Here is a 53767-nt window from a genome sequence, read left to right as displayed (position 1 = left end):
CCACATTTTATTACAATTATTTTTTCAGTGCTGTTAGCTTGATGGGCATGGGGTACTTCCGGTGAAATACCTCAGAGAAACCGAAAATATCGGCTTTCAGCTCTTTCTGCACTTTGTTCAGGGTGAGGGTTAAACGCTTTTCCAAATCCTTTTGCAAACCCTTCTCAAGTATTTTGACAAACTCTGGATTCATCAGGTTTAAGTTGCTCGCATTCAGAATCACGTCATCTTCCGTCACCGCTTTTACCGTAATCTTCCATTTTCCCCCTTCGATCTTTGGAATGAGCTCCGTGTTGGCGCGAAGCAGTGTAGTAGATATATACCCCTTTCCTTTTTCAGTCTTCACGGTGACTGTAGCCTGCTGAATTTCATTCCTGAACCATAGAACCCCTCTAGTCAGCTTGTCGCTGATCTGGCCGATCATTTTATCCTTCTTAAAAATAGCTGTGCGATTGATATAGGCGATCGTCTGCTGCGGCTCCAGTCCCTCTCCGGGAGGAAGGCGGCTGACCATGGGAAGGGCGGCTGCCTGCGCATCTCCGGTAAGCATTTGAAATAACTCTTTTAAGGTGACGTCCGCCAGGATTTCGGATTTCGCCAATTCGCGCAGCACTTCGGAGGAGCTCCCTTCCAGAGGGGGAAGAAGGGCCATTACATCCTTGGCTTTCCCTTTGGCGACAAACACATGTGCACGCAAGCGAGTCTGGGGTTGGCGGGAAAAGAAATCAAGATGCTCGCGAATCCCTTCTTTCGCGGCCTTTTCCCCGATCACGATCACTTTGGCATGCCCCCAAAAGACATCGCGGGGAATTTTTTCTTGGAGATCCGAAATGGCATCGGCGACCGTATTTCCTTCTCCGCTCCTTACAAGCGTCTGGGGGCCGCCCCCGCCAGCACTGCCCCCGCCACCTCCGCCTCCGCCCCCCAATGCTTTGGGTACACTAAACTCCACGGTTAACTCCACGGTCTTTTTATCTTTTTTATCAATCCCAACTCCGACCACGAGGGCCAAATCATTGACTTCTGTCCGATCCCAGCAGCCGGAAAGAAGGAAACTATTCGCCAGGAGCAATAAAACAAACAGCATATGTTTCATCCGCTAGCCCTCCCCTTCTTCCTATCCTTTCTCCTTCTTAGCTGGGCAATCATCCATAACAGAAGTGGGATGGCCGTTTGGACCGACGTTAGATAAAACACGGACGCCGTCCCCAGGAAGTGGGCCAATTCCGCCAGGTTGGGAGCAGACCAAATGGCAAACAGCGTCAGCAGTAACCCGAGAGGAAAGATCAGCGGCCGGTAATCGGAGAGATTCAGCCATTGGGCCGTTCCCAACACCAGCGCGTAATAAAACACGGAAATTTTGATGAAGGCGCCGGCCACCCACATCGCCATGACCAAGGACTCGAGATGCTCCAAAAAGTCGGCAATGCTGATATAACGGACGATGCTCATAACCGGATACGCCAGGGTGGCCGTAATGCCTCCCATAATGAACAAGGTGGCGAGATTGGTAACCAGCATCACGACCAAAACCAGAAATACGGAGATCATGGCCCACCTCAGCCCTTTTTCCCGATCCGTGAGATGCGGCAGGAGAAAAGAGATGAGAAGGAATTCGCTGAACCAGCTCTGCGGGGCCATCGCTCCGACCATGGAAGGAATGATCCCCTTCTCCATGATCGGGAACATATTTTCAGGCTCCATATCCGGAAAAAGAAGAAAGAAAATCAAGAAGATGAGAAGGACCACGATCGGTACAAACATTTGCCCCAGCCTTCCGAGGACTTCGATCCCTCCCCGCACGGCGAAGGCACACGCTAGAACCATGCTGCCCATAACCAGATTTATTGGGGTCTGCAGGAGAAAGGCTCCGACGATGAATTCCCCATACTCCCGAATGACGATCCCATTGATATGCAGATAAAAAAACAAAAGGACAAGCCCGTATATTTTTCCCGGTATCACACCGACAATGTGCCTGCTGTACTGGATGATCGTTTCCTTCGGATAGAACTGGTTCAGCTGATACGCGAGGAATACCGTCAAAAAGCCGGTTAGGGAAGCCCAAATCGGCGAGATCCACATATCCCTCTCGGCATGCCGGGTGGTAATGGCAGGAAGAAGCAGAATGGCCGTGGCTATGATCGTCGGGTGCATGAGGATGGCCATCTGCAGGGCGGAGATTTTCCCTTTTTCAATCACGGTTTCACCTCTTTCCCATACTTTTTAGTCATCTTCCTTGACTGGATCCGGTTTCTGGCCCGGAGCCTGGCGGTATTTGTTATACTCTCCCGTCAAACGCGGACGAGTATTCAGCATCCACCAAGGCGCTCTCACCAGCACGTCTTTCATATCGCGGAATTTCATCGGGGCCATCGGACTCAAATAGGGAACGCCAAAAGACCGCAAGGCGCACAAGTGAGTCAGGATGAAAATGATCCCCAGCATCACGCCGAGCAAGCCCAGCGTGCCCGCCATGATAATGATGGGAAAACGCAGCATCCGCAGGGCAATTCCCGCATTATAGCGTGGGATCGTAAAGGAAGCAATCCCTGTAATCGCAACGACCATGACCATCGGTGCGGAAACGATTCCGGCCTGGACAGCCGCTTGGCCAATGACCAGCGCGCCCACAATGCTCACCGCCGCTCCCACCTGCTTGGGAAGCCGAATCCCCGCTTCCCGAAGCCCTTCGAACGTAATCTCCATGATAAGAGCCTCAACCAGTGCCGGAAAAGGAACTTGTTCCCGGGAAGCCGCCATGCTCAGCAGCAGGGTAGTAGGAACCATTTCGTGATGGTAAGTCAATACAGCGACATAGACGGACGGGAGCAGCAGCGAAATGAGCACAAAGACATAGCGCAGCCAGCGGATGGCCGTTCCGATCAAAAATCGCTCATAATAATCTTCACTGGATTGAAGCAAGGAATAAAGCGTCGTCGGAGCGACTAGAACAATGGGAGTCCCATCGATCAAAATGACGACTCGCCCTTCCAGCAGGTTTGAAACGGCCACATCCGGGCGTTCTGTATTCAATAGTTGAGGAAATGGAGAAAAAGGGTTATCCTCAATCATTTCCTCGATATACCCGCTTTCCAGGATCCCATCGATATCAATCCGCTTCAGCCGATTATTGATTTCCTCAATTAAGGTAGGATCGGCAATGCCATCCACATAGGCAACGATCATTTCGGTTTGAGTTAGACGGCCGACTTTCATCGACTTCATTTTCAATTTAGGGCTTCTGATTTTTCTCCGGATCAGCGAAGCATTGACCCCTAAAGATTCCGTAAACCCTTCGCGGGGGCCTCGTATGACAGATTCGGCCGTCGGTTCTTCAATGGAACGCTTTTCCCATTTCGCAAGGCCGAATGCGTAGCCTTTATTTTCATTTTCCAGCAATAGTACAGGGCTTCCGATAGAAAGCTGCTCTATGCAATCTGCAAATGTTTCTAGTTCTTTTGCCTTGGTGACAGAGATTTTTTTTTGGAATAGCTCATGCAAGGTACTGTGCTTCGATGCGCTTTCTTCCATCAAAGGGGATAACACGCTTGCATCAATTTCCTCAATATTGCATAACCCCTCAATATAAATAAGAACGGCCTTCGTTATACCACCGATGAAAAAAGGCCGAAAGACGACATCCGAACAATCCTCATAAGTTGTTCGAAGAAACTCAATGTTTTTGTTTAATTGCCTAGAAAGAGGAACCAGCTGATTTTCGGCCTGCTGTTGAATATTTACTCTTTTGTTCTTTCTAAACCGGTTGCTATAAAACATATCAGCCCCTTCTTTCCACTCGTGCAAATGAGAAAACATTACTGGTCTATCTTAATTCACAACTGTATTATCTTTGGATAATTTCACCAATTTTAATGTTGAATATTCTACTTTTGGAGAAACGAGGCACGAAAAAAAGCCAGAGAGTCCTTCGACCTCTCTGGCTTCTGTACATACTTTACTTTACTTTTCTAGATACCAACTTCGCTTGGGTAAACAAGAGAAGATAATCATGTCCTCCAGCTTTGGAATCCGTACCGGACATGTTGAATCCGCCAAACGGATGAACGCCTACTAGTGCCCCAGTACACTTGCGGTTGATATAAAGGTTTCCGCAATGGATGGTTTCCTCGGCATACTGGATTCGCTCTTCATTAGTAGAGTAGAAAGAGCCGGTCAAACCAAATTCCGTATCGTTGAACATATCGATGGCCTCTTTCCAGTCCTTTGCTTTCGCGATGGCAAGCACTGGTCCGAAAATTTCTTCCTGCATGATACGGGCTTTCCCGTCCACATCAGCAAATGCTGTCGGTTGGATATAGTAGCCGTTTCCTTCTGCTTTGCCTCCGCCGGCGATCAGTCTTCCTTCCCCTTTACCGATTTCGATATAATCAAGGATTTTTTCATACGCGCTTTGGTCTACCACAGGACCTGCTGGGAAGTTTTCTTCCGGTAAGCCAACTGTCAGCTTCTTCGTAAGCTCAGCTACTCTTTCTACCACTTGGTCATACACCGATTCTACGATAAAGGCACGAGAGCCTGCGGAACATTTTTGCCCTTGGAAACCGAAAGCAGAAGCCACGATGGCAGCAGCAGCAGCTTCTAAGTCAGCCGTTTCATCAACCACGATGCCATCTTTTCCGCCCATTTCCGCAATAACGCGCTTAATCCAAATTTGCCCTTCTGCCGTTTGAGCTGCTAGCTTATTAATGCGCAGACCGACTTCCTTGGAACCGGTAAAGCTGATAAAGCGAGTTTTCGGATGAGTAGTCAGATAATCTCCAACCTCGGCTCCGCTTCCAGGGATAAAGTTGATGACCCCTGCTGGAAGGCCGACTTCTTCCATTAAAGCGACAAACTTGTGAGCAATCACAGGCGTTGTGGAAGCCGGCTTTAACAAAACGGTATTTCCGGATACAACCGCTGCTGTCGTCATCCCTACGCAAATGGCTAATGGGAAGTTCCAAGGCGGAATAACCACTCCAACACCAAGCGGGATATACGTTAGGTAATTGTCTTCCGATTCAATTTTGACAAGGGGATGATGCACATTGGTTTCGCTCAAGCGAATCATTTCACGGGCATAATATTCCATGAAGTCAATGGCTTCCGCTGTATCTGCGTCTGCTTCTGCCCAGTTTTTGCCTGACTCGTATACCATCATTGCAGAAAACTCATGCTTCCGCTCTCTCATCAGCTTTGCTGCTTGAAGCAAAACCTCTGCACGATCTTTAGCCGGAACCTTCTTCCAAGTTTCAAAGGTACTTAAAGCAACCTGCATCGCACGTTCAGCCAGTTCTTGCGTGGCTTTGCTGACTCGACCGATCACTTCGTCTACGTTCCCTGGGTTAATCGAGACGATTTTCGCGTCCGTAATTACCTTATCGGTTCCAATGTGAAGAGGAATGTCTCGGCCTAATTCACTCTTTACCTTGGTAAGCGCCGCTTGCATGGCTTTCTTATTTTCTTCCTTCGTAAAATCAGTAAAGGGTTCATTGACAAACGGGGTGATAGTTTTGGTTAATGTGCTCATTTCCAGTTCTCCTTTGATTCTATATTTTTAGGGTTATACCCAGCCTCTATATTTGGACGCTTCTGCCATCCTGCGCAAACCGACGATATAAGCGGCTAGACGCATATCGACTTTTCGCTCCTGTGACGTTTGATGGACATTATGGAAGGATTTCACCATAATTTTTTGCAGCTTTTCTTCTACTTCTTCCTCTGACCAATAGTACCCCTGGTTGTTTTGCACCCATTCGAAATAGGAGACAACCACGCCGCCGGCGCTAGCCAGCACATCAGGGACGATGAGAATGCCTCGTTCCGTTAGAATTTGTGTGGCTTTAAGGGTAGTTGGGCCGTTAGCTGCTTCAACCAGAATTTTCGCTTTAATATCGGCTGCGTTTTCCTCTGTGATTTGGTTTTCAATCGCCGCAGGAACTAAAATATCGCAATCCTGAACGAGCAATTCTTTGTTCGTAATGCGATTATCAAATAGCTTGGTCACGGTTCCGAAGGAATCGCGTTTTTCTAAGAGATAATCAATGTCTAAACCATTCGGGTCATATAAAGCACCGTAGGCATCGGAGATTCCCACTACCTTTGCCCCTGCATCATAGAGAAACTTGGACAAGAAGCTTCCCGCGTTTCCGAACCCTTGGATAATGACACGAGCCCCTTGCAAAGGAATGCCGACGACCTTTGCCGCCTCTTCCATGACAATGGTCACCCCTTTTGCCGTGGAAGACTCCCGTCCTGCGGAACCGCCTAATACGAGAGGTTTTCCCGTTATGAATCCAGGGGAATCGAATTCGCGGATTCGGCTGTATTCATCCATCATCCAGGCCATGATTTGCGAATTCGTAAATACGTCTGGAGCTGGAATGTCTTTGGTCGGTCCAACGATTTGGCTGATGGCCCGAACATAGCCCCGGCTTAAACGCTCGAGCTCGGGGAAAGACATGTTGCGGGGATCACATTGGATCCCGCCTTTCCCGCCGCCATACGGAAGATCGGTAATCCCGCATTTGATGCTCATCCACATGGAAAGGGCCTTTACCTCATCTTCTGATACCTCAGGATGGAAGCGAATCCCCCCTTTGGTCGGTCCTACTGCATCATTATGCTGGGCGCGCCAGCCTGTGAATACTTTTGTGGAGCCATCATCCATGCGGATAGGGATTCGCACCGTCAAAAGGCGCAATGGCTCCTTCATGAGCTCATATACTGGAGCTTCATACCCCATCTTATCCAATGCCTGTTTAATCACTTGCTGGGTTCTGGCAAATACATCGAGATTTTCCTTTGCTTCGGTCTGCTGCTTCTGATGTAGGTCTTTTTCTAGTAGGCTCATGGTCTCCACCTCGTATGGTTTAAGCTGTAACTTCCTGTTTAACTTCCAATACTTGCTTAATTCTCTCAAGGGCCCAATCCAATTCTTCCTTGGTGATATTCAATGGAGGCGCAAAACGGATGGTGGTTTCATGCGTTTCTTTGCAGAGCAGACCTTTTTCCTTTAACTGTTCACAGTAAGGTCTGGCTTTTTCGTTTAACTCCACCCCGATAAATAAACCTCTTCCTCGCACTTCTTTGATTTCCGGGTTATCGATTTTCTTCAATACATCCAAGAAATATTGACCCATTTCCAAAGAACGAGCGACTAGGTTTTCTTCTTCCAGCACTTCCAAGGACGCAATGGCTACAGCGCAAGCTAGCGGATTCCCTCCAAAAGTGGAGCCATGGGAACCTGGTTTAAATACCCCTAGGATATCGGCATTCGCTGCCACGGCTGAAATTGGGAATACACCGCCGCCAAGGGCTTTCCCCATGATATACATATCCGGCTTTACCTCTTCCCAGTCGCAAGCAAAGGTTTTACCCGTACGGCCAAAACCGGTTTGGATTTCATCCGCAACAAAAAGTACGTTGTTTTCTTTACATACTTCATAAGCCTCTTTCAAGAATCCTTCCGTTGGAATCTTGATCCCCGCTTCCCCTTGAATCGGCTCAATGAGAAATGCAGCTGTATTGGCGGTAATGGCTTGCTTAAGGGCTTCAACATCACCATAAGGAATGATCTTAAATCCTGGAGTGAACGGTCCAAATCCGCGCTTGTATTCTTCTTCCGAAGAGAAAGAGGTGATCGTGGTCGTTCTGCCGTGGAAGTTTCCTTCGCAGACAATGATTTCTGCTTGGTATTCTGCCACTTTTTTCACTTCATAGGCCCAGCGTCTGACCGCCTTAATCGCTGTCTCAACCGCTTCGGCCCCAGTATTCATTGGTAAAACCATATCCTTGCCGGTTAAGCGGGACACCTTTTCGTAAAATTCACCTAATCTCTCATTATGGAAAGCACGAGAAGTAAGGGTAACGCGATCGGCCTGATCCTTCAGGGCTTGGATCACTTTCGGGTGACGGTGGCCCTGGTTTAAGGCCGAATAGGCGCTCAACATATCCATGTAGCGGTTGCCTTCCGGATCCTCAACCCAAACTCCTTGCCCTTTAGCTATAACGATAGGTAGTGGATGATAGTTGTTGGCACCAAATTTTTGGGTTTGTTCTATAATAGACTTTGTCTGACTCATCACATGTTCCTCCTTTATATTTTAAAATCAACGCTTTCTAACGTAATGTGTTTCTCGATTAAGTTATAACGCAAGAATGATGCCAAAGTTTAAGTGCTGAGGAATTCAACCTTTTTGTTTGGTTATTATGCAAAAATCGTTTGCTAAGCAGTTATTTTTTGCATCTACAAGCAAAATAATTTTGCTTGCATATACTTTTGCTATCTTAGTAAGAGTCACACTTTCTTTTTATTAGAATGAATTTCTACTGCCTCTATGCTAGAATTACTATTAAATTAATTTGGATTATTCACCTAATTCTTTCACCCATAGAGAGGCGGATTTCATGGTCAAAAAAGCAAGCGACTTAACCTTAAAAGATATGTTCGATTTGAAGAGTAAGGATGGAGACTTTCTGCGTGACCACAGAATGATCATTTCTAGCGCTGAAGCCTGGGGAGCCTTAAGCCGTGACCTGATTTTGGCACTGGGCATTGAGCGGGCCAAGCGTTTTTTGTTGCGTTACGGGTGGAATTGCGGGGTTCACGAAGCCAGGATTTTCAAGGACATGTTCCAGTGGGAAGATGATATGGAATGGATTCTTGCCGGCTCCAAGATGCACAACATTTCCGGACGAGTGTTTTCCACGCCGGCCCGGCTGAATATCCAGGTCAAAACAGGAGTGTTCGATGTAGAAGGATATTGGTATAACTCTTATGAAGCTGCCCAATATTTGAAGCATTTCAGCCCGCATCATGAGCCCGTATGCTACTTCCTGGTCGGATATGCCGGAGGATATTGCACCGAGTCATTGGGAAAGAGAGTGATCTTTAAGGAAGTGGAATGTGCCGCTAAAGGTGATCCGCAATGCCGCTACGTCGGCAAAACCCTGGAGCTATGGGGCGATGATATAGCTGACGACCTCGTGGACTATGAACAGGAGGACATCGGAGACGAACTGGATCGAGCTTATAAGCGAATTGAAAAGCAAGGGGAAATATTGAAGCGGGCCACTATCTTTAGCCAAAAGCTTACGAGGGTCGTCCTACAGGGGAAGGGCTTGGATACCATCGCCAGAACTTTAGGTGAAAGTTTGAATTGCGGCGTCATTATCGAAAACCAGAATTATGAATCCATCGCTGAGTTTGGTGAAATGGCTGGGTATTCATTGTATGGACTTATGGAGAATAAAGAGCTTCTCTCTTCTCATCAAGTAAAAAGCATCAATCGAATGCTCCAGGAACACTCTACAACGGAGCTTGATATTACCGAACCTTTTCCTCTGCCCCATAAGAGGCTTACCATTCCCATTGTGATCCGCAACCAAACCTATGGATTCATTTCGTTGATCAAAAAAGAAGGAGAAATTGGGGAACCGGAACCTGCTTTTCTTGAACGAGCCGCTAATGTCTGTGCTTTTCAGATGCTAAACGAATGGACAGTCATCGAAACCGAGCAGCGAATGAAGGGGGAGCTATTGGACGAGCTTCTCACCCATCCTGATGAAAATTCCTATGCTACCAAAAAGCTTTCTTATCTTGGCTATAATCTCAGCCAGCCGCATTATATCTTTATTGTTCAGATGGCGGACTCTTCGGTTAAATGGGAAGCGGAACATGCTCTTACTACTAAACGAGATGAAATCGTTAACCTGCTCATGAAGGATGCTGCAAGAGCAGATGAAAAAATCCTCATGTCCAGCCGGCTCGACCGGGTGCATGCCCTTATACCGGAATCGCTGGTCAAAAAGCAGTTTAAGCACATCAAGAAGTTTGGAGAGGACCTGTTAAGGCGAATAGGAACGATCGCCCAACCCGCTGAAGTTCTGATTGGAATTAGCGACTGCTGTGAAGATGCCGCTAAACTGAACGGCGGTTTTAAAGAAGCCATGAAGGCTATTGAGATTGCTAAAATCAAAGGCAAAGGCAGCCAAGTCGTACTTTCAACGGAACTGGGCCACCTTGCCATATTGCTTGATGCCAGAAGACCAGACGAATTGGAACGCTATGCGTCGAAACTTCTTGGGCATCTTTACGATTACGATAGTCAGTACTCCACTGAATTTCTCAAAACCCTTTATTATTACTTAAATAATGAATGCAACCTTTACAAGACAGCAAGGGTTATGAACGTTTCCGTTAGTGGCATGCGTTATCGTATGGGAAGGATCAAGGAATTATCGAGTATCGATTTGGGCCATTCCACGACGAGATTTGAAATTCAGATGGCGCTGGAGATCTATCTTGTGCTTGGGAAAGTTCAATTCTGACCTGAGGGTTTCCCAAATATAAAGTGCCAGGCAGATTAGAAGACTGCCTGGCACTTCAAATCCCTTCTATGAAATTCCTATACTGGTAAATTGGTGATTTGCGTATTCCACATCTTCTCTTATTCTATTAATGAGAGAATCAATGGATGAGAATTTTTTCTCGTCCCGGATTTTGAAAACGAACTCCACTTCTAGGGTTTCACCGTATATCATCTGTTGAAAATCAAGCAGGTGAACCTCGGCTACAGGTGTCCAGCTTTCGTTAAATGTAGGACGGTAGCCGATGTTCATGACCCCTCTAAATCTTTTTCCCTTCCATTGAACGACCACCCCAAAAACACCGGTTTCAATCTGGTCTTCCGCATAGTCCAAATTCGCAGTAGGGAACCCGATGCTCCTGCCTTTTTGCTGACCGGATACGACTTTGCCAGCGAACTTCAGCCCTTTAAGATTTTGGCTCGCGACACTCATGTGCGCATTCCTCCCGGCCCTGCAAGAAGCCCTAAATGAGATAGCAAATCTACGAATTTCTTCATCGTTTCCTGCTGATACGCTGTAACATTCATTTGCGAGAAGTCATAGAAACCTTGGCCCGTTTTCATTCCGGTTCGACCCTTCTCCATGTTTTCGGAGATGACGCTCGGCGGTTCAAAGCGATCGGCTTGAAGCGAATCCTGCAGGTAATGACTGGCAAAGTAAAGGATATCCCCTCCTCCCCAATCAATGAACTCCAGCAAGCCTAATATAGCGAAACGCAATCCGAAACCAACGCGGCACGCCTTATCGATATCCTGCGGGGTGGCAACCCCTTCCTCTACCAGTCTAGCCGCCTCATTCATCGCCAGCGCCTGGATTCGCGGCACAATAAATCCCGGAGAAGCTGCACACTGTACGGGGATTTTTCCAACCCCTTCAAGAAGAGTCATCATTCCTTGAAGGGCATCGGATGCTGTCTCCTTGCCTGGACTAACCTCTACTAAAGGAATCAAATAGGCGGGGTTTAGCCAATGGGTATTCAGGAATCGATCCGGTTTTTTTACGTACCCAGCTAGCGTATCCACCAAAAAGGTAGACGTTGTGGAGGCAATGATGGTGTCTAGGCTCACGGCCTCTCCAATCCGTTGAAATGCTGTTTCTTTCACTTCCAATATCTCCGGTACGGCTTCGAAAACGACCTGAGCGTTAGACAGGGCTTCTTCTAACTGGTTGCTGCAAAAATAGCGAATCCGCTCCAAAATGGGATTGACGTGAGACAGCGCAAGCACCCCGAACGAGGCTAATGCATGCAAGTTTCTTGAAATCTGCGTAAAGGATTCAGCAAGCACCTGATCCGCTTCGCTAGGAGAACGCTCCTTCACATCAATCAAATGAACACGATAACCGGCATAGGCAAAAACTTGCGCAATGCCATTGCCCATCCGTCCAGCTCCGACGACTGCAATGACCCGATTCGATTCCATCATCCTCTAAGCCCTCGCTTCAATAACATCTCCATATCGGAACGGCCCATTTGAGCTAATTCCATGCTTTCTAGCGTGCGGCCGGATTTCCTGAAGTTCTCCCCGACTACTGCCGATGCGATGGCTAACAATCCTTTGGCCACCGGAACATCAACGCCAGCCCATTCGGCTACAGACACTAGGAAAGTCAATCCGCAGGCAATATCTTCCCTCATGTAACGATGGTTCTGCAAATCCAGAGGTTCTCGCCAGTCCGCGCTATCGACCAGCTTCTCATGGGCTGCATTTCCGTACATCCATTCCTCTCCATCGGGGCTGTAATGATCCGCCAAAGGAAAGTGAGGCCGACCATATCCCAATGCTTCACGCACGGCGATCCTTTCTGCATCCAAAGCATCATGGACGCGGCGAATGGCAGGCTGGGTTCCTTCATTATGAATATCCCAGCTTTCAAAGTGCTGAATGGGGCCGGCATTCATGAGAATCAGCGGAGGGTGGATAACCGGTCCAGCATTCATCAGGGCACCGGATAAGGCATCTTCGATTGGCTCAATGGAGGGAAAAGCCTCTTTAAGGATACTCAGCGCATACTCGGAGCGGACAGCTGGAAACACTCCGGTTGGCAATCTGGTGGCTCTTCCGGATATGGATACTGTATCGAGTCCGTGTTTCCGGGCCAAATAAGGAAGTGTTCCTGTTTCAGCAAATGTTACCTCGGCCATGCAACCCACATCAGCCAGCTTTTTGGCCATCAAATAGCTGCCAAATGTGCCTGGCGGCAGATAGATGACCTGACCATCCTCCAGATACGGCGCCAGCTGGACAGCAACCGCCGCTTGGGTCGTTGCCGGCAGAGGGATAACGATCAGTTTGGCGCCTTTCACTACCTCTCCCAAGTCCGTACTCGCCAGACCTATCTTCACTTCGCGAACTCCCCGAATATCCTTGACCTTAATGCTTTGCGTTTCCAGGATGGGATGGAAGGATTCTGTATCCCTTCTCCACCATCTGACCGTATGTCCCTGTTCCGTTAAATCTGCCGCTGCGGCATAGCACCCATTTCCTCCGCCAATAACTGCTATTTCCATAAAAATCTCCTCCTTTTATGAATTCCTGATCGGATTGGTCAGATAAGCCTCGTTTTGAGCGAGCTTTGCCACCCAATGGTGGGATCTTTCATACACGTACGCGATCTGTAAGATCCTGTGTTCTTCAAAGGGTTTGCCGATGATTTGCAAGCCAACCGGCAAATTCCCTGGCATAAAGCCGCATGGGATGGTCATGGCAGGAAAACCCACAATATTTCCGAATGGCGTACGCCCCAAGTTAAACATATTGCTAATCGCCTGATCGGGAGGCACGGTTCCAATCGGGAACGGACGCTTCGCGTTGGCTGGAGCAAGTAGGGCATCAAATCCTGAAAGCTTCTTTTTTACTTCTTCAATGAATTTGCTTCGTATGCGCTGGGCGCTTAGGTATTGTACGGCGCTAATGCTTTGGCCGAAGTTAAAGCGGTATTGCAGGTCTTCCCCATACAAGTGTTGATGTTTCTTTAAAATCGGCTCGTGAAAGGCAAGAACTTCGGATTGGGCAATAAGCTTTAGCGCTTGCAGGGCATCAGATAGTCCTTCGAATTGGATTTCAATAATTTCCGCCCCTTGCGCTTGAATATCCGTAATAGCCTGCTCAATCACCACTTTTAGTTCGCTATCTAAATCTTCAAAAAAATGCTCGCGGACGACGGCTAATTTTATCCCTCGCAAATCTGGCAATCCCCGCTCCCACTGTATATCTATAGGTAGAAATGAAGACGAAGAATCCAGCGGATCATAACCAGAAATCGCCTCAAGCATGATGGCTGCATCCTTTACCGTCCGAGTCATGGGACCGATATGGTCTAAAGACCAGCTAAAAGGCAAGCATCCATTTCTGCTTACTCTGCCATATGTAGGCTTGAGTCCTGTAATCCCGCAAATCGCTGCAGGCAATCGGATGGATCCCGCCGTATCTGTGCCAATTGCACCATAGCACATGCCCGTAGCCACTGCTACAGCCGAGCCGCCGCTTGAACCGCCAGGAACCCTTTCTAAATCCCAGGGATTTCGGCAGACGCCATAATGGGGATTTTCAGTCGTAGCCCCCATGGCAAATTCATGCAAATTGGCCTTGCCGATAATGATGGCTCCCGCCTCTTTGAGCTTATCGACCACCGTTGCATCACGGTCAGGGATCCAGCTTTCAAACACTCTCGAGCCGGCTGTGGTTTCATGACCCTTTGTTTCCAGAATATCCTTGATGGCAATGGGAACTCCATGAAGGGGACCACGGACCTGCCCATCCATTACTTCTTGTTCAAGCTTGACAGCCTGTTTGCGGGCATCTTCCGCCAACACTTTAATAAATGCATTCACGGTCGGATCAATCTGCTCGATCCGCTTAAGAGTACCATCTGTGATCTCGACAGGAGATAGCTTCTTTGTTTGGATGAGTTGCGACAAGGAGGCTATATCCGAAAAAAACAGCTCAGTCATCTTTTTTCCCCCTTTCCTCCAGCGTAAAAGCAAATGCCGGCTCTTCCTCTGCGTACTGTATGGCTGGCTCCTCAGCCAACTCTAGTACATGCATCAGATACTCTTTCAAGTCCATGTGATCCTCCTTAACTTTACAGAATGAATAAAACGATCTGAGGGAACGCGATTAACAGAATAATAAAGAGCACATAACTGACAAGAAAATAATTCGATCCTTTGAATATGGTCGTAATCGGTGTGGAAGGAGTTAACCCTTGCACGACAAATACATTGACGCCTACTGGTGGCGTAATGGCGCCCATGCTTGTGACAATGCAAAGGAGAACAGCGAACCAGACCGGGTCATATCCCATAGCAATCACCGCCGGGAAAAAGATGGGAATAGAGATAATGAGGAATCCCATAGCATCCATTAAAGAGCCGCCGATGACATAGATAAGAAGAATGGCTACTAATATGACGGTTGAGGGAACAGGCAGCGCGTTCACCCATTCGGCAACATCATATGGCAATCTAGTAATCGTTAAAAACCGCCCGAAAAATGTCGCGCCAACAATTAATAGCATGACCATGGCCGAAGAGCGAAGGGCATTGAATACCGCTAGAGCAAACTTTTCCTTTGTCAGCTTTTTCATGAGAAGGGCAATCACGATAGCCCCAAAAGCTCCAAAAGCCCCGGACTCCGATGGGGTGAACCATCCCAAATAAAGCCCCCCAATAACAAAGACGAAAAGAGCCAATACGGGAAATACTCCATAGATGGAAGCCAATTTCTCCTTCATCGTAAATTTCGGACCAGCGGGGCCGTACTCCGGATTTCTCTGGCAGAGATAGATAATAGTTAGTAACAAGACAACAGTCAGTAAGATTCCTGGAATAAAGCTGGCCAAGAATAGATCTTTAATAGACTGTTCAGTCTGAATTGCAATGACGATCAATACTGTGCTGGGAGGTATTATGATGCCAAGTGTCCCTCCCGTTGCAACACTTCCTGTGCTTAAAGCTTCATCATATTTATATTTTTTCAGTTCGGGCAAAGCCATGGTTCCCATCGCGGCTGCCGTAGCTGCATTCGAACCGCAAATCGAGGCAAATCCTGCACTGGCTAAAATGGTTGTGCCCGCCATGCCTCCTTTGAAATGTCCGACCCATCTATAGGCAGCTTCAAATAACTTTTCCGTTATTCCTGCTCGGAAAACAATCTCGCCCATTAATATATAGAGAGGAATCACGCTAAGCGTATAGCTCGAAAACGATCCCCATACTTCTGTACTCAATAGATTGAAGGTAGCTTCCGGGGAACTCAAGACATAGAGCCCGCCAAAACCGACGATGAACATGGCAAAGCTAATCGGCATGCGGAGAAACATCATTAGAAACATAATTCCTAATCCAATGAGTGCGACGGTATTAGGTTCCACTCTTGTCACCCCATTTCAAAGTTTCAAATAACTGTATGGAGAGAGTTAAGGAGGTGCCGAAAAATCCAAGGGAAACAACAAAGACATAGGGATAGAAAATGACACCCATGGTTTGGGAGAGACTTCCGTTACTCATTAAGCTCAGTCCGTATTTGATGATTTGCCAGCCGACAATCAGAAAGAACAGCAAACTGACTAGCTGAACCGCAGCTTGAAGAATTCGTTGAACCATTGGTGAAAATCGGCTTGTCAGCAAATCAATATCTACATGACCTTTATGTAACTGCGTATACCCGATCGCAAAAGAAGTCGTGATGGCCATAAGCCAACCTGCTACCTCTGTCGTCCCAGCAAAAGGGTTCGCAAAAATCCTGATGATAGCATTGGAAACGATCAAGAGCATCATCAAAATAAGGCTCAGACCAGCAAGACAGGCGAGGCCTTGGTTAAAACACTGATTGAGTCTTGCCCATAGGAAATCGTTCTCCCGCTTCTCCTGGATCAAATCCGCCTTTTCTGTTTCCTCATATGTGTCATTCAGCTGAATGCTTGTCAAGTGGATCGGCCTCCCTTCCGGAAATAAGAACTTAAAAACGGGTATAGGTTGGCACCCTCATGGAGGATGCCAACTGCCACTCTGCAAAGCCTACTGTTTTGAATATTTATCAATCAATTCATAAAGTTTTTCCTTATACTCTTTAGCTGGAAGGCCTTTGCTCGCTTGTTCTTCGACATACTTGTCCTGCATGGACTTCAGCTTCTGATCCCATACATCCTTATCCGTCAGTTCAACGGTCTGCAAGCCGTGCTCTTTTTCGCTCCATTCCACAGCTTCCTTCACATGATTATCCAAGTACTCCCCTGTAAACAGTGTCATTTCACTATTTAGTTCATCAATGACCTTTTGCACATCTTCCGGCAAGGAGTTCCATACATCCTTGTTCATGACCGCAACAAAGGTGTTAATGGTTAGGGGATAATTGGTGACATATTTGACGTTTTCCGCAAATTTGAAATCAAGCAGCCCTTCACGGGACGTAACCATTCCGTTAACGACCCCAGTCTGTAGGGCTTCAGCCACCTCTGCTTGGGACATCCCGACAGGAGCAGCCCCTAATTCTTGCATGATCGGCGTAAGCGCCCCAGAGATGCGAAGCTGTTTTCCTTTCAACTCAGCCAGGCTTGTGACCGGATCCTTGGTTTGAATAAAGGCAGCTTCTGTTGCAAAGGAAGTGATGATTTTAAAATCCTTAAAAGCTTCAGGAGGATACTGCTCAATCAAATCGTGTGTTACCAAACTTGCAATTTTGGAGCTGGGGTAGCCGGAAGGCATATCGGAGATGGCCAGCAATGGGAAGCGTCCAGGCTCGTAGGTAGTCGAAGATAGTCCGATATCCGCCACCCTGTTGGCTACCCCGTCATACATGTTATCTGCTTTAAGAAGGGTTCCTCCGGGGAACAAATCGACCTTCACTTTACCATTTGTTCGCTTCTCCAGTTCTTCTTTCCACTTCTCCATTTGAACGGCAGGGAACGTATTAGCTGGGGCAAAAAAGGCATAGGATAATTCGATCGGCTTGTCCGCTGTTGCTGCTTGCTCTTGTCCGGCGGGTTGGGAGCCGGCAGGTTCATTGGATTGGTTTCCCCCTCCGCAAGCAGCTAACATCGTAATCAGGGATGCAGCAAGTAGACCGGACCAAAACTTTTTCAAGATTTTTCCCCCTTTTTTATTTGAAGAGTCGATAGATACTGACAATATACCGCAATGGTATATTGTCAGTAATGGATTTAGGCAGAAAATGTTACAGGATTACACATTGATTTCGTCTCTTTCTTGCTTTGGATATATGGCATCACTTCTTGGCTGAATAATTCCTGTGTGCGGATCGTTCTCCAATGCTCCATGCCGCTTTCATTACTTTGATTGTTCTAGTAAGAAGAATGGGCGGCCTAAGATGGCTTCCAAACGGAAATATTTATCCAAGCCGTTGGCGCGGAAGGAGTGGGTCATATTGGTCACGGTTTGCAAATCTGGTACATCATAAAGCAAGCAGGCGTGCCAACCTTCGCTTCCGGCATGGCCGGCAGTCAAAATATCTCTATCAATCGTCCCTATTAATTCGGAACCGTTGTCTTTCCAGCTAGCCAAGACATCATTTAATAGGGGGAGAACCTCCTGTGTCTTTTGTTCTCCTGTCGTTTGGAACCAGCCCGTTGATTCAAACTTGATCATGACCCGCAGTTTGGAAGGGATTTGCGGTGCTCCATGCTCGATTGCCATTCTAATTCACTCCTTTAATCGAATTTTATTTAGCGCATCAATCTTCCGCCATTGATATCAAAGGTTGCCCCTGTGACAAAGCCGCCGTTTTCAGATGCCAGATAGGATACTAAATCTGCAACTTCTTCCGCTTCTCCCACCCGGCCGATGGGAATGGTCTGAATCATCTTCTCCAATTTGTCAGCCGGCACATTATCCATTTCAGGGGTTCGTACGGCAGCTGGTGCCACCGCATTAACCGTAATTCCATAGGGAGCCAAGGATCTTGCGAACACTTTTGTCAAGGCCAACTGACCGGCTTTGGAAGCACAATAGGCTGCACTGGAGGTTAATGGGCCATCTTGCCCGCCAATGGAAGACATATTGATAATTCGTCCCCACTTTTGCTCTTTCATTGCGTGCATTACTGTTTGCGAAACAAAGAAGGTGCTGGCTAGATTAGTGGACATGATTTGATCCCATTCCTCCAGCGTCATATCTTCAATAGCGGTCTGAGTCCGAATTCCTGCATTATTTACTAGGATATCAATCCGGCCCCATTTGCTTAATATTTCATGAATAGCTTGCTTCATTGCCTTATGGTCCGAAACGTCTACCGCCATAAAAACGGCTTCGTCCCGGTTTACTTTATCAAGATGTTGTTCTCTTAACATATCCAGCTTCCGTTGGCTGCGGCTTAGGAAGGCGACCTTTTTGCCTTCGCTCAGCAGCTTTTCAGCTATGGCCTTTCCCAGTCCCTGGGAGGCACCGGTCACCAAAACTACCCGTTGAACTTTGTTTCCCAATGTACGTCCTCCTTCCCTTTGAATCTATTTCACCCCAATTTACTAGAGCTCTCATCACATTACCGCCGGTTACCTTGGCGATATCCGTATCCGAATAGCCACGCCATACCAACCACTTGGCGATATTGGGCATCGCCTCCATCGGAACCTCCAACCCTCTAGCATAGCTGCTTTCTTCAAACTCCTCCCCACTATGCGATTGGCCACTTCATTGCAGGTGATCCCCATACAGCGAATTGGGTTCTCTGAGCAGATTGCGACATAGTGGCTCCGGTAGGTAGTGAAGATTGATTGGCAGGGTTAGATGTAGCCGGGCATCGGCGGCACGCCCAGGAATACCGAGCCGGCGCCGTCGTACATGCCTTCGCCGAGGAACGCGTGCTGGGTCACGACCATCGCGTCGCGCAGATAGCGCTGCAGCGGGTGCCCATCGTAGATCGCCGTGGTGCCGGCAAGCAGGTAGGCTGACTGCACGGCGCTCGCGCCTGCGCGGGTAGCTTGCACGGCTGCCAGACGCAGCATGCTTGTTTGGTCAGCGGAGACACCGTCGCCCCTCAGGATCGAGTCCCAAGCGGAATTGGTGGCCTCGTAGAAGAAGGCGCGCGCCGATCTTAGCGAGGCTTCTGCCTTTGCCACGGCGATTCGCAGGTAAGCGCGATCGGCCATCTTCGGTGCACCGGTGATGCCAGAATGGCCACCGGCCATCTGAGAAATTTCATCAAGCGCGGCGCGGGCGACGCCAAGATTGACCACCGCCAGTACCTGCGCTGCATAAGCGATGGATGGATACTGGTAGAGCGGCTCTTCGATAGAAGGCACCCCGCCCCGGACAAAGGTCCATTCGTCAGAGACGAAGGCGTCTTTCACCCGCAGGTCATGGCTGCCTGTTCCGCGCAGCCCGAGCACTTCCCAGTTCTCGACGATTTCCACGTCCTCGGGCATGAGCACAGCGGTGCGCGGCTTGCCGCCGTCCCCGGCGCCAATACCGACGCCGAGAATGTCGGCGCCCTTGCAGCCGCTCGCGAACTTCCAGAGACCGTTCACGCGCCAGCCGCCCTCGACCTTCTCCGCGGGCTGGATCGGAAACAGGCCGCCCGCGAAGGCCACGTCCGGCCCATTTGCGTAAAGGCGTGCAAGCGTGTCGCGGGGCAGGGCCGCCAGGTAGACCGCAGCAGAGCCGAAGCTCGCCACCCATCCGGCGGAGCCGTCAGCCTCGGAGATGGCTTCGATCAGCCTGAGGAACTCCGAAGGCGAGCGGGCATCGCCGCCAAAGCAACGCGGCGTGGCAGCGCGATAGACGCCCAGTTGCTTTAGTTGCGCTACCATGTCCCGAGGCACGTGCCGCTTTGCGTCAAATTCGTCCCGCCGGGCGCGGATTTCGGTCAGCACGCGGTTGAGCAGGTTCTGGCTTTGCATTTCAACAACATTCAAGATTCTTTCCTCCTATCTCTCCCTATCATTTAACCCAAATTTTACTTAAAGCTCTCATTACATTGCCCCCGGTGACTTTAGCGATATCCGTGTCCGAATAGCCACGCCATACCAACCACTTGACGATATTGGGCATCGCCTCCATCGGATCCTCCAACCCTCTTACATAGCTGCTTTCATCAAACTCTTCCCCACTATGCGACTGACCGATGGACAATTGGGCATCCACCGCATGCTGCAGAGCGACATGATCACCGAAGAACGTATCCGGTCCGAACCCCACGTGATCGATTCCGACGAGGTCCACAATGTATTCAAAGTGTTCCATCACGGATTCAATGGAGTGATCTGGACGATTCTTGGTCAGCGTCGTATTCGGAGCAGCCAATATGCCAATCACTCCTCCTTTTTCCGCACAAGTCTGAAGGATTTCATCAGGCTTCATCCGAGGGGTATTCCATAGCTTTCTTGCTCCTGCATGAGTAATGAGTACGGGTTTATCGCTAGCCTCGATCGCATCGAGGCTCGTTTGATCCCCGCAATGGGAGATATCGATAACCATGCCCAATTGATTCATGCGTTTGACTACTCGGAGACCAAAATTGGTTAATCCGCCATCCCTTGCTTCAGATAGCCCGCAGCCTAAAGTATTGGCTTCATTGTAGGTAATCCCCATACAGCGAATGCCTAAGCCATATAAGATATCCACGCGATCGAGTTCATTTTCCAGAGCAGTTGCCGCTTCCAGGGAAGGAATGATGGCGATCCGCCCGGTCTCTTTCGCCCGGTAGAGATCAAAGATATTCGAGGCGATCATGATCATATCCTGATGGGCGATATCACAGTAGCGCATTCCAAGATTCCAGATCACGTCATCCCACTTGAGTCCCATCCGCGAGCTGATATTCATGATCCCATCCATAAAATTCTCAAAAATGGCATCCAGGCCGGAATGCGACATCCCCTCATAGGCAAATGCGGTATAGCCATTTTTGCAATATTCTAAGGTATGCTCCGGATGGTGAGGCATCACGAACCCATGATCTCTTAAAGAGACGATGATATTCTCGTCAAAAATCCGCTGCACTCTTTGAAGCTGCTTCTCGTCTAAAGGAATCTTGTAGTTTCCTAAGCGTTCCGTTTCACTTGCCAGCGGAAAGGCTTTATAGTCCAATCCTGCCGCTAAATATTTGAAGGAACGGTATCCATCATACATTTTTGTTTTCAATCTATCCCCCCCTACTGCACCGGCCGCTAGGAGCGGAAGTCTATTTTCTGGCAAATGGAGCGAATTCTTCTGCCAGAGGTATGACTTCCTGTAGGGTTTTCCCCTTGGGTGCACTCTTTCCGCAGCTGAATAATTTTTCTAATGGGAGTTCATGCGGCTTGGGAATTTCTTTGCCGTTCATGAAGTCCTTTACGGTTTGCAGCATCATGCGCCGCATTTGAATAATCGGCATATCGCTTGTTCCCAGATGCTCAATGCTTCGGTCCACGATCGGTCCCATCATTTCGGTAACGGCATGGTCCTGATTGGCAATCCCGCGAATCCCGGAAAAGTTACCCACCCTCATCAGGGCGCGGTCCTGTTCATAGAAGTTTTCCTTATTGCGCTGTTTGCGGAAGTGCTCATCCAGTACCAATCCTCTGCGATCATGCTGGGCTTGAGCATCGATCGGTCCCTTATGGGAGAATTGAACATCCCAGCTCCATGTACTGTAGTCATCTCTTGGTACGAAGATATGGAACATCCCATCCTCGCCTTCCATTCGCGGCGGGTATGTATAAAACGGGAAAATATAGTGGATCTCGAGGAAAACGTTTTGGTCTCCCTCCCCTGCTCCCTCCGCTAAACACCGCTTTCCATAGATGGTGGATTCCACTTCCTGGCGCACTGGCGGATTCTTGCATAAAGGATGATCAGGGTCGATTCCTAAATCACTGCTCAGGATTCCTTGTTTGAGCGCTTGCTTCGATAATGCCTTGTGCAGGAATGCGGCGTGTACATAATCCACATCATTTTCCATGACCTGCAAGTAGTTGCATTCCTGCCAGACTCTTTCCGACAAAAGCTGATGGTCCGGCAGGCCCATCCAGTAGAAATTGGGCATCGGCGGCCTATCCTCTTTTGGTCCCATGTAAGTCCATATTATGCCGTTTCGCTCTTCCACCGGATAGGCTTTAATCTTCATGTTATTCTTAAAGTTGCTTCCCGCCGGTTCTGAGGGCAAATCGGTACATGTCCCATTGGTATCGAATTTCCATCCATGGTAGATGCAGGTCAGCCCGCACCCATCATTAATGCCTAAAGCCATCGAGGTTCCGCGGTGTGGACATTTTTCATCCAACAAACCTACCTTTCCTTCGGAATCCCGGAACGCAACAAGATCTTCCCCCAGTAAACGAATTCTTACCGTGTTGCCATCCGCAACCAACTCATCCGATTTTAGCGCCGGTATCCAATATCTTCGAAACAGGTCTCCCATGGGTGTACCCGCATTAGTTCGCGTTAGTAGATGATTATCTTCTACGTGAAGCATTTTCTCCGATCCCCCTTAACCCAGATTTACTCAATTAAACTCAATGCAGCAAGGCAGCAAGCTATGTCCTCTTCGGTGGTACCCCCGCTAACCCCAATCCCGCCGATCATCTCGTCTCCAATTTTGATTGGAAAACCTCCCCCGAAGATGACCAATCGAGGAGTATGGACAATCCCCTCCCGTAAAGGGGGTTCACTATTAATGAGAGGATACCACTCATGGGTTGGCAATCCGAAAGCGACAGCTGTATAGGCTTTGTTCTGAGCAATCTCAATACTTAAGATGGGCGCTTGATCCATCCGGCGAAACTGGACCGGGTGCCCCCCTTCATCCACCAACGCTACATTGATCTTAATGCCGAGCTGTTCAGCACGTTTGATTGCGGCCTCGGCCATCTGATTGCTTAATTCCATCGTGATACTTTTCTTCTGTCGATAGGTGGCCAATCTATTCCCCCCTTGCACTTTTTGTATAAGAATGCTAACTTTTTTCAGGTTGTGTTGAAAAGTTTGTTATTTTTTCTACTGTGTTTATATTAACAATTAATAAACTATTTAGAAATATACTAATCGTATGGTGATTTATCTAAATACTGTACGATTCGTATCCTGGTAGAAAAGAGCTTTGTATCTGAATAGAATAAGAAGAGGGTCACAAGGTGGAATCCTATCCATCCTGTGACCCTTTCAAGCCAACACTATATTATGCGTTTAAGTCGTTCCTTTACATCTTCACGGCTCATCAATTGCCAATATTCTACTAGTTTTACAGTCAATCCTCCATGTCCAAACTTCGTTTTTTTCGGTTCTTTGCAACCAATAAACATCAAGAAAACCTAAAGTAATGCTCCTGCGCTCCAGTTTTCCATTCCTTTTTGGAAAAACCACGTATCAATCGAATTATAAACTCCTCGATTGATCCCATACTTGTCTTCACACAATTTGCAAAATAAGATGTCGGGTAACTGGATCTCTTTCAAGTAAATATTCCTCATCTTTTTTCTCCTGTTAAATGAATGCGTATATCACCCAAAGGATAGGTCTTACAGGCTAAGGAATAGTTTTCCTTTCTTTCTTCCTCGGAAAGGACTGACATCGAACTCATTCCTCTTTCAAACATTCCATCGGTCACTTGGATCTTGCACATTCCGCATCCGCCCCCGCGGCAGCCGACAGGAATCACTATTCCTTGGCGGCAGGCTGCAGTCAAAAGATCCTCCGTGCGGGAACACAAGAAAGTCTTCCCCGGCGAATGATCCAGTTGTATTTTAAACATATTTTATTTCTCCTTTCAGTTGGCGTAAGTTTCTGCTTCGGAATAAAGCTTTACCTCATCAACCCCGGAAGCCATAGGGTAATCCATGGGAAAATAATCATCATGGCCATAACCAGCAGATTCAGTCCAAGGAAGGGTAAAACGGATCGGTAGATCTCCCCCATTTTCAAGTTCGGGGCAACGGCCTTCATCGCAAACAAATCCATTCCAAAAGGAGGCGTAGCCGTTGCCATCTGCATATTCAGCAGGATGATCGCCCCGTACCACAAAGGGTTAAATTCATATAATTGCGCAATGGGCATTAATATGGGCAAGGTCATCATCATAATGGAAAGAGGCTCCATAAAGCAGCCCAAAAGAATCAAGATGGCTTGTATGCTAATGAGCATGGGAATAGCCGATAGATCCAATGCCTTCACGGTATTGAGGATCCCTTGGGTAGCCCCGGTAAAGCTGAGGATTTGGCTGAATGCCATAGAACCTGCCATGATCAGGAAGATCATCCCTGTCACTCGCAAGGTGCCTTCCAAAGACTCTTTCAGAATCTTCAAGTTAAGCTGTCCGTAACAGGCCGCCAGGACCAGGCTGCCTACGGCTCCCAGTACCGCTGATTGGGTTGGAGTTGCCATCCCTAAAATAATCACACCCAAAACCAAAAACAGGATAAATCCCAAAGGAACGATATACTTCAAGGTATCGATCCATTTTTCTTTCAAAGAGTACTGCTCCACTTCATAGACAGGGGCAAGATCAGGCTGAAGCATACAGCGAATGATAATGTAAAGGACATAGGATAAAGCTAATATCAACCCGGGAAGTATGATGGCCACCAGGAAGTCCCCGACAGGAAATCCGCCTAAAGAGGCAAGCAAGACACCTAGCGCTGTTGGCGGAATCAGGATCGCTAATCCAGCGCTTCCTAGGATCGGGCCAACCGACATGGAATTTTTATACCCTCTTTTATTCATTTCGGGGACAAGCAATGATCCTAATAGTGCGGTTGAAGCTACGCTGGAGCCGCAGAGTATGCCAAAAAGAGTTCCGCTGCCAACAGACATTAAGCTTAACCTGCCTGGAACCTTTCCCATCCATTTGGCCAAGGTATCAAAAACTCGAAGACCGAGCCCTGTCCGGAACATAATTTCTCCCATAAACAGAAACATCGGGATAGGCAATAGAGAAAACACCGATACGGATTCAAATATGTTGAGAATTAACTGCTTCAGTCCGATAGATCCTCCCCAAAGCAGGTATACACCCACGATGTCAATGAGCAGAAAGGTTATGGCAACCGGTACTCCCATGAGCAATAAAAATGCCATACTGCCAAAAATCATAGTTAACACAACCGGCCATTCCATATCCGACCCCTCCTTTCTTCATCATAAATCTAGAAACTGGTTTCCTTTTGCTCCGAGATCCTTCCACTGCTGAACCCAGTACAAGGTGCGCTTGATAAATTGCAGAAGCAATAACAAACAGCCGAAGGGTATAATAGCGAATAACGGCGCTTTAGGAACCGCTAGAATGGTCTCCGTACGCAGACCTTTTTCCCATAGATCGAAGATAACCCAGCTCCCATAAATAAAAATGACAGCAGAGATAATGGTTCCAATCAGAGATCCAATCACCTCTAAAAGGGCCTGAATTTTAGGAGGAAACCATTTCAGCAAGAAATCTACCCTTACATGGCCATCGTCTTTTAAAATCCATACAGCACTAAGAAAAGTGATATAAACGAGAGCATATTCAGTGGCCTCAGATACCCAATCCACGGGTTTTTTCAAAAAGTATAGCAGCACGACCTCCGCCACAACGGATAAGGCAACAAAAACAATAAGTCCTAATGCCACATTCTTCATCCAGTCAATGATATGATCCATCCAACGGGAGAGTCTGCTCATCATGTTCTTTCCTCCAAACTCCGATAGGTGTGAAAAAAAGGTAACTACGGGCTACCTTTTCCCCAATAGGATTTACTTCATGGTTAAACTCTGCAGCTTCTCTGCCATATCCGGTACCTCTTTTTTCATATATTCCCATTCCACATCATATGCCTTCTTGATAAACTGATCTGCGTCTTCTTGGGATTTAAATTGGATAAACTTCACACCAGCCTTCTCCAGCTCTTCTCGTTCCTTTTGTGCCTCATCTGTATAATGCTGAACCATGTACCGCTCATATTCCGCAGTTACCTTAGCTACCGCCGCCCGATCTGCCTCTGAAATCGAGTTCCACTTATCAAGGTTAGCTAGAATCGTACAGTTTTGATTCCAGAACGGGTGGTCAAGAACATATTTCGTGGAATCCGTCCATCCATTTTTTCTAGGTCCCAATAATCCTCCATACACCAACCCATCCACAACACCGGTTTGCAAGGATGTATAAACGTCTGCCGGATCCACCTGCACCGAATTGATGCCCACAGCCGGGAACAATCGATCATAAGCGGGAGCGGAACGGATCTTTAGCCCATTTAATTGATCTAGGCTATCAATTGGTTTATTTAGCCACAACCTAGGAGAGCCGGTGAGCCAGCGACCGATATATTGAACCCCAATATTCTGGTGTCTTTCCACCATAAAATCATAGAATCCGTTTTCTCTTTCCTCCCATGGCTGGAGTTGGGATAATGGAATACCTAGCACTTCAGGCGCCCGGGATTGATATTGTCCTGTATACGTGAACAGAACATCAATGACTCCTGATTCTACAGCATCAAACTGTTGGGCTATCGGAATCACATCTGAGCCGCCCTTCCAGTTGATTTGAACCCGGCCTTCAGTCGCTTTACTTACATCTTCTACCCATTTATGTAATGATGCTGTAAGCGGATCATCCACCGGTAAAAATCCAACGGCATTTAGGGTAATGGTTTCCTTCGAAGACTTTGCAGATTCATTTGCCCCTGACGGTTGACTCCCGCTGGAACAAGCAATAAGGAACTGAAACATGGAAATGATGAGAACTAAACTAATAATCTTTTTCAATAAAACTCCCCCTTCGCCTTTATGTCAGCGCCTTCATAAAAGACTCTACAAGCTCCCGGCGATGATAGAAAATCCCCTGTCCAATTCGATCTTCGGTCCAGGTGATAGTCGGGAAATCAGCATAAGTATAGTAACCTCCGCAAAACGCTTCATTCCGATTGCCTGATGGATCAAAGAAATAGATCGTCTGGCCTCTAGTTATACCATGCCTCGTCGGGGTCACCTCCATCGCCACTTCGTTTCTGGACAGGATATCGGCAGCCTTAAGCACTTCGTAAAAATTATCCACATGGAAAGCGGCATGATGCAGTTTCTTATCAGGACCTTTTACAAAGGCGATATCATGCGCCTTATTTCCCGTAAACAAGAAGCTGCCTAGCATCACTTCCCCATCGACTGTCATGATCTTTTCGCTTTGTTTAAAGTCAAGCACTTCCATGAAGAATCGTGTAGCCGTTTCCACATCTTCCCCGGTCAAAAGGCAGTGGTCCAAGGCATGAGGAGCAATTCCGCGTGTTTCTTCAGGCCATGGATGAGGATTAACCGTGCCTACTTTTTTGCCTAATACTTCAATATCATGGTAGAGCTCTACTTGATGTCCTGTGGGAGTCTCGATGCGGATGGCCTGTCCTTCAGCCAATCGGGTACCTCGGGAAATCCGGCGTACCGTGCAGCCGAACAACTCTACTTTTTTCTCGAATTGAGCCAAATCTTCCAATTTATCTACTTTAAACGCTAAGTGGTCTAAACCAGCCGAATCGGACTTTTGCAAAACAATACTATGATGATCGTATTCATCCCATGCTTTCATATAAACTCTGCCATCTGATCTGCCGGTTTCTTCAAGGCCGATTACGTTGGTATAATAGTCAACCGCCCTTTCAAGATCCATTACCTTTAATTCGGCACGTCCTAAACGCATGATCCCCATGAAAATGCCTCCCTTTTACTAGAGTAAATATTTCTATTGTTTTAACTGTTATTATAGTTTGTAAAATTAAGATAAGATATAGCAGAATCAGCTTGAATATTTAATTTCGACTGTATGATTCTGTTCTTAAGTGAAGAGGGTGTCCCCGGCAGGGATGACGTAATGGGAAAATCACCACTTATTATAAAAATGAAGAAAAATAATAAGGTGATAGTTGGAAAATGGCCACTTGCGCGCCTAGCTAAGCTAGGTACAACTAACTGATGAAAGTTCAGTCGGGGTTCATGATTTTCTGGAACAAGAAACATAAAAAGCGTAAAACCACGAAGATCGACTTCCATGAGGTATTACGCTTCACAGGTCTGAAAACCGTATCGATTTGGAAAACAACCGTATGCCCAAGGTGAAGAACATCGGAAAGCCATAAGCGGGAAAACCGACGTACGGCTTGATGAGGAGGGGCTGGGGTACCAGCCTTTCACTCTACATCGCCGATAATACGCTCCAAAACGGAGTTACTTTGATGATTAGTTGGCGAATTTCTAACTATCTGATCAGAAATCTTATAAAATTTGATTGTAAGTGGAAAATTTCCAATAATTCTCTTGCCCCGCCCACTTGCTATAAAAAAGCAGCAAACCTAGAATACCTAGATTTGCTGCTTTTTTTTATCTAATACGTCTTGCACTTCCCCATCAATAATCGTCATCTCAACCTTCGTGTGTAAAAGTTCATCCGGATCTTCCAATGAAAACAGGTCGTTTGAATAGACCGTCATGTCCGCAAACTTTCCTCTGGATAGAGTTCCCTTTACCCGTTCCTCGTTCGTGGCATAGGCACTGCCTACCGTAAACAGCTTAACGGCTTCAAATAGAGTGATCTTTTCTTTTTCATTCCAACCCTCATGTTGATCACCAGGGGCCCTGCGAGTCACGGCGGAATGGATGCCGAGCAACGGATCAAGCGGCTCTACAGGGGCATCCGAGCCTCCAGCGCAGAGAACGCCTGAAGAAAGTAAGGACTTCCAGGCATAAAGGGATGGGACCCGATGTTCCCCCACACGGTCGATGATCCAAGGAAAATCTCCCACGACAAACCGAGGCTGAATGTCTGCAACCCGGCTCGGATCGGCTAAACGCTGGATGAGTTCGTTGCGAATCAAAGAGACATGAATGAGTCGGTCTCGATAATTAGCTTTAGGAACTTGATCCAGAATATCCAGAACATTTTCCAAGGCTTGATCCCCGATGGTATGGACGGCTATCGGCATCTGATGAGCTCTCGAGTTTGTGATCATCTCCAGCAAGGCATCTTTGTCGTGCATGGCCTCCCCAAAATGTCCGGGAGCATCATGATAAGCTTCGGAAAGCAGGGCGGTTCTTCTGCCGAAGGCTCCATCTGCAAATATTTTTATCGCCCCAATTTGCAATTTCTCATTCCCATATCCCGCATGCATGCCTCTTTCTTTGAGTTGTTCGAGATAGGGGTAATCAATCAAAAGGTTGCACCGCAGTCCTTTGCGTTCCTGATTAATTAATTCATCATATAGCCGATAGGTTTGTTCGAGACCCCCGAGGTAAATCGGGTCATTGGTATGAACGCTTGTTAAGCCCTTCTTCATTGCTAGCTTCATCGCTTGATCCAATGCGTTTTTCAATTCATCGTACGTTTTTTCCGGAATGTGGTCGGTAATCAGTTGGGAAGCCGATTCGAGAAGCAGTCCCGTAGGTTTTTTCGTATCCGGGTCTAAAACGATGGTTCCTCCTAAGGGTGGTTCCTTGGCCGGATGAATCTGACACATTTCCAGCGCCTTGCTATTGACGAGAAAGGCGTGATGGCAAACTCTTTTTAGGAAAATAGGACAATGCGGAGTGACCTGATCCAGCTCCTCTATGGTTGGGATCCTGCCGTCATCAAAAAGATTCTCATCCCAGCCCATTCCCATTAGCCATTTGCCCGGAGGCACGGTCTGGGCTTTTTCTTTTATTTTTTCTATCATTTCTCTTTTCGATTTCACGCCAGTCAAATCCAAGTCCAAAAAATAAAACGCAACGCCTGAAAGGTGAAGGTGGCTATCCATCAGGCCAGGCGTAGCCATTTTTCCTTGCAGATCCACAACCTTGGTTCCTTTCCTGGCCCATTGCAGGATCATCTCTTCATGGGAACCTACATCCACAATTCTTCCGTCCTCTGCAACCACTGCTTCAACAATAGGATGGCTTGCATCCAGCGTGTAGATCAACCCGTTCGTATAAATTATTCTTTCCATACTCCTTCACCTCACCAGATTGTCCTGGACATCCTTTTTCCTATACTCTTATAGTAACATGACAAGAAAAAGAAATTCACAGCAAAGGAGGATAGGGGATCGTTCCCCCATTCTCCTGCTTATTTCTTCTTATAAACCAACTGACCGCCCATATAGGTTTCTTCAACACGGACCTCATCAATCTTTTCCGGAGCAAGCTCCAAAATATCCCGGTCTAGTACAATAAAGTCAGCGTGATAGCCTAGCTTAAGCTGTCCGATATCAGGAATTCTGGTAATTTCCTGGGCTCCTCGAGTATAAAGCGTGATGGCGGTTGGTACATCTACGCGTTGTTCCTGACCGGTGTCGGTCCCGTCGTATGCTTTGCGCGTAACGGCCGACTTGATGGCCACAAACGGATCCACAGGATCCGCCCAAGCTGTTGCAGGGGCATCGGAAGAAAATGCAACCTTAATCCCTGCCTCCAACATGGTTTTAACCGGATACGTACGCTTGGTTCGCTCCGCCCCCAAGTTATTCAGGTAGCTCTCAATTTCCGCGTATAAGAAGATCGGTTGGGGAACAAAGCCCATTCCCATTTCGGCCGCCCGCTGTATCGCTTGTTTCGTTGGCATTGCAGCGTGCTCAATTCGGATGGAAGGTGCATCGGAGAGCCAGCCCTTTCTGCCATAAAACGTATTGACAATCAAATCGATGGCTTGCTCACCCATAGCATGCACAACCAATTGAATTTGGTGGCGTTCAGCAAACTCTGCCGCCTCCAGCAATTCTTGCTCGGAAATCGTGCAGATTCCGTAATTTTCATCGTCTCCCAAGAACGGCGGATCCACCCAAGCTGTCCGTCCAGACACGCTGCCATCGGAGAATAACTTTACGCCTCCAATATGGATGGGGTTTTCATTATTGATCTGGTTTTTGTCTAAGACGCCAAGTTTCTTTAAATCCTCCCACATGTAGTAAAGAACGGTACGTTGCTTGAGTCCTTTTTCGCGAGCAGCCTGGTACATTTCTAAGTAGTCGATCGGCTGGCTCAAACCCATGAGATCGGTTATCGCTGTAATGCCATGAGCAAGAAGGTTAGGACTTAGTTCAGCCAATAAAGTCGTATTCTCCTCTATCGTTTGCGGAGGCATCACCTTGGCTACTAAGTCTTTTGCGCTTTCTCGCAAGACGCCAGTTGGTTCGCCGTTCTTGTCTTTATCAATCATGCCGCCCGGAGGATTCGGCGTATTTTTATCAATCCCTGCCATTTGCAAAGCCAAACTATTGACAACGGCAATGTGGGCGCATGTGCGGGTGACGATTACAGGAACATCTGGGGCAGCCTGATCCAGATCCCAGCGATTAGGAGATCGTCCTTCTGTCAATTTCCCTTCATCATACCCCCAAGAGCGTATCCACCCTTCTTTGCCTTGAGCTTCCCGCTGTTTGCGGATTTCATTCTGCAATTCTTCAATAGAGTTGATGATTGGAGGTGTGCAGGCAATTTGCTTCGCTGCGTCAGCCAAGTACAAGGGATGCAAGTGAGCATCGATAAAGCCTGGTAGCACCCTTCTCCCTTGAAGGTCAATATATTCCCTATCATTCGCCTGGACATCCGCATGATCTCCAATCCAAGCGATTCGGCCATCACGGACAACCATCGCAGCAGCGTATGGTTGTTCCGGGTTGGAAGTAAAGATGCGGCCATTGATAAAAATACACTCATTTGTTTTGCTCATACCATCATTTCCTTCCATCTCTATATATCGTGCTGTATTATGAAGCCTTCGGTAATTTTTCAGTCTTGGAAGGGCTTAAGAACGTCCCAAAGATAAACCCGATAATGGATGGGATGACCCAGGAAAATCCATTTGCGCTAAAAGGAAGCAGCGAAATCAGGGAGTTAAAGGATTCTACTTCACCAACTATCCCGATGGTTTCAACGACACTTACAATAATGGTTAATATGGCGGCTCCTTTATAGGCTCCAGCGTTCGGCATATATTTGCGGAATAGCCCAAGAAAAACTAATACAATGGAAACCGGATACAGGGCTAAGAACAAAGGCAGTGCGAAGTTGATGATGTTCTCCACTCCTAGCGATCCGAGGATACTCCCAACTACGCAGTAGAAGAGTACCCAATTGCGATAACTTACCCTATGGCTGGTCAGATTGCTAAGAAAGTCGGCGCTGGCTACAGTAAGGCCGATGGCTGTTGTTAGGCAGGCTAACGAGACCGCCAATGCCAATATAATTGTTCCGGAGCTGCCGAGCAGTTTTTCAACTAACCCCGTTACGAGTGCCGCACTCTCAATCTCTTTCGGAAACAAACTGCTTCCTGTCGCACCAAGGTATAATAAACCTCCATAGACGAGCAATAACCCAATACCTGCAATAACCGTGGAATTAATGGTTATTTTTCTGATACTTGAAGGATCCGAATACCCATGGCTTGTGATGGAAGCAATGAAAACGGAAGCACAGAGGAGTCCGGTAAATAAGTCTCCTGTTTGGTAAGCGCTTATAAATGCGTTAGAAAATGGATTTCCAAGTTCTGTTGCTGCGGGAGCTCCGATCGGATCAAAAAAACCTTTATAAACGATAAATAGGAGAATTCCAAGCAAGAGCGGTGTTAACGCTTTTCCAATCTTATCAATGAAATTGGACTTATCCATTGCAAAATAAAAATTAAGTGCAAAAAAGACGAGAATCGTAATGACGGGCGGTGTTTGAGGAAATAGGTTTTGGATCCCTAGCTCGTGAGTGGTGGCAGCTGTTCGCGGGATCGTTACGAACATACCTACGCCAACCATGATCAGTACGTTAAACACCTTATAAAACCATGGACTGATAGGATTGGTGAGAACTTCAAATTTTCCGTCTGAATTCAACACCGCAATGACACTTAATAAGGGAAGGACAATACCGGTAAGAACAAAACCTAACAATGCAGTGGGCCAATTCGTTCCCGATACGAGTCCGATCGATGGCGGGAAAATCAGGTTACCAGCACCAAAGAACACGGCAAATAAAGCAAAACCGATAATGAAAGTATCACGTAATGTCTTGTTGTTCATGTTCTACACCTCTGAATGTTTTGATATGGACTGCATGGATTGGTTGCACAATAACGCCTCCTCATGGAATGGATAATATGAAATAATCACTTTACTTCTTCTCAAGAAGTATAAGCAATAATCGCGCCAACTTTTTAACGCAAGGTATCCCTTGATTTTCAACAGCACAGGATTCTGTCTACAAGTTAAAGGGGGAAATTTTTTACATAGGCTGCTTCCCGATTATTAAATAGAAAAGGCAGATCAAAAACCATCAGCTTGGGATTAAAGGAGGCTATCGGGGCGAGAGCTGTTGCTGTCATTTCGATGTTTCCTAGCTGAACAGCTTCAATGGCTTCCCGGTCGGATCCGTAAAGTGATCCGTTTGGAAACAGCTGAATCTCGATTTGGCCATTCGACCTTTCTTTAACATACCTCTTGAAGTTTTCAAGGGCAAGATGGCCTGCTTGCTCTTCCTTAAGCAGATGAGCAATTCTGATCGTATACTTCTGTCCGCCATGAGTTGCTTCACCGTCAGGACTATTGTTAGCGGGTTCCGCAGAAGGCCTGCCGCAAGCACTAATTAATAGAGCGGCAACTAAGGTAGTAGCTCCTAAGACTCTTTTAAACGTTTTCATTTAAATCCCCCTTTTATTTTTCAATTAATTTTTAAAGTTGATACTCTTGCCATTCTTAAAGCAACTTTTATGCCAACGCTTCCTATTGATCAAACCTTTATCTATTCGTGCTGAAAAGAACGGAATAAAAAAAGAGGGGGAAAATTTACACCCTCTCTCGTCAAAAAATCTTTACCTTAAACCATACTTGTCCATTTTATACTTTAATGATTGTTTAGAAAGACCCAATCTTCTTCCAGTCTCCGCGATAACCCCGTTGGAGTTTTTGAGTTCACGTACAATGATCTCCTTTTCATACTCCTCCACTGCATCTTTTAAAGTGCGACCCGTAATATCGGTAAGCGCACTCTTAATGCGGCCATTATATTTGCTGATTCGGCGAGGGATGTCCTCTAGGGTGATGAAAGCCGAAGAAGCATGATTATAGGCGGTTTCGATTGCATTCTTGAGCTCCCTGATATTCCCTGGCCAGTCATACCATTTAAAGCATGCTAGAACTTCAGGTTGAATGCCTTCGATATATATGTTCATATTGCTGTTATAAAAGTCGATAAAGTGTTTCACCAACACTTCAATGTCTTCTTTTCTCTCCGTCAAATTAGGGAGATCAATTTGTACAATCCCTAATCGATAGAACAAATCTTCACGCAATCTTCTTTCCTCTAGCAAAATCTCAGGATCTTCATTGGTTGCGGAGATGACCCTAATATTCACACTAATATTTTTCTTGCCGCCGATTCTTCGTATGTTTTTCTCCTCAATGGCTTTCAGCAGCTTGACTTGAAGATTAATATCCAACGAATTGATTTCATCTAGAAACAGGGTTCCTCCCTCCGCTTGTTCAAATAAACCTGGCATATCCTCCGAACCGGTAAAGCTCCCTTTCGTCGTTCCAAACAAAGTGCTCTCCAGCAAGGTTGGCGGAACAGCGCCACAATTTAATGAAATGAATGGTTTTTCATACCGATCGCTTAGATTATGTATCGCTTGTGCAATCACTTCTTTGCCCGTACCTGTTCTGCCATAGATCAACACCGTAGAGCTTGTTTTTGAAATTTTTTCTATCTTCTTTTTTATTTTTTCCATCGCTGGGTTGATGGAAATGATATCGTCAATGGTATAAATGGTATTGTTTTTTCGGTATACTTTATGACTCGCAAATTTATCTAAGGATTGAATTTGATCTGTAGAAAAAAGATGCTTGGAAAATTCAATTGCCCCAATAATTTTGTTGTTTTCTACAATCGGATACGTGGAATTAATGGTGACAAAGGGATTTCCGCGTTTGGTCATCAATTCTTGTTTAACATTGCAGACGGCCTTCCCCGATTTCAACACATGCATGATCGTGCTGGTTTCATCCGAAAGATTTTCATAGAAAGAAGTGATGTGTTTTCCCATGAATTCTTCTGGTCTATAGCCTAACACTTTAAGAACGTTCAAATCGGCCAAATCGTAGAAAATGATTTTTCCCTGTTCATCGGTTATTAATATATTGTCATAATCGGCTAACTTCTTGAAACTCCCCTGCTCCATATTTGTTATTTTCACGCTCCTATTCTGTCTATTGTCTAAGCGGATTTTCTCCCGTAATGTACTATCATCTCTTATGAAGATTACTCTCTTCGAAGCAATTCGTCGAGTCTCGATTTTTCCCCTATATCTAGTTTGTACCATATTTGGATAGGGAAAACTGGGCTATAAGCACATAAATATAGCGGATAGAAAGGAAGATCCAGGTGTCAGCTCAAGATCATTCCCATCATGCGGCGCGGCAGGCCTATTCCAAGCGCAATGTTTGGTCGGGCTTTTTGTTTGGCATAGGTCTCGTAGCCTTTATTGATGAAACCGTTTTTCATCAATTACTTCACTGGCATCATTTTTATGATAAATCCACGACCAACATCGGACTCGTCTCCGACGGTCTGTTTCATGCCTTCAGTTGGTTTGCAACGATCGGATCGTTGTTTTTGTTTGCAGACCTACGTCGTCGAAATGCGCTATGGCTAACGAGGTGGTGGGGAGGCGTGCTGCTCGGCGGAGGGGTGTTCCAGCTCTACGACGGAACGATCCAACATAAGCTGATGCGAATCCATCAGATTAGGTATAATGTAGAAATTCTACCCTATGATTTAACTTGGATTATCATAGCTGCAGCGATGTTGTTATTGGGGATGTTCCTCATTGATCGAACCAAGCCTGGTTCGCACCTGCGGGGAGGGAATGCCCCCAATGAATCATAATCATCTCCCTCATGGGGGAACCTCCTCTGAATTGATATTGACGTTAGTCTTTATCCTGGTGTCCATAATTTATCTCCTTGCTGCTATTAGATCTAGTTGCAATCACAGAAAATGGCCATTATACCGTAGCGTGTGCTGGGTGCTCGGAGTGCTCTGTGCATCGGCTGCCATTGTCGGCCCTGTAGCGAATGATGCACATACAAACTTCCCAGCGCATATGCTAGGGCATTTGCTTTTGGGAATGCTTGCTCCCCTCCTTATGGCGTTAGCTGCACCTATGACTCTTTTCCTGCGATCCCTTCCGGTAAATGTGGCACGCCGTCTAACCCATGTCCTGAAAACCAGGCCGCTTCGTATTCTGAGTAATCCCATGGTTGCCTCCCTTATGAATGTTGGAGGGCTATGGATTCTTTATACAACGGATTTATATACAGCCATGCAGCAAAACGCTTGGCTGCATCTTTTTATGCACATCCATGTTTTTCTGGCTGGTTTTCTGTTCACTGTTTCCATAATTTATAGTGATCTGGTGCCACATAGGTTTAGTTTTATTTATCGTGCTTTAGTGTTACTGATTGCTTTAGCAGCCCATGGAATCTTAGCCAAGTTTATTTATGCCCACCCTCCCGGCAACATCTTGCAATCACAGGCGGAATCAGCAGCGATGCTTATGTATTATGGCGGGGATGCCATCGATCTGATGATCATATTCATTTTTTGCTTGCAATGGTATAAGGCTACTCGACCTTGCCCTACATAAAAACTTCGTGACAGAACACCCTATAAAGGAGGTGTTACAAATGACTAAGAACCAGACAAATCAACGACAACCACAAGAGGCTATTCAGTCCCGACAGTCAGCAATGAATAACGCAGAACATAACGCAGAAGCGACCGACCTCCACATTGAGCAAACAACCCCAATGCTGGCTGATAAGGAAGCATTTAAAGAACAATAGAACAGGCGGTGTTTATGTGAGCGAAGAGAAAGAGCCGTACTTTCAGGTAGGTGAAGATCTCGCCGATGATTTAAGAGGGTATTATGGAATGGATCCTGAATTAAGTTTGCAGTCAGTTAATTTCTCTCCAGGTGAAAATAAATACTTGAATGAACATTATGAGGAAATGGATGATTAGGAATGCCAAAGAGCCATCTTCCTAAGGGAGATGGCTGAGTTTGTTATAGGTTTCCTCATCGCACACAATAAACAATTTGGCGTGTACCGGAATGGGGTCATGGAGACGGCGATTGATGTCCAATTGGTTTCCATCCGCAATCAGAGTCGCGCCATGATCCAAGAGATCAAGGAAAGCATCTTTATAGGTATGCCATTGGGGTTGGGCGGCAATTTCGTATATGTTATCCCCATGTTTTTTGCTGGTTAACTGACGAAACAATTCGCTGGAACCATGGTGAATGGATGCTTGGGCTACTAGTCTGGATACAGCCTCATTAGAGAGAATAAATTCATCCACATTTGCGTACTTAAACTTTGAAATATGGTTTTCTTTCATTATTTCAACGATGGAATAAATTTCTGTCTGATGATCCTTGGCAAGAGACTCAACCGATGAAGCGATCAACAAGGTTTTCCCGTCAGCAAACACAGAATCAACTACATGATCGTCTGAAAAAATACAGACATTCTTCGATTGAAGTATGTTGGCTTTTAATAAGGTCTCCTCGTCTGAGGGGTCGCCTTGAACATAATGGACATTCTCTTCTTGAATGGGGCTGCGCTCCTCCGATCCAATAAAGACAAAGGCCGCATCCTTCTGAACTTCCTTGATTTCCTTTATCGTATTCTTTACTTTGGTAATATTGCCAGTCAATATATAATGGTTTTTGCCGCTGTATTTCAACTTCCCAGCCTCCTTCAACCTTTGGTAGGTGCTTAAAGAATCGATCGTTTTTCCAATGAGTAAACCGACTAAACCAATTCCAAATATATAAAGGAAGATCATGGTGAAGGCTTTCCCTAGTGAGCTTTGCGGTGATACGTCGCCATACCCGACCGTCACGACCGTGGTCATCACCCACCAGATCGCTTCAAAGTAAGTCGGAAACGTTTCTGGCTCAATCTGTTGGATGATCAAGGCACTTATCAAGATAAGGATTAAGCATAGTGCCAACACCGTTCCAAAGCCCATTCGAATGATTTGAGACCAAATTCGCACAAGAATGTACATTGATTTTCTCCTTGCAAAAATAGTTAGTGCTAATTATACCATTAATTACATGAAAATTTTTACATAATGGGCTAATTTTGTAAGCATAATTTCTCGAGGAAATGCTCTGATCTTGATTCAATATCGGAACTATTTCTGCATAAAATGCAAAAAACGACTAGCGCTCAAAAGTTCGCTAGTCGTTCTTATTCTGTTGTATTACTTTTCATCTTGGCAGCAAGAGCACTTTCCGTATAATGTACTCACTTTTTCATCCTTGATGAAATCGATCGTTTGTTCACATTCTTGGCACACTAAAATGGTCATTCTCTTCATCTCCTTTGGTTTGTTATTAATTAGTATGTCACAATTAAGTATCGGTATGTTATATATTTATTTTAATACCGTTAAGAGAAGATGAAAAGACTGCATTTTATGTCTCTGCAGGACAAGTTTAGTCCCAATTTAGGGACAAAAAAAGAGTTCATCTAAGTGAACTCTTCCTGATCTGCTTCCATTATAATGGGTATCATCATCGGACTCCGCCCTGTTTTGGACGTAAAGTAGGGAATAAGCGTACCCGAAATCTGAGTTTTCCACTCTGCCCAAGAAGTAATTCCCTTTTCAAGCAGCTGAAGAATGGTCATCTTCGCAAGCTGACTAGCTTCCCTCAACATCTCCTCGGATTCACGGGCATAAACAAAACCTCGCGTAATTAAGTCCGGCCCGGACATGAGCTTTTGGTTTTTCATATCCACGGTCAGGACGATAATCATCACACCATCTTGTGCAAGACGCTTTCGATCGCGGAGAACGATATTCCCGATATCCCCTACACCGGAGCCGTCAACCAAAATGGTTCCAACGGGCATGTTAGGATTAGATTTTTCCTTGTTTTTTGCAATACTTACTTTAGGGGAGTCACTGTCTTCGAAATAATGAAAGACATCTCCATTCTCTAGAATGAAAATATTGGATGAAGGAATCCCCACTTCTTGAGCCAGTTTGCCATGCTGGATCAACATGCGGTATTCACCATGAATAGGAATAAAATATTTCGGGCGAATTAAGTTCAGCATCAATTTCAAGTCTTCCTGGCTGCCATGGCCTGAAGCATGAATTTCAAACTGATTGCCATATATGACTTCAGCGCCTGCACGGAAAAGCAGGTCAATGGAACGATTAATGGCAATATCATTACCTGGTATAGGAGAAGAAGAAAACACCACAGTATCTCCAGGAATAATCTTAACCTGTCGATGAGATCCCTGTGCGATCCGGGTTAGGGCTGCCATAGGTTCCCCTTGGCTCCCTGTACACAGGATCACAATTTGCTGCGCTTTATACCGGTCAATTTCCTTGAGCTCAATCAGCATATTCTTTGGCATTTTGATATAACCGAGTTGCTGAGCGATATCAAATACTTTTTCCATACTGCGGCCAATAATGGCTATTTTTCTCCCATACCGATCGGCAGCATCAACCACCTGCTTTAACCGATAGACATTGGAAGCGAAGGTTGAAAAAAGGATTCGCCCCTCTGCCTGATGAAACAAATGATCGATGGCTTCACCTACGACCTTTTCAGATGGAGTTGCTCCCGCTCTTTCGCTGTTCGTGCTGTCTGACAGCAGAGCTAGAACCTTTTGACCCTTTCCTAGATCGGCCATTCTGGAAAAGTCAGATGGTTTTCCTACTGGAGTGAAATCAAATTTAAAATCTCCCGTATGGACGATGGCTCCCTGTGGGGTATGTACCGTAATTCCCATGGAATCCGGGATCGTATGATTCGTTCTAAAGAAAGAAATTGATATCTCCTCAAATTGCAGGACATGATTTGGGTCGACCACATGAAGCTCTGTATCACGCAAAAGACGATGCTCTTTTAGCTTGGCTTCTACTAATCCTATCGTTAATGGAGCTCCGTAAACGGGCACTTTTACGTCTTTTAATACATAAGGCAAGGCCCCTATATGATCCTCGTGACCATGAGTAAGAAAAATCCCTTTGATCTTTTCTTGATTTTTGATTAGATAAGAGACATCCGGAATTAATAAATCGATTCCAGGCATATCTTCTTCCGGGAATTTCCCTCCGCAATCCACAACAACAATTTCGTCTTTATATTGAATCACATACATGTTCTTCCCAATTTCACCCAAGCCACCGAGAGCGAATATGGATACTAATGATTGGGCCAATTAAATCACCTCATTCTATTCTCAATCATATTTCTAACTGGAGGGTACCAAACAACAAAAAAAGAAAATAAGTCATGGGACAGGTACTGCCCATGACTTGGCCACTCATAGGATTAGGTTCGTTCGATTAAAAACAGCTTAAATATGTTTTACATCTCCGTTAGGCTTAGTTATTATCGATTATACTGAAGTTAAATGCTTTTTACAATCTCATCCTCTATTTCCTATAATTTCGGTTAGAGTTTTATTTTAGGTTATCAAGGTTTAAGGATAAAGGTTATTATCATGATTTCCTATATCTGTAAAACTAATTCTAAGTTAAACGGTTACTTTATTCATCAACAAATGAAAGTAGGGGCGACCTTGAGACTAATAAAAAAATTAGTTCATAAAGATGTAACTAGTCTGGATGGGAACACCTTTAAAAGGATTGCGGCTCGAGGGATCATCTTGAGGGGGGCGGATATCCTTCTTTTATATACGAAAAGATACAATGATTACAGTTTTCCAGGCGGAGGAGTTGATCCTGGTGAAGATCTGCTTACCGGACTAAAAAGGGAAGTTGCCGAAGAAACAGGGGCTAAAAACATTCAGGTCATAAGTGAGTTTGGAATGATTGACGAATACAGACCGCATTATAAGTCCGGATACGATCTCATACACATGATTTCGTATTTCTATGTGTGTACGATCGACGAGGAACTTCATGAGGTTCAACTTGAAGACTATGAGATCGAAAATGGGACGGCTCCGCTCTGGATCGATATCCATGAAGCGATTAGGCATAACCGAGAGGTGATGGCTAAAAAAGAGGACTCGATGGGCTTTTCAATCGAGAGAGAGACTATCGCATTAGAATTGGTGGCGAAAGAACTGGTAAGCAAGTAAAAATAAGCATGGGTTAACCCATGCCCGATTAATCCTAACTTCCTTAAACAGCCTTGCTTTGATCTTCAACCGCTTCGCGTTCATCTTTGGATAAAAACCATCCACCTAAAGCGATCAGAACCAACACGCCGTAAAATGTAAATTTCCATGCCGGCATACTGGTAAACCCTGCCGGTAAAATGGCAACGGCTTCGTGAGAAAGGGTGTAGGCTGCCAGTTTCACTCCAACCCAGCCAACGATTACGAAGGCGGCAATCTCTAGGCCCGGTTTGCGATTCAAGAGCTGCACAAATAAATTAGCCGCAAAACGCATGATGATTAATCCGATAAATCCGCCCATAAAGATAACTAAAAACTGTCCTCCATCCATTCCCCCTATGTGAGGCAAATTAGACTCGGGAAGTGCAACAGCCAAGGCTACAGCGGCTAGAATGGAATCGACCGCAAATGCGATATCAGCCAATTCTACCTTGAAAACAGTCATCCAGAATCCAGACCCTTTTATATTTTCTGTTTTCTCCGCTTCATTTTCTGCTTTTTTAACAACTAACTTCCTAAAAATATGATTGAACGCAATGAACAAGAGGTAAACGGCCCCAATCGCCTGTACCTGCCATACGTCGACAAGGAACGAAATGACAAACAACGAGGCGAAACGAAATACGAAAGCCCCTGCCAAACCGTAGAATAAAGCCCTTTTCCTTTGTTCTTCGGGAAGATGCTTCACCATGATCGCCAAAACCAATGCGTTATCCGCAGCCAAAAGCCCTTCTAATGCAATGAGAACTAATAACACCCACCCGTATTCAAGCAATAAAGACAGTTCCATTCGTTTCTCTACTCCTTCTTTTTGATTTTTTTAAAAAAAGACCTTTGCCATCATAGGTTTAGGCCATTAAAGGCCTTACCTCACTGGCAAAGGTCTCGCTAACAACACTTATCGGTTGCCAATAAAGCCGGGGCAAAACCCGAAATGACGACTTTATTGTAGTGCTACTCCCCTTTGATTTAGTTCCATGTTGAATCTAAAGCTAATCTAGAATTTCTTAAATTTCAGTTCACCAACTTTCATTAAAATAAAAATGACCTTTACCTGGATGAGGTAAAGGTCATTAAATATAAATAACCTTTACCAATCCGTATGGTAAAGGTCTCGCTAACAACACTATGTTGCCAACAAAGCCGAGGGCTAACCCCGAAATGACGACTTTGCTGTACCAGCTACTCCCCTTTAGAGGAATTATTAAATTTATATATTTATAATACATCGAATAGCTATGATAGTCAATCGTTTTTTAATAATTATTCAGTTTCTGTCACCATGATTATATGAAAATCAAAATGCGAAATCAACCATATACTGTTTCATTTTAAACTGGGCCAACACCCATAATCGTAAAAATATTTTTACGAAGTGGGTAAAGTTTTTTACAGATTACGTGTTTTTTTGTCATCATACGTTATCAATCTATCCAAGTAGGTTCGTTGGTCTACATTGATCTTATATTGATATGATAGGCTTTTCAAGTTCGTTTCAACTAAAAATCCACACTGAAATATAAGGTAATTTATTTATTTGGCATAAAAGTTGCATATTACATATCAATTAGATAAAGCATACTTTACACATTGTTTGTATGCGAAGAAAATGTTGTTCATTTGTTAAGCAGAATGTAGCCTATATGATTACGTTCAGAAAAGGAGTGATTGGATTACTGTACTGAATTACATTTTTAAAAAAAGGCTGGTGTGTATGAATAAAAAGGGAAAGATTTTCTACGGCTGGTGGATACTCGCAGCAAGCTTCATGATTATGACCTTTCTTTATGCTCCGATTGCGAACTTAATTTCACTTTTTACGGTACCTGTTACAGAAGAACTTGGAATTGGAAGGTCCGAATTCACGACGTATTTTTCCATTATGGCTTTAGTTTCCATGTTTACAGCCCCCATTGCAGGGGGACTAATGAAAAAATTAGATATAAGGGTATACTTGGCTTTCTTTACCGTACTGGGGGCTATTTCCTATATAGGGTTTTCATTCGCGACGAAACTCTTCCACTTTTATATCTTTGCAGTACCCATGGGGGCTGCACTGGCAGGAGCCGCAATGATTCCTGTATCCGTTCTTATAACGAATTGGTTTAACGAAAAACGCGGGTTATGTTTAGGTATTGCTTTATCCGGAACCGGTTTCGGCGGTGCGATCCTTAGTCCGATTGTTACCTGGCTCATATCTGCGTACGGATGGAGAACAGCCTACTTGACTATCGGGATTCTCATCTTGGTATTACTCGTTCCGCTAGCAGTATTTGTTATAAAATTAAGTCCTGCTGACAAGGGGCTACTTCCACTGGGAGAAGCACCAGCCACTAATGGTATAGAAAAGAAAGCAGTAATGGGAGTTACCCAGAAACAGGCATTCAAGTCCGCATCCTTTTGGGCTCTTTGCTTGGCCATCGTAATAGCAGGTATTGTGGTTAACAGCATGATTATAAATTTGGTCCCCTATTTAACTGATCTAGGTACTCCTGCCCAAACCGCTGCATTTCTATTATCCTTAGCTTCAGCCGCGGTCATAGTTGGGAAACTATTAGTAGGAAGATTATTTGACAGGTTAGGATTAGTCACAGCTTTGTTTATTATATGCGCAGGGAGTTTAGTAAGCTTTGTGTTTTTAATGAAAGGAAACTTATTAATACCCGGCATACTTTTTACCGTATTTTCAGCATTGGGCGCAACGGCTGTTTCAGTAACACCAGCCTATCTTACGGGTGTACTTTATGGCGAGAAAGAATTTAGTGCAAAATATGGGACAATATCTTTATTTAATTCCTTAGGTGCAGCAATAACCCCAATAGTCACAGGATTAATTTATAATATTAACCATTCATATGGATTACTTATCAATACTTTAATGGTTCTTGCTATTGTAGAATTTGGCTTGTTTTTACTTGCTATTAAAACTAAACCGAAATTCGGCTTAAACCAGGATTTCCCCCAAAAAGAAGCGGTGTAAAATAGGAAATTCTAAAAGAGTGGAAAGGATCATGATCATGGAAAATACTTCAGTAATGAACAATAATACTTTATCGCTTGCAGAGGATCTGAAAGAGGAACTAGTCAAACACCGCAGACATCTTCATCAAAATCCCGAAATCGGGTTTGAATTGCCAAATACAGTTGCCTACGTTGAAGAAACATTGAAAAGCATGGGGCTTGAGCCTAAAAAAGTGGGAAAAGCCGGACTGGTGGTAACCCTTGGCAACGGAAAAGGAAAAACGATTTTATTAAGAGGCGACATGGATGCTTTGCCGATGGCAGAAAACACCGATTTGCCTTTTAAATCTACGAATGGATATGCGCATACTTGCGGGCATGATATCCATACCACATTTATGCTGGGTGCGGCAAAGCTATTAAAGGCAAAAGAAAGCGAGATTAAAGGAACGGTAAAAATTATGTTCCAGCCAGCCGAGGAAATTGGCGCAGGAGCCAAGGACATGGTGGCTCATGGTTTAATGGAAAATCCGAAAGTGGATGCAGCCCTTGCTCTGCATGTCAGCCCAGATTTAGAAGTGGGTAAATTCGGTTATAAACCGGGTATTGCTGCCTCATCATTGGATGGATTTTTCCTGAAAGTACAAGGAAAGGGCGGACATAGTTCCGAACCTCATAAAGCCATCGATCCATTGATGATTGTTAATGCTGTATACAATCAAATCAATACCTTAGTGGCGAAAGAAATCGATCCGCAAGAAAGAGCTGTTCTCGTTGTTGGCCGGATGGGAGGAGGCACGGTAGCCAATATCATTCCTGATACGGCGCATCTGGATGCTATCTTACGATCCTTCAAACCTGAAGTAAGGGAGCATTTATTCAAAAGAGTCCAAGAAATCATCGATGCGACAGTAAAAATGATGCGCGGAACGTATGAGCTTGAAACCATCTCAACCCCATCTCTTTACAATAATGAGGAATTGTGTGAGCAAATGGCTCCTTATGTGAAAGAAGTTGTCGGTGAAAATAATTTGCATATCGACAAGGAGCCTTTATCCGGCACAGAGGATTTCTCCTATATCAGCCAGCTTGTACCAACCATGTTTATGTGGGCAGGAGCTAACGGGTTAGGAGAAAATAATTATCCTTTGCACAATCCGAATATCGTCCTGGATGAAGGAGTTATTCCATATGGCGTAGCCGTGGTTGTGCATAGTGCAATAAGCTGGTTGAACGATCATTCCAGCAACTAACAGACCTTGGAAATGTATTTTGGGGAAAATGCTTAAGGAGATAGATATAGTGGAAAAGAAAAATCTGGAACTAACCAAACGGCTGCGGCATGAATTGCATCAGCATCCTGAACTCTCGAATCAGGAGGCTTGGACAAAGCAGCATTTAATAGGTTTTCTTAAAGCCCATACAAGCTTGGAAATCGTAGATAACGGGCTTTGGTTCTATGCGATATACCGCACGGGTGAAGACAAAAAGAACATAGCGTTCCGTGCGGATTTTGACGCCATTCCCATGGAGGAAAAGCTCGACATCCCGCACGCTTCCCAGTTCCCCGGAGTCTCCCACAAATGCGGACATGATGGTCACGCTGCATGCCTTGCCGGGTTTGCGCTGGAAGTTGACCAAAAGGGTGCCGATAAAAACATCTTTTTCCTCTTCCAGCATGCGGAGGAAACGGGAGACGGCGCAGCTCAGTGCGTTACTTTTATCGAGGAAAATAACATCGAGGAAATTTTCGCCTATCATAACATGAGCGGCATGGCTTTCAAGTCCGTCAATGTAATCGATGGAACCGTTAATTGTGCATCCAAGGGCATGACTATTCGCATGGAAGGCTCCCCTGCTCATGCCAGCCAACCGGAGAATGGAGCAAACCCTGCTTTCGCTATTGCAAAGGTGATCGACGCCATTCCCGAGTTCACCTCGCCAAAGAATAATAAGGGGATGGTACTTTGCACCGTTGTGCAGGTAGACATCGGCGAGAGAGCCTTCGGCTTATCGGCGAGCAAGGGCGACTTGCTCTTGACGATCCGTGCCCTGTATGAAGCGGAAATGGACAAGCTTCAGAAAAACCTGGAAGAGCTTGCTCAGGCTCAAGCCGAAAGGTACGGCCTGAAGGTAAGCTTCTCCTACAATGATGCCTTCCCGGAAACTGTAAACCACAAGGAAAGCTCCGACAAGATCCGTCAGGTTTGCCAGGCACAAGGGATTCAGCTAGTGGAAATGACGGAAGCATTCCGCGGCTCCGAAGACTTCGGCCACTACTTGAAGCAAACAAAGGGTGGGATTTGCTACATTGGAAACGGTGAAGATTATCCTCATGTCCACACCTTTGAGTATGACTTCCGGGATGAAATCATCGAAACCGCGGTCGAGCTCTTCAAAGGACTCGCTGAACTGTAAATTTTTTTAAAAATGATGAAAAGACACATGAAAAAAAGTTGCCTCAGCTATCTGAGGCAACTTTTCTTGTATCATATACCGAAAAGCAAGTCTAAGCAGTCTTTGGTACGGCATCCATGGAGATCCCGAACATAACCTTGCTACACTGCTTATCCAGATCTCATTTATTCACAATATGAATCGCGTGACCCAGTGCGGCCTCCGCGGCTTCCAGCCAGCCTTCTGTTAACGTCGGATGCGGATGCATGGTTAGGGCAATATCCTCCACACGAGCGGCCATCTCAAGCGCTAATACTCCTTCTCCAATGAGGTTCGATGCGTCAGCACCCACCACATGCATGCCCAGCAGGACATGGCTTTGGGCATCCACAATTACTTCGGCAAATCCGTCCGTTTCATTGGCAGCCAGCGCCCGTCCGTTGGCGCGGAAAGGGAAGGTTCCAACTTTCACTTGATGTCCCAGTTGTTCCGCTTCCTCTCGCGTGCATCCAACCCCTGCGATTTGGGGATCAGAAAAGATAACGTAAGGAACGTTTGGAGAATCAATGGCACTAGGCAAACCGCCAATGACTTCGGCGGCTACGACCCCTTGTTTGGAAGCTCGATGAGCAAGAGCCGGCCCCGGTGTAATATCTCCGATGGCAAAGATATGCTGTACATTGGTACGACATTTGCCATCTACTAAAATATAGCCTCGTTCATCTGTCGCGACGCCTGCTTGATCTAATCCAATTCCCTGCGTATTTGGTACCCTGCCGATGGTAACCAATACCTTGTCGCTCACGATGGTTTCGGATCCTAGCTTTTCTGTAGAGAGATGTAGGGATACTTTCCCTCCTTCGATGACGGCCTCGTCTACACGTGTCGATGTCTTGATAGTTAGGCCCAGCTTTTTCCCTTTTCGAGTCACCTCCCGGACTAAATGGCCGGCCACCTGAGGCAAAATGCGATCCGCCATTTCAATAATCGTGACCTTCGCCCCTAACTTCGCATAGGCCATTCCCATTTCGATACCAATATAGCCTCCGCCAATGACCGACAGCGTTTCAGGAACTTCTTTCAGTTGAAGGGCTGACGTAGAATCCAGAATATATTCCCCATCCACCGTCAAAAACGAAGGAATAAACGGCCGGGATCCGGTCGCGATGATCGCTTCTTCAAACTTATAGGTTTCAAAATCGCCACCCGTTTCGACCCCGATGCGGTCATCGGATAAAAAGGTAGCCTGCCCTTTGACCACCGTCACTCCGTTTTCTTTGCACAAATGGGCAATGCCTTGATTCAGCTGGGAGGTAATGCCCTCTTTCCACCCCTGCCAAGTACTCAGGTCAAAGGTAACCTGTTCCTCCGGGAGATGGATGCCCATTTTCTTGAAATGGGCTAACCCATGATATTGCTCCGCCGTATGAATCAAAGCCTTGGAAGGGATGCATCCCCGGTTGAGGCAAACCCCGCCTAGCCTATCCTTTTCAATCAGAACAACGGACTTTCCCAATTGTCCCAGGCGAATCGCCGCCGCGTATCCTCCTGGGCCTCCTCCGATCACCACAACATCCGTTTCTACTGCAACTTCTCCTACTACCATCTATCTCATCTCCACGAATAAAAGATTTGGATTTTCCAGTAACTCCTTCATCCGGTTCGTAAATCGGACGGCCGTCACGCCATCGATCAAACGGTGATCGAAGCTTAGAGACATATTCATCATGAGGCGAATGACCCCTTCCCAATCGCGGACAACCATGCGCGGTTCCATCTTATGCAAGGCTAAAATCGCAACTTCCGGATGGTTAATGATCGGGGTCGCATGCAACCCGCCAATCGGGCCCACGTTACTGATAGTAAACGTACTGCCGGTAATCTGGTCTAAGGTCAATTTCCCTTCCCTAGCCTGGGCAGCCAATTGGCTGATTTCGGCAGCGAGCTCCAGGATCGTTTTCTGATCCGCGTTCTTGATAACCGGAACAATGAGACCATCCTTCGTATCCGTGGCAATCCCGATATGGTAATAGTTCTTTAATACGATTTCATTTGTTTTATCATCAATAGACGCATTGAGGGTTTTAAATTCTTTTAGAGCGATAACGATGGCTTTGATGAAGAATGGCAGATACGTCAGCTTGATATTCTTTTGATCAGCATAGGCCTTTAATTGTTCTCTCATTTCTTTCATTGCATCCATCTCTAATTCATCCACATGGGTCACATGAGGGATGATGGAGACCGATTTCATCATATGTTCGGCAATTTTCTTCCGAATGCCCTTCAACGGAATTCTCTCTTCCAATTCCTTTGGAGACTCAACATTGGACATTTTCGCCGGTTGCGTATCCGACTTCACAGGTCCTGTCTGTTCTTGAACCATAGGGACCTGAACCTGCTTCCCTTCTGAATACTGGATCAGATCCGATTCGGTCACCCTTCCTGCAGGTCCTGTCCCGGTTACATCTTCTAGATCAATTGCCATCTCTCTAGCCATTTGACGTACATAAGGCGTAGCCAGCGCCCGAACCGGCCCTGAAAGAGAAGCTTGCTGAGATGCGATTTCTTTTTGCGGTTCCATGATTGGTGCAGCCGTTGCAGCCGCTTCGTTTTCCCCTTGGATCAAGAATAGGGTGGTTCCGACTTCCACCGTATCCCCTTCCGCAAAGAAGATCTTGGCAATGATTCCTGTCATCGGCGAAGTCAGTTCGGCGTTCACTTTATCCGTCTGCACTTCAACAACCGGCTGGTCTTGTTTTACGAAATCCCCTTCTTTGACCAACCATTTGGTAATCTCTCCTTCATGCATGCCTTCCCCTACATCAGGAAGCTTAAATTCCACCATGCTTCTCCCTCCTTTTTATCTAAGATTTATTAGAATAAAACCGTTTCCATGATTCCTTGTTTGACGCGTTCCACCGTTGGCAGGTAATCATCTTCAACGGAAAACTGCGGAACCGGAATATCAAAGCCGGTCACTCTCTTTACCGGCGCTTTTAAGTACACGAGGGCTTCATCGTTAATCAATGAAACGATTTCTGCCCCTAAGCCCGCTGTCTTGTGTGCTTCATGGACCACGAGAGCGCGGCCAGTCTTTTTAACGGACTGAACGATGGTGTCCCTATCGAGCGGATAAAGGGTACGAAGATCAACGACTTCACACTGCCATCCCTTTTCTTTTTCAATTCGTTTCGCTGCATTTAGGGCTTCCCTTAGCATAGCGCCCCAAGCGAAAATAGTGAGGTCGGTTCCTTCCTGAACGACCTTCGCCTGGCCGAGGGGCACACGATACATTTCTTCCGGAACCTCTTCTTTAAATGCGCGGTAGAGCTTAGTCGGTTCCAGGAAAAGGACGGGATCCCGGTCTTCAATCGCAGAAATCAGCAGCCCTTTTGCGTCATAGGGATTGCTTGGCGCTACCACCCGTAGACCTGGGGTGTGGGCAAAAAAGGTTTCCACGCTTTCCGAATGCAGCTCAGGTCCTCGAATCCCGGCTCCATAAGGCGTACGGATGACGAGCGGCACTTCAAACTGCCCGCGCGTGCGGTATCTCATGCGGGAAGCATGAGATACGATTTGCTCAAATCCTGGATAGATAAAAGCGAGAAACTGGATTTCAACCACTGGGATCATCTCATTCAGGGCTAAGCCAATGGCTGACCCGATGATTCCGGCTTCTGCCAGGGGGGTATCCACGACCCGATCAGATCCGTATTTTTCGATTAAGCCTTCCGTTGCCCGGAAAACTCCCCCATTGGTCCCGATATCCTCACCCAACAGCATGACGCGAGGATCTTGGGCCAGCTTTTGATCCATGGCCTCGGTAATCGCTTGAATCATGGTTAGTTTTCTGCTCATGGCTACTTCACGTCCTTCTTTAGGAATGGTCGTAATTCTTCTTGCTGTTCTTTAATGTTCCATGGCGTTTCCGCGTAGACATGGTTAAACATATCGAGCGGGTTCGCTTTAGGATAACGTTCTGCTCTTTCCAAATGGGCGTCGATTTGCTCATTCATTTGCTTCAGCCACTGCTCTTCCTGCTTTTCGCTCCAGACCCCCTTCTGGATTAACAGCTTTTGAAGGCGTGCAAGAGGATCGCGCTTTTCTCGCCATTCTTGCGAAAGCGCTTCCTGGTTCCTGTATTTCTTGGGATCATCCGCCGTGGTATGAGCCCCGTATCGGAAGGTCATCGCTTCAATCAACGTCGGGCCATCGCCTCGGAGCCCTCGCTCTATCGCTTCTTTGACCGTCAAATATACCGCTAAGATATCATTTCCGTCGATCCGTACCCCATGGATATCGTAAGCTGCAGCCCGTTGGGCAATCGTCCTGGAAGCGGACTGCTTTTCAAAAGGAACGCTGATCGCATACCCATTGTTTTGGCAGAAAAAGATCGTCGGGGTCTTGTATACACCGGCAAAATTGAGCGCCTCATGAAAATCTCCTTCGGAAGTCGCTCCGTCCCCGAAATAAGCAATACTTGCATCCTTTTCTCCCTTCAGCTTGCTTGCCCAAGCCGTGCCGACGGCATGCACCATTTGAGTCGCGATGGGAACGCAAGGCGGCATGATGCGCTTGCCTTCAGGGCAGATCGAACCTTCCACATGGCCCATCCAGTATAAGAACACGCGGAACAAATCCTGCCCATGAACGATGGCTGCCGCATGGTCACGGTAAGTGGGAAACATCCAGTCGCGGGGCGAAAGAGCCAAAGCGCTTCCCACTTGAGAGGCTTCTTGACCTTCATAAGGAGCGTAAGTTCCCATTCTTCCTTGTCGCTGCAGGTTTACGGATTTCCGGTCAAACAACCTGACAAGAAGCATTTTTTCATACATTTGCTGCAGGAGGAATTCATCGATCTTTCCTTCAATGGACTCAAGAAGCTCTCCATTCTCCGTAAGCACCCGGTACATCTCCGCATCCTGGGTCTTATCGAACGCGTTCTTGTAATTCTCGAGCTTTAATACCATATCAGCAACTCCTTTATGTATTCGGATTATTATTTAAATAGATATACAAAGGTTCTCTCTTATAAGTATTTAAACTATTTCGATTATGTTTAAATGATAATCTAAAACCATACGGGGGGAACATATTAAAATGAACAAAATGGAAGCTCTTTCCTTTACAATTTGCATAATTAACAGGAGTTTTTTCTTCATTTTGAAAACATAAAAGGATTAATGTAGAATAGGACTTAAATAGTGCCATTCATGGGTTATTTTTTCGCTTGAAAAGAGGTGTTTCTATGGATCAAATCGATGTCCGCCTGCTCGAGCTTCTCCAACTTGACGGACGTGTTGCCATTAGTGAGTTATCCAAGAAATTGTCCCTTAGCCGCCCAAGCATTTCGGAACGGCTAAACCGATTAGAGGAGAAAGGCATCATTGAAGGCTTTTCTGCCAGAGTCTCCCCGAAAGCTATAGGGCGCAATGTCCTTGTATTTATTCAGCTAAGCGAGCTGCGGATTCATTCCTATTCTGATTTTGAAAAATCCATCCAGGAAGACCCTGATATTATCGAATGCCATCGATTAACTGGTGGTGTCAGTTATTTGCTCAAGGCTGCTGTAACTGGCATGGAGCACCTCAGTCAGCTGATCGATCGGTTGCTGCCGTACGGCAATGTGAATACATCGATCGTTTTATCATCACCGGTCTCATTTCGCTGCATTACTCCTCATTCCGTGGATTAAGAAAGAACAGGGGCAAAAAAACGCGGCTGCTTCTAAAAGTCAGTAGAACCGACTTTTTGAGAACAGCCACATTTTTCACTATATGTAAAATTCGTTTAATGATCTACTTACTTCTACCCATGACTCTGACGAGATGGTTTGATCGGATAAGTAATTTAAGTCCAATACAAAAGTTACTTTAAAAGAGTTAGCGTATTGGGTTATAATGAATTGTGGCATATCTGAAACCATAATACATTCTAAAAGGAGTACACAAAATGAGTAATTTAAATTCAGTTGTTGAAAAGTTTCGTCAACCTACATACGAAATCGATCCTGTGTTTTTAAATCGTTGGTCTCCTCGTTCTTTTCTGGAAAAGGAAGTTCCTCAGGATGTCCTGCTCAGTCTTTTTGAGGCCGCGCGTTGGGCGCCATCCGCTTTCAACCTTCAGCCATGGAGATTCATTCTAGCCCGCACCAAGGAAGACCGCGAAAAATTCTACCCATTCATTGGCGAATTTAACCGTACATGGTGCGAAAAAGCTCCTGTTCTAGCTCTTATCATTTCAAAAGTAGCCAGCGATAATGGTCCCAATCGTTCCCACTCTTTCGATACGGGTTCGGCTTGGGGATATCTTGCTTTGGAAGCTGTTAAAAAAGGTCTTATCACCCACCCCATGACCGGGTTTGACTTCGATAAGGCACGTGAGGCTTTGAATGTACCGGAAGATTATGCGATAGAAGCCCTGATCGCCATTGGCTACCAAGGCGAAAAGAACGCCTTGCCTGATCATTTACAGCAAAGAGAACAGCCATCTCCACGCCGTCCTCTGGAAGAATCTTTATTTGAAGGTGGTTTTGGGCAAGAGATAAAGTGATTTTGATCAAATCTTTAATGTATGCTTGGCAAATGATTGCCAAGCATTTTTCATTCAGGAGAAAAGTCTGTTATTAGAAAGCATTAGTTTAGAAGCGAAGCCACTCCGATTGGGGACAAGGCACTTTCGTAATCTTGCCACCTAATTCTGCAATGAGTATAAGTTTGTGAATTCGATGCCCTCAATCGTGACAAAAACAAAGAACTTCGGGAGTATTTCCAGAAATTCGTGAGTTTCCATTTAAATCAGGAGTAAAAAAAAGAAAAAACCTATCCAATTAATGGTGTTGGATAGGTTTTTTCCTTTCTGTTCACAAACCTGTGACTTTTCAATCTCGAGTTTGACACCATGCACTTCAAATAAGCCTGAAACCATTGGGATTCCAGGC

The 53767-nt window shown here is 46.0% G+C and carries 51 protein-coding genes; 11 read left to right on the top strand and 40 right to left on the bottom strand.

The window, feature by feature from the left end; genetic code table 11:
- Positions 1 to 16: 16 nt before the first annotated feature.
- The 6 genes from ABLT31_RS32110 to ABLT31_RS32085 all read right to left on the bottom strand — a co-directional run bounded on the left by ABLT31_RS32110 (position 17) and on the right by ABLT31_RS32085 (position 8087).
- Complete coding sequence (locus ABLT31_RS32110) at positions 17 to 1096, bottom strand: Ger(x)C family spore germination protein (RefSeq protein WP_367759407.1); 1080 nt, start codon at positions 1094 to 1096, stop codon at positions 17 to 19.
- Complete coding sequence (locus ABLT31_RS32105; RefSeq protein WP_367759405.1) at positions 1093 to 2202, bottom strand: GerAB/ArcD/ProY family transporter; 1110 nt, start codon at positions 2200 to 2202, stop codon at positions 1093 to 1095. The genes ABLT31_RS32110 and ABLT31_RS32105 overlap by 4 nt, the downstream gene beginning before the upstream one ends.
- Positions 2203 to 2226: 24 nt before the next feature.
- Positions 2227 to 3780, bottom strand: a complete 1554-nt coding sequence (locus tag ABLT31_RS32100) for a spore germination protein (protein WP_367759411.1) — start codon at positions 3778 to 3780, stop codon at positions 2227 to 2229.
- Between the two features lie 178 nt (positions 3781 to 3958).
- Positions 3959 to 5533, bottom strand: a complete 1575-nt coding sequence (pruA, locus tag ABLT31_RS32095; RefSeq protein WP_367759403.1) for an L-glutamate gamma-semialdehyde dehydrogenase — start codon at positions 5531 to 5533, stop codon at positions 3959 to 3961.
- A 33-nt stretch (positions 5534 to 5566) separates the two neighbouring features.
- On the bottom strand, positions 5567 to 6856 hold the full coding sequence (locus tag ABLT31_RS32090) for a Glu/Leu/Phe/Val family dehydrogenase (RefSeq protein WP_367759401.1): 1290 nt from the start codon (positions 6854 to 6856) through the stop codon (positions 5567 to 5569).
- Between the two features lie 19 nt (positions 6857 to 6875).
- Positions 6876 to 8087, bottom strand: a complete 1212-nt coding sequence (locus ABLT31_RS32085; RefSeq protein ID WP_367759399.1) for an ornithine--oxo-acid transaminase — start codon at positions 8085 to 8087, stop codon at positions 6876 to 6878.
- A 325-nt stretch (positions 8088 to 8412) separates the two neighbouring features.
- Here ABLT31_RS32085 and ABLT31_RS32080 point away from each other — a divergent pair, with 325 nt between their 5' ends.
- Positions 8413 to 10335, top strand: coding sequence for a XylR N-terminal domain-containing protein (locus ABLT31_RS32080; protein ID WP_367759397.1), 1923 nt, complete (start codon positions 8413 to 8415; stop codon positions 10333 to 10335).
- Positions 10336 to 10401: 66 nt separating this feature from the next.
- On the opposite strand, the gene ABLT31_RS32075 is transcribed toward ABLT31_RS32080, so the two are convergent.
- From ABLT31_RS32075 to ABLT31_RS31950, 26 genes are all read right to left on the bottom strand, one after another.
- Positions 10402 to 10806, bottom strand: coding sequence for a riboflavin kinase (locus tag ABLT31_RS32075; RefSeq protein ID WP_367759395.1), 405 nt, complete (start codon positions 10804 to 10806; stop codon positions 10402 to 10404).
- Positions 10803 to 11798 (bottom strand): 3-hydroxybutyryl-CoA dehydrogenase, encoded by a 996-nt coding sequence (locus tag ABLT31_RS32070; protein WP_367759393.1) that lies wholly within the window; start codon positions 11796 to 11798, stop codon positions 10803 to 10805. Before ABLT31_RS32070 ends, ABLT31_RS32075 begins: the two co-directional genes overlap by 4 nt.
- Entirely contained in the window at positions 11795 to 12883 is a 1089-nt protein-coding gene (locus ABLT31_RS32065) for an NAD/NADP octopine/nopaline dehydrogenase family protein (RefSeq protein ID WP_367759391.1), read from the bottom strand. Before ABLT31_RS32065 ends, ABLT31_RS32070 begins: the two co-directional genes overlap by 4 nt.
- Before the next feature lie 15 nt (positions 12884 to 12898).
- Positions 12899 to 14326, bottom strand: a complete 1428-nt coding sequence (locus tag ABLT31_RS32060; RefSeq protein ID WP_367759389.1) for an amidase — start codon at positions 14324 to 14326, stop codon at positions 12899 to 12901.
- Positions 14319 to 14441, bottom strand: a complete 123-nt coding sequence (locus ABLT31_RS32055; protein ID WP_367759387.1) for a hypothetical protein — start codon at positions 14439 to 14441, stop codon at positions 14319 to 14321. The genes ABLT31_RS32060 and ABLT31_RS32055 overlap by 8 nt, the downstream gene beginning before the upstream one ends.
- 16 nt (positions 14442 to 14457) lie before the next feature.
- Entirely contained in the window at positions 14458 to 15747 is a 1290-nt protein-coding gene (locus tag ABLT31_RS32050) for a TRAP transporter large permease (protein ID WP_367759385.1), read from the bottom strand.
- A complete protein-coding gene (locus tag ABLT31_RS32045; protein ID WP_367759383.1) occupies positions 15737 to 16303 on the bottom strand; it encodes a TRAP transporter small permease in 567 nt (188 codons plus the stop codon). Before ABLT31_RS32045 ends, ABLT31_RS32050 begins: the two co-directional genes overlap by 11 nt.
- A 90-nt stretch (positions 16304 to 16393) precedes the next feature.
- On the bottom strand, positions 16394 to 17458 hold the full coding sequence (locus ABLT31_RS32040) for a TRAP transporter substrate-binding protein (protein WP_367759381.1): 1065 nt from the start codon (positions 17456 to 17458) through the stop codon (positions 16394 to 16396).
- A 204-nt stretch (positions 17459 to 17662) separates the two neighbouring features.
- The gene (locus ABLT31_RS32035; RefSeq protein WP_367759379.1) at positions 17663 to 18028 is read right to left on the bottom strand and encodes a hypothetical protein; all 366 of its coding nucleotides are present in this window, start codon (positions 18026 to 18028) and stop codon (positions 17663 to 17665) included.
- A 29-nt stretch (positions 18029 to 18057) separates the two neighbouring features.
- Complete coding sequence (locus ABLT31_RS32030) at positions 18058 to 18813, bottom strand: SDR family NAD(P)-dependent oxidoreductase (RefSeq protein WP_367759377.1); 756 nt, start codon at positions 18811 to 18813, stop codon at positions 18058 to 18060.
- Between the two features lie 300 nt (positions 18814 to 19113).
- Complete coding sequence (locus ABLT31_RS32025) at positions 19114 to 20244, bottom strand: acyl-CoA dehydrogenase family protein (RefSeq protein ID WP_367759375.1); 1131 nt, start codon at positions 20242 to 20244, stop codon at positions 19114 to 19116.
- A 25-nt stretch (positions 20245 to 20269) separates the two neighbouring features.
- Positions 20270 to 21472, bottom strand: coding sequence for a dipeptidase (locus tag ABLT31_RS32020; RefSeq protein WP_367759373.1), 1203 nt, complete (start codon positions 21470 to 21472; stop codon positions 20270 to 20272).
- A 40-nt stretch (positions 21473 to 21512) separates the two neighbouring features.
- Positions 21513 to 22784, bottom strand: coding sequence for a Rieske 2Fe-2S domain-containing protein (locus tag ABLT31_RS32015; protein WP_367759371.1), 1272 nt, complete (start codon positions 22782 to 22784; stop codon positions 21513 to 21515).
- 26 nt (positions 22785 to 22810) lie between these two features.
- Positions 22811 to 23230 carry a GlcG/HbpS family heme-binding protein gene (locus tag ABLT31_RS32010; RefSeq protein ID WP_367759369.1) on the bottom strand — a complete coding sequence of 140 codons (420 nt, stop codon included), beginning with the start codon at positions 23228 to 23230 and terminating at the stop codon, positions 22811 to 22813.
- Positions 23231 to 23481: 251 nt separating this feature from the next.
- The gene (locus ABLT31_RS32005) at positions 23482 to 23610 is read right to left on the bottom strand and encodes a hypothetical protein (RefSeq protein WP_367759367.1); all 129 of its coding nucleotides are present in this window, start codon (positions 23608 to 23610) and stop codon (positions 23482 to 23484) included.
- A 9-nt stretch (positions 23611 to 23619) separates the two neighbouring features.
- Positions 23620 to 23778, bottom strand: coding sequence for a hypothetical protein (locus tag ABLT31_RS32000; RefSeq protein WP_367759365.1), 159 nt, complete (start codon positions 23776 to 23778; stop codon positions 23620 to 23622).
- Positions 23775 to 24059 (bottom strand): 2Fe-2S iron-sulfur cluster-binding protein, encoded by a 285-nt coding sequence (locus ABLT31_RS31995; RefSeq protein ID WP_367759363.1) that lies wholly within the window; start codon positions 24057 to 24059, stop codon positions 23775 to 23777. Before ABLT31_RS31995 ends, ABLT31_RS32000 begins: the two co-directional genes overlap by 4 nt.
- Positions 24060 to 24109: 50 nt before the next feature.
- Positions 24110 to 25420, bottom strand: coding sequence for a TRAP transporter large permease (locus tag ABLT31_RS31990; protein ID WP_367759361.1), 1311 nt, complete (start codon positions 25418 to 25420; stop codon positions 24110 to 24112).
- Positions 25421 to 25441: 21 nt separating this feature from the next.
- Positions 25442 to 25966, bottom strand: a complete 525-nt coding sequence (locus tag ABLT31_RS31985) for a TRAP transporter small permease subunit (RefSeq protein ID WP_367759359.1) — start codon at positions 25964 to 25966, stop codon at positions 25442 to 25444.
- A gap of 69 nt (positions 25967 to 26035) precedes the next feature.
- Positions 26036 to 27049: a TRAP transporter substrate-binding protein DctP gene (dctP, locus tag ABLT31_RS31980; protein ID WP_367759358.1), complete on the bottom strand. Its 1014-nt coding sequence runs from the start codon at positions 27047 to 27049 to the stop codon at positions 26036 to 26038.
- A 19-nt stretch (positions 27050 to 27068) separates the two neighbouring features.
- Complete coding sequence (locus ABLT31_RS31975) at positions 27069 to 27980, bottom strand: catechol 2,3-dioxygenase (RefSeq protein WP_367759356.1); 912 nt, start codon at positions 27978 to 27980, stop codon at positions 27069 to 27071.
- Positions 27981 to 28629: 649 nt separating this feature from the next.
- A complete protein-coding gene (locus tag ABLT31_RS31970; RefSeq protein ID WP_367759354.1) occupies positions 28630 to 30249 on the bottom strand; it encodes an amidohydrolase in 1620 nt (539 codons plus the stop codon).
- Positions 30250 to 30368: 119 nt separating this feature from the next.
- On the bottom strand, positions 30369 to 31970 hold the full coding sequence (locus ABLT31_RS31965) for an amidohydrolase (protein ID WP_367759352.1): 1602 nt from the start codon (positions 31968 to 31970) through the stop codon (positions 30369 to 30371).
- Between the two features lie 37 nt (positions 31971 to 32007).
- Entirely contained in the window at positions 32008 to 33309 is a 1302-nt protein-coding gene (brnQ, locus tag ABLT31_RS31960) for a branched-chain amino acid transport system II carrier protein (protein ID WP_367759350.1), read from the bottom strand.
- Between the two features lie 185 nt (positions 33310 to 33494).
- Positions 33495 to 33926: a TRAP transporter substrate-binding protein DctP gene (gene dctP, locus ABLT31_RS31955; RefSeq protein WP_367759349.1), complete on the bottom strand. Its 432-nt coding sequence runs from the start codon at positions 33924 to 33926 to the stop codon at positions 33495 to 33497.
- 171 nt (positions 33927 to 34097) lie between these two features.
- Entirely contained in the window at positions 34098 to 35477 is a 1380-nt protein-coding gene (locus ABLT31_RS31950; protein ID WP_367759347.1) for a sigma-54 interaction domain-containing protein, read from the bottom strand.
- Between the two features lie 188 nt (positions 35478 to 35665).
- On the opposite strand from ABLT31_RS31950, the gene ABLT31_RS31945 reads away from it, so the two are divergent.
- The 4 genes from ABLT31_RS31945 to ABLT31_RS31930 are packed head-to-tail and all read left to right on the top strand — an operon-like array spanning position 35666 to position 37306.
- The gene (locus tag ABLT31_RS31945; protein ID WP_367759345.1) at positions 35666 to 36169 is read left to right on the top strand and encodes a DUF2243 domain-containing protein; all 504 of its coding nucleotides are present in this window, start codon (positions 35666 to 35668) and stop codon (positions 36167 to 36169) included.
- On the top strand, positions 36159 to 36929 hold the full coding sequence (locus ABLT31_RS31940) for a cytochrome c oxidase assembly protein (protein WP_367759343.1): 771 nt from the start codon (positions 36159 to 36161) through the stop codon (positions 36927 to 36929). The genes ABLT31_RS31945 and ABLT31_RS31940 overlap by 11 nt, the downstream gene beginning before the upstream one ends.
- A gap of 40 nt (positions 36930 to 36969) precedes the next feature.
- Positions 36970 to 37128: a hypothetical protein gene (locus ABLT31_RS31935; protein ID WP_367759341.1), complete on the top strand. Its 159-nt coding sequence runs from the start codon at positions 36970 to 36972 to the stop codon at positions 37126 to 37128.
- 16 nt (positions 37129 to 37144) lie between these two features.
- Positions 37145 to 37306: a hypothetical protein gene (locus ABLT31_RS31930; protein WP_367759339.1), complete on the top strand. Its 162-nt coding sequence runs from the start codon at positions 37145 to 37147 to the stop codon at positions 37304 to 37306.
- A gap of 21 nt (positions 37307 to 37327) precedes the next feature.
- Here ABLT31_RS31930 and ABLT31_RS31925 read toward each other — a convergent pair whose 3' ends face one another.
- The 3 genes from ABLT31_RS31925 to rnjA all read right to left on the bottom strand — a co-directional run bounded on the left by ABLT31_RS31925 (position 37328) and on the right by rnjA (position 40539).
- Complete coding sequence (locus tag ABLT31_RS31925) at positions 37328 to 38380, bottom strand: potassium channel family protein (protein ID WP_367759409.1); 1053 nt, start codon at positions 38378 to 38380, stop codon at positions 37328 to 37330.
- A 177-nt stretch (positions 38381 to 38557) separates the two neighbouring features.
- The gene (locus ABLT31_RS31920) at positions 38558 to 38665 is read right to left on the bottom strand and encodes a GapA-binding peptide SR1P (RefSeq protein ID WP_367759337.1); all 108 of its coding nucleotides are present in this window, start codon (positions 38663 to 38665) and stop codon (positions 38558 to 38560) included.
- Between the two features lie 161 nt (positions 38666 to 38826).
- Complete coding sequence (gene rnjA / locus ABLT31_RS31915) at positions 38827 to 40539, bottom strand: ribonuclease J1 (protein WP_367759335.1); 1713 nt, start codon at positions 40537 to 40539, stop codon at positions 38827 to 38829.
- A gap of 363 nt (positions 40540 to 40902) precedes the next feature.
- Between rnjA and ABLT31_RS31910 the strand changes: the two genes are divergently transcribed.
- Positions 40903 to 41427, top strand: a complete 525-nt coding sequence (locus ABLT31_RS31910) for an NUDIX hydrolase (RefSeq protein ID WP_367759333.1) — start codon at positions 40903 to 40905, stop codon at positions 41425 to 41427.
- Between the two features lie 43 nt (positions 41428 to 41470).
- On the opposite strand, the gene ABLT31_RS31905 is transcribed toward ABLT31_RS31910, so the two are convergent.
- Positions 41471 to 42256 carry a TerC family protein gene (locus ABLT31_RS31905; protein ID WP_367759331.1) on the bottom strand — a complete coding sequence of 262 codons (786 nt, stop codon included), beginning with the start codon at positions 42254 to 42256 and terminating at the stop codon, positions 41471 to 41473.
- A 924-nt stretch (positions 42257 to 43180) separates the two neighbouring features.
- Here ABLT31_RS31905 and ABLT31_RS31900 point away from each other — a divergent pair.
- Genes ABLT31_RS31900 through ABLT31_RS31890 form a run of 3 tightly spaced genes read left to right on the top strand, consistent with a single transcriptional unit; the run spans position 43181 to position 46845 of the window.
- Positions 43181 to 44446 (top strand): MFS transporter, encoded by a 1266-nt coding sequence (locus ABLT31_RS31900; protein ID WP_367759330.1) that lies wholly within the window; start codon positions 43181 to 43183, stop codon positions 44444 to 44446.
- Between the two features lie 55 nt (positions 44447 to 44501).
- Entirely contained in the window at positions 44502 to 45680 is a 1179-nt protein-coding gene (locus tag ABLT31_RS31895) for a M20 metallopeptidase family protein (protein ID WP_367759328.1), read from the top strand.
- Positions 45681 to 45729: 49 nt separating this feature from the next.
- Positions 45730 to 46845 carry a M20 metallopeptidase family protein gene (locus ABLT31_RS31890; RefSeq protein WP_367759326.1) on the top strand — a complete coding sequence of 372 codons (1116 nt, stop codon included), beginning with the start codon at positions 45730 to 45732 and terminating at the stop codon, positions 46843 to 46845.
- A 160-nt stretch (positions 46846 to 47005) separates the two neighbouring features.
- On the opposite strand, the gene lpdA is transcribed toward ABLT31_RS31890, so the two are convergent.
- The 4 genes from lpdA to pdhA are packed head-to-tail and all read right to left on the bottom strand — an operon-like array spanning position 47006 to position 51797.
- Positions 47006 to 48430 (bottom strand): dihydrolipoyl dehydrogenase, encoded by a 1425-nt coding sequence (lpdA, locus tag ABLT31_RS31885; RefSeq protein WP_367759324.1) that lies wholly within the window; start codon positions 48428 to 48430, stop codon positions 47006 to 47008.
- On the bottom strand, positions 48431 to 49672 hold the full coding sequence (locus tag ABLT31_RS31880; RefSeq protein ID WP_367759322.1) for a dihydrolipoamide acetyltransferase family protein: 1242 nt from the start codon (positions 49670 to 49672) through the stop codon (positions 48431 to 48433).
- Positions 49673 to 49701: 29 nt separating this feature from the next.
- Positions 49702 to 50685: an alpha-ketoacid dehydrogenase subunit beta gene (locus ABLT31_RS31875; protein WP_367759320.1), complete on the bottom strand. Its 984-nt coding sequence runs from the start codon at positions 50683 to 50685 to the stop codon at positions 49702 to 49704.
- 2 nt (positions 50686 to 50687) lie between these two features.
- A complete protein-coding gene (gene pdhA, locus ABLT31_RS31870) occupies positions 50688 to 51797 on the bottom strand; it encodes a pyruvate dehydrogenase (acetyl-transferring) E1 component subunit alpha (RefSeq protein ID WP_367759319.1) in 1110 nt (369 codons plus the stop codon).
- A 278-nt stretch (positions 51798 to 52075) separates the two neighbouring features.
- On the opposite strand from pdhA, the gene ABLT31_RS31865 reads away from it, so the two are divergent.
- Complete coding sequence (locus ABLT31_RS31865; RefSeq protein WP_367759317.1) at positions 52076 to 52522, top strand: Lrp/AsnC family transcriptional regulator; 447 nt, start codon at positions 52076 to 52078, stop codon at positions 52520 to 52522.
- Between the two features lie 257 nt (positions 52523 to 52779).
- Positions 52780 to 53379 carry a nitroreductase family protein gene (locus ABLT31_RS31860; protein WP_367759315.1) on the top strand — a complete coding sequence of 200 codons (600 nt, stop codon included), beginning with the start codon at positions 52780 to 52782 and terminating at the stop codon, positions 53377 to 53379.
- Positions 53380 to 53767 lie beyond the last annotated feature (388 nt).

It is taken from the genome of Ammoniphilus soli, from assembly GCF_040813775.1.
The sequence above is the reverse complement of the archived record's forward strand: the minus strand, read 5'-3'. Positions and strand labels throughout refer to the sequence as shown.

What these genes read in the sequence shown, in the direction of transcription:
- ABLT31_RS32015 (WP_367759371.1), bottom strand. Translation starts at nt 22,784, where the DNA reads ATGCTTCACGTAGAAGATAATCATCTACTAACGCGAACTAATGCGGGT.
- ABLT31_RS31965 (WP_367759352.1), bottom strand. Translation starts at nt 31,970, where the DNA reads ATGAGCAAAACAAATGAGTGTATTTTTATCAATGGCCGCATCTTTACT.
- ABLT31_RS31865 (WP_367759317.1), top strand. Translation starts at nt 52,076, where the DNA reads ATGGATCAAATCGATGTCCGCCTGCTCGAGCTTCTCCAACTTGACGGA.
- ABLT31_RS31985 (WP_367759359.1), bottom strand. Translation starts at nt 25,966, where the DNA reads ATGATGAGCAGACTCTCCCGTTGGATGGATCATATCATTGACTGGATG.
- ABLT31_RS31995 (WP_367759363.1), bottom strand. Translation starts at nt 24,059, where the DNA reads ATGTTTAAAATACAACTGGATCATTCGCCGGGGAAGACTTTCTTGTGT.
- ABLT31_RS32080 (WP_367759397.1), top strand. Translation starts at nt 8,413, where the DNA reads ATGGTCAAAAAAGCAAGCGACTTAACCTTAAAAGATATGTTCGATTTG.
- ABLT31_RS32075 (WP_367759395.1), bottom strand. Translation starts at nt 10,806, where the DNA reads ATGAGTGTCGCGAGCCAAAATCTTAAAGGGCTGAAGTTCGCTGGCAAA.
- ABLT31_RS31905 (WP_367759331.1), bottom strand. Translation starts at nt 42,256, where the DNA reads ATGGAACTGTCTTTATTGCTTGAATACGGGTGGGTGTTATTAGTTCTC.
- ABLT31_RS31880 (WP_367759322.1), bottom strand. Translation starts at nt 49,672, where the DNA reads ATGGTGGAATTTAAGCTTCCTGATGTAGGGGAAGGCATGCATGAAGGA.
- pdhA (WP_367759319.1), bottom strand. Translation starts at nt 51,797, where the DNA reads ATGGTATTAAAGCTCGAGAATTACAAGAACGCGTTCGATAAGACCCAG.
- ABLT31_RS32035 (WP_367759379.1), bottom strand. Translation starts at nt 18,028, where the DNA reads ATGGCAATCGAGCATGGAGCACCGCAAATCCCTTCCAAACTGCGGGTC.
- ABLT31_RS32100 (WP_367759411.1), bottom strand. Translation starts at nt 3,780, where the DNA reads ATGTTTTATAGCAACCGGTTTAGAAAGAACAAAAGAGTAAATATTCAA.
- ABLT31_RS31920 (WP_367759337.1), bottom strand. Translation starts at nt 38,665, where the DNA reads ATGACCATTTTAGTGTGCCAAGAATGTGAACAAACGATCGATTTCATC.
- ABLT31_RS32055 (WP_367759387.1), bottom strand. Translation starts at nt 14,441, where the DNA reads ATGGACTTGAAAGAGTATCTGATGCATGTACTAGAGTTGGCTGAGGAG.
- ABLT31_RS31860 (WP_367759315.1), top strand. Translation starts at nt 52,780, where the DNA reads ATGAGTAATTTAAATTCAGTTGTTGAAAAGTTTCGTCAACCTACATAC.
- ABLT31_RS31990 (WP_367759361.1), bottom strand. Translation starts at nt 25,420, where the DNA reads ATGGAATGGCCGGTTGTGTTAACTATGATTTTTGGCAGTATGGCATTT.
- ABLT31_RS32065 (WP_367759391.1), bottom strand. Translation starts at nt 12,883, where the DNA reads ATGGAAATAGCAGTTATTGGCGGAGGAAATGGGTGCTATGCCGCAGCG.
- ABLT31_RS31875 (WP_367759320.1), bottom strand. Translation starts at nt 50,685, where the DNA reads ATGAGCAGAAAACTAACCATGATTCAAGCGATTACCGAGGCCATGGAT.
- ABLT31_RS31900 (WP_367759330.1), top strand. Translation starts at nt 43,181, where the DNA reads ATGAATAAAAAGGGAAAGATTTTCTACGGCTGGTGGATACTCGCAGCA.
- ABLT31_RS31895 (WP_367759328.1), top strand. Translation starts at nt 44,502, where the DNA reads ATGAACAATAATACTTTATCGCTTGCAGAGGATCTGAAAGAGGAACTA.
- ABLT31_RS32085 (WP_367759399.1), bottom strand. Translation starts at nt 8,087, where the DNA reads ATGAGTCAGACAAAGTCTATTATAGAACAAACCCAAAAATTTGGTGCC.
- ABLT31_RS32005 (WP_367759367.1), bottom strand. Translation starts at nt 23,610, where the DNA reads ATGTTTATTGGTTGCAAAGAACCGAAAAAAACGAAGTTTGGACATGGA.
- dctP (WP_367759349.1), bottom strand. Translation starts at nt 33,926, where the DNA reads ATGAAAACGTTTAAAAGAGTCTTAGGAGCTACTACCTTAGTTGCCGCT.
- ABLT31_RS32000 (WP_367759365.1), bottom strand. Translation starts at nt 23,778, where the DNA reads ATGAGGAATATTTACTTGAAAGAGATCCAGTTACCCGACATCTTATTT.
- brnQ (WP_367759350.1), bottom strand. Translation starts at nt 33,309, where the DNA reads ATGAACAACAAGACATTACGTGATACTTTCATTATCGGTTTTGCTTTA.
- ABLT31_RS31970 (WP_367759354.1), bottom strand. Translation starts at nt 30,249, where the DNA reads ATGGAAAGAATAATTTATACGAACGGGTTGATCTACACGCTGGATGCA.
- lpdA (WP_367759324.1), bottom strand. Translation starts at nt 48,430, where the DNA reads ATGGTAGTAGGAGAAGTTGCAGTAGAAACGGATGTTGTGGTGATCGGA.
- ABLT31_RS32110 (WP_367759407.1), bottom strand. Translation starts at nt 1,096, where the DNA reads ATGAAACATATGCTGTTTGTTTTATTGCTCCTGGCGAATAGTTTCCTT.
- ABLT31_RS32090 (WP_367759401.1), bottom strand. Translation starts at nt 6,856, where the DNA reads ATGAGCCTACTAGAAAAAGACCTACATCAGAAGCAGCAGACCGAAGCA.
- ABLT31_RS31940 (WP_367759343.1), top strand. Translation starts at nt 36,159, where the DNA reads ATGAATCATAATCATCTCCCTCATGGGGGAACCTCCTCTGAATTGATA.
- ABLT31_RS31935 (WP_367759341.1), top strand. Translation starts at nt 36,970, where the DNA reads ATGACTAAGAACCAGACAAATCAACGACAACCACAAGAGGCTATTCAG.
- pruA (WP_367759403.1), bottom strand. Translation starts at nt 5,533, where the DNA reads ATGAGCACATTAACCAAAACTATCACCCCGTTTGTCAATGAACCCTTT.
- ABLT31_RS31975 (WP_367759356.1), bottom strand. Translation starts at nt 27,980, where the DNA reads ATGGGGATCATGCGTTTAGGACGTGCCGAATTAAAGGTAATGGATCTT.
- ABLT31_RS32070 (WP_367759393.1), bottom strand. Translation starts at nt 11,798, where the DNA reads ATGATGGAATCGAATCGGGTCATTGCAGTCGTCGGAGCTGGACGGATG.
- ABLT31_RS32060 (WP_367759389.1), bottom strand. Translation starts at nt 14,326, where the DNA reads ATGACTGAGCTGTTTTTTTCGGATATAGCCTCCTTGTCGCAACTCATC.